The sequence below is a fragment of the Roseovarius litoreus genome, assembly GCF_900142765.1.
GTDB lineage: Bacteria > Pseudomonadota > Alphaproteobacteria > Rhodobacterales > Rhodobacteraceae > Roseovarius > Roseovarius litoreus.
Genome location: NZ_FRCB01000003.1, coordinates 1 through 57,671, shown reverse-complemented (window position 1 = coordinate 57,671; position 57,671 = coordinate 1). Strand labels below are relative to the sequence as shown.

The 57,671-nt window shown below is 60.3% G+C and carries 44 protein-coding genes and 1 tRNA gene (1 of these 45 running past the window's edge); 11 read left to right on the top strand and 34 right to left on the bottom strand.

Annotated features, from left to right (window positions below; all coding sequences use genetic code 11):
- The 3 genes from F3H35_RS06740 to F3H35_RS06730 all read right to left on the bottom strand — a co-directional run.
- Nucleotides 1-603: the 5' portion of an ICP22 family protein gene (locus tag F3H35_RS06740; RefSeq protein ID WP_223228337.1), read on the bottom strand. The gene continues 279 nt to the left of window position 1, outside the view; only the first 603 of its 882 coding nucleotides appear in the window; it begins with the start codon at nt 601-603; the stop codon falls past the left edge of the window.
- A gap of 222 nt (nt 604-825) precedes the next feature.
- The gene (locus F3H35_RS06735) at nt 826-2,199 is read right to left on the bottom strand and encodes a TolC family outer membrane protein (protein ID WP_188129898.1); all 1,374 of its coding nucleotides are present in this window, start codon (nt 2,197-2,199) and stop codon (nt 826-828) included.
- Between the two features lie 73 nt (nt 2,200-2,272).
- On the bottom strand, nt 2,273-2,926 hold the full coding sequence (locus F3H35_RS06730) for a protein-L-isoaspartate O-methyltransferase family protein (protein ID WP_149779189.1): 654 nt from the start codon (nt 2,924-2,926) through the stop codon (nt 2,273-2,275).
- Nucleotides 2,927-3,069: 143 nt separating this feature from the next.
- On the opposite strand from F3H35_RS06730, the gene F3H35_RS06725 reads away from it, so the two are divergent.
- Nucleotides 3,070-3,143: transfer RNA gene (locus F3H35_RS06725), tRNA-Cys, on the top strand.
- Nucleotides 3,144-3,357: 214 nt separating this feature from the next.
- Here the strand turns inward: F3H35_RS06725 and F3H35_RS06720 are convergent.
- From F3H35_RS06720 to F3H35_RS06650, 15 genes are all read right to left on the bottom strand, one after another.
- The gene (locus tag F3H35_RS06720; protein ID WP_188129897.1) at nt 3,358-4,458 is read right to left on the bottom strand and encodes an HlyD family efflux transporter periplasmic adaptor subunit; all 1,101 of its coding nucleotides are present in this window, start codon (nt 4,456-4,458) and stop codon (nt 3,358-3,360) included.
- A gap of 80 nt (nt 4,459-4,538) precedes the next feature.
- Nucleotides 4,539-6,467 (bottom strand): ATP-binding cassette domain-containing protein, encoded by a 1,929-nt coding sequence (locus F3H35_RS06715; RefSeq protein ID WP_188129896.1) that lies wholly within the window; start codon nt 6,465-6,467, stop codon nt 4,539-4,541.
- 296 nt (nt 6,468-6,763) lie between these two features.
- Nucleotides 6,764-8,041: a TolC family protein gene (locus F3H35_RS06710; RefSeq protein WP_188129895.1), complete on the bottom strand. Its 1,278-nt coding sequence runs from the start codon at nt 8,039-8,041 to the stop codon at nt 6,764-6,766.
- Between the two features lie 349 nt (nt 8,042-8,390).
- The gene (locus F3H35_RS06705) at nt 8,391-17,645 is read right to left on the bottom strand and encodes an Ig-like domain-containing protein (RefSeq protein ID WP_149778863.1); all 9,255 of its coding nucleotides are present in this window, start codon (nt 17,643-17,645) and stop codon (nt 8,391-8,393) included.
- Between the two features lie 478 nt (nt 17,646-18,123).
- Complete coding sequence (gene urtE / locus F3H35_RS06700; protein WP_149778862.1) at nt 18,124-18,819, bottom strand: urea ABC transporter ATP-binding subunit UrtE; 696 nt, start codon at nt 18,817-18,819, stop codon at nt 18,124-18,126.
- A 3-nt stretch (nt 18,820-18,822) separates the two neighbouring features.
- The gene (gene urtD / locus F3H35_RS06695) at nt 18,823-19,563 is read right to left on the bottom strand and encodes an urea ABC transporter ATP-binding protein UrtD (protein ID WP_007817046.1); all 741 of its coding nucleotides are present in this window, start codon (nt 19,561-19,563) and stop codon (nt 18,823-18,825) included.
- A complete protein-coding gene (urtC, locus tag F3H35_RS06690) occupies nt 19,560-20,756 on the bottom strand; it encodes an urea ABC transporter permease subunit UrtC (protein ID WP_188129894.1) in 1,197 nt (398 codons plus the stop codon). Before urtC ends, urtD begins: the two co-directional genes overlap by 4 nt.
- 3 nt (nt 20,757-20,759) lie before the next feature.
- Complete coding sequence (gene urtB / locus F3H35_RS06685; RefSeq protein WP_149778861.1) at nt 20,760-22,733, bottom strand: urea ABC transporter permease subunit UrtB; 1,974 nt, start codon at nt 22,731-22,733, stop codon at nt 20,760-20,762.
- A 76-nt stretch (nt 22,734-22,809) separates the two neighbouring features.
- On the bottom strand, nt 22,810-24,093 hold the full coding sequence (gene urtA, locus F3H35_RS06680; RefSeq protein ID WP_149778860.1) for an urea ABC transporter substrate-binding protein: 1,284 nt from the start codon (nt 24,091-24,093) through the stop codon (nt 22,810-22,812).
- Nucleotides 24,094-24,663: 570 nt separating this feature from the next.
- The gene (locus tag F3H35_RS06675; protein WP_149778859.1) at nt 24,664-25,479 is read right to left on the bottom strand and encodes a phosphodiesterase; all 816 of its coding nucleotides are present in this window, start codon (nt 25,477-25,479) and stop codon (nt 24,664-24,666) included.
- Nucleotides 25,476-26,306 (bottom strand): metallophosphoesterase, encoded by an 831-nt coding sequence (locus tag F3H35_RS06670; RefSeq protein WP_149778858.1) that lies wholly within the window; start codon nt 26,304-26,306, stop codon nt 25,476-25,478. Before F3H35_RS06670 ends, F3H35_RS06675 begins: the two co-directional genes overlap by 4 nt.
- Nucleotides 26,307-26,368: 62 nt before the next feature.
- Nucleotides 26,369-27,616: an ABC transporter substrate-binding protein gene (locus F3H35_RS06665; RefSeq protein WP_149778857.1), complete on the bottom strand. Its 1,248-nt coding sequence runs from the start codon at nt 27,614-27,616 to the stop codon at nt 26,369-26,371.
- 105 nt (nt 27,617-27,721) lie between these two features.
- Nucleotides 27,722-28,684 carry a carbohydrate ABC transporter permease gene (locus F3H35_RS06660; RefSeq protein ID WP_149778856.1) on the bottom strand — a complete coding sequence of 321 codons (963 nt, stop codon included), beginning with the start codon at nt 28,682-28,684 and terminating at the stop codon, nt 27,722-27,724.
- A complete protein-coding gene (locus F3H35_RS06655) occupies nt 28,681-29,655 on the bottom strand; it encodes a carbohydrate ABC transporter permease (protein WP_149778855.1) in 975 nt (324 codons plus the stop codon). The genes F3H35_RS06660 and F3H35_RS06655 overlap by 4 nt, the downstream gene beginning before the upstream one ends.
- A 3-nt stretch (nt 29,656-29,658) precedes the next feature.
- Nucleotides 29,659-30,813, bottom strand: coding sequence for an ABC transporter ATP-binding protein (locus F3H35_RS06650; protein WP_149778854.1), 1,155 nt, complete (start codon nt 30,811-30,813; stop codon nt 29,659-29,661).
- Nucleotides 30,814-30,920: 107 nt separating this feature from the next.
- On the opposite strand from F3H35_RS06650, the gene F3H35_RS06645 reads away from it, so the two are divergent.
- The 7 genes from F3H35_RS06645 (at nt 30,921) to F3H35_RS06615 (ending at nt 37,548) form a co-directional block, all read left to right on the top strand.
- Nucleotides 30,921-31,844 carry a LysR family transcriptional regulator gene (locus F3H35_RS06645; protein WP_149778853.1) on the top strand — a complete coding sequence of 308 codons (924 nt, stop codon included), beginning with the start codon at nt 30,921-30,923 and terminating at the stop codon, nt 31,842-31,844.
- A 92-nt stretch (nt 31,845-31,936) separates the two neighbouring features.
- Entirely contained in the window at nt 31,937-33,058 is a 1,122-nt protein-coding gene (locus tag F3H35_RS06640) for an extracellular solute-binding protein (protein ID WP_149778852.1), read from the top strand.
- Between the two features lie 74 nt (nt 33,059-33,132).
- Nucleotides 33,133-34,242 carry an ABC transporter ATP-binding protein gene (locus F3H35_RS06635; RefSeq protein WP_149778851.1) on the top strand — a complete coding sequence of 370 codons (1,110 nt, stop codon included), beginning with the start codon at nt 33,133-33,135 and terminating at the stop codon, nt 34,240-34,242.
- The gene (locus F3H35_RS06630) at nt 34,239-35,657 is read left to right on the top strand and encodes an ABC transporter permease (RefSeq protein ID WP_149778850.1); all 1,419 of its coding nucleotides are present in this window, start codon (nt 34,239-34,241) and stop codon (nt 35,655-35,657) included. Before F3H35_RS06635 ends, F3H35_RS06630 begins: the two co-directional genes overlap by 4 nt.
- 47 nt (nt 35,658-35,704) lie before the next feature.
- The gene (locus F3H35_RS06625; RefSeq protein WP_223228336.1) at nt 35,705-36,484 is read left to right on the top strand and encodes an ABC transporter permease; all 780 of its coding nucleotides are present in this window, start codon (nt 35,705-35,707) and stop codon (nt 36,482-36,484) included.
- 47 nt (nt 36,485-36,531) lie between these two features.
- Nucleotides 36,532-37,173: a hypothetical protein gene (locus F3H35_RS06620; protein WP_149778848.1), complete on the top strand. Its 642-nt coding sequence runs from the start codon at nt 36,532-36,534 to the stop codon at nt 37,171-37,173.
- A 132-nt stretch (nt 37,174-37,305) separates the two neighbouring features.
- Entirely contained in the window at nt 37,306-37,548 is a 243-nt protein-coding gene (locus tag F3H35_RS06615) for a hypothetical protein (protein ID WP_149778847.1), read from the top strand.
- Nucleotides 37,549-37,556: 8 nt separating this feature from the next.
- On the opposite strand, the gene F3H35_RS06610 is transcribed toward F3H35_RS06615, so the two are convergent.
- Nucleotides 37,557-38,105, bottom strand: a complete 549-nt coding sequence (locus F3H35_RS06610) for a tetratricopeptide repeat protein (protein ID WP_149778846.1) — start codon at nt 38,103-38,105, stop codon at nt 37,557-37,559.
- 96 nt (nt 38,106-38,201) lie between these two features.
- On the opposite strand from F3H35_RS06610, the gene F3H35_RS06605 reads away from it, so the two are divergent.
- Nucleotides 38,202-39,128, top strand: coding sequence for a PHP domain-containing protein (locus F3H35_RS06605; RefSeq protein WP_149778845.1), 927 nt, complete (start codon nt 38,202-38,204; stop codon nt 39,126-39,128).
- Between the two features lie 18 nt (nt 39,129-39,146).
- Here the strand turns inward: F3H35_RS06605 and F3H35_RS06600 are convergent, their stop codons facing one another.
- From F3H35_RS06600 to F3H35_RS06570, 7 genes are all read right to left on the bottom strand, one after another.
- Nucleotides 39,147-40,769 carry a dihydroxyacetone kinase subunit DhaK gene (locus F3H35_RS06600; protein ID WP_149778844.1) on the bottom strand — a complete coding sequence of 541 codons (1,623 nt, stop codon included), beginning with the start codon at nt 40,767-40,769 and terminating at the stop codon, nt 39,147-39,149.
- A gap of 11 nt (nt 40,770-40,780) precedes the next feature.
- On the bottom strand, nt 40,781-41,776 hold the full coding sequence (locus tag F3H35_RS06595; protein WP_149778843.1) for an ABC transporter ATP-binding protein: 996 nt from the start codon (nt 41,774-41,776) through the stop codon (nt 40,781-40,783).
- Nucleotides 41,769-42,866 (bottom strand): ABC transporter ATP-binding protein, encoded by a 1,098-nt coding sequence (locus F3H35_RS06590; RefSeq protein ID WP_149778842.1) that lies wholly within the window; start codon nt 42,864-42,866, stop codon nt 41,769-41,771. The genes F3H35_RS06595 and F3H35_RS06590 overlap by 8 nt, the downstream gene beginning before the upstream one ends.
- 3 nt (nt 42,867-42,869) lie before the next feature.
- Nucleotides 42,870-43,058: a hypothetical protein gene (locus tag F3H35_RS06585; RefSeq protein ID WP_037296095.1), complete on the bottom strand. Its 189-nt coding sequence runs from the start codon at nt 43,056-43,058 to the stop codon at nt 42,870-42,872.
- Complete coding sequence (locus tag F3H35_RS06580) at nt 43,055-43,993, bottom strand: carbohydrate ABC transporter permease (RefSeq protein ID WP_149778841.1); 939 nt, start codon at nt 43,991-43,993, stop codon at nt 43,055-43,057. Before F3H35_RS06580 ends, F3H35_RS06585 begins: the two co-directional genes overlap by 4 nt.
- Entirely contained in the window at nt 43,990-44,937 is a 948-nt protein-coding gene (locus F3H35_RS06575) for a carbohydrate ABC transporter permease (protein WP_007817030.1), read from the bottom strand. Before F3H35_RS06575 ends, F3H35_RS06580 begins: the two co-directional genes overlap by 4 nt.
- A 122-nt stretch (nt 44,938-45,059) precedes the next feature.
- Nucleotides 45,060-46,382 (bottom strand): ABC transporter substrate-binding protein, encoded by a 1,323-nt coding sequence (locus F3H35_RS06570; protein ID WP_149778840.1) that lies wholly within the window; start codon nt 46,380-46,382, stop codon nt 45,060-45,062.
- Nucleotides 46,383-46,567: 185 nt separating this feature from the next.
- On the opposite strand from F3H35_RS06570, the gene F3H35_RS06565 reads away from it, so the two are divergent.
- The gene (locus F3H35_RS06565) at nt 46,568-47,590 is read left to right on the top strand and encodes a LacI family DNA-binding transcriptional regulator (protein ID WP_149778839.1); all 1,023 of its coding nucleotides are present in this window, start codon (nt 46,568-46,570) and stop codon (nt 47,588-47,590) included.
- 106 nt (nt 47,591-47,696) lie between these two features.
- Here the strand turns inward: F3H35_RS06565 and F3H35_RS06560 are convergent, their stop codons facing one another.
- From F3H35_RS06560 to F3H35_RS06525, 8 genes are all read right to left on the bottom strand, one after another.
- Entirely contained in the window at nt 47,697-48,536 is an 840-nt protein-coding gene (locus tag F3H35_RS06560; protein WP_149778838.1) for a delta-class carbonic anhydrase, read from the bottom strand.
- A 244-nt stretch (nt 48,537-48,780) separates the two neighbouring features.
- Nucleotides 48,781-49,926, bottom strand: a complete 1,146-nt coding sequence (locus tag F3H35_RS06555; RefSeq protein ID WP_149778837.1) for an iron-containing alcohol dehydrogenase — start codon at nt 49,924-49,926, stop codon at nt 48,781-48,783.
- The gene (locus F3H35_RS06550; protein ID WP_149778836.1) at nt 49,923-51,302 is read right to left on the bottom strand and encodes an aldehyde dehydrogenase family protein; all 1,380 of its coding nucleotides are present in this window, start codon (nt 51,300-51,302) and stop codon (nt 49,923-49,925) included. Before F3H35_RS06550 ends, F3H35_RS06555 begins: the two co-directional genes overlap by 4 nt.
- Complete coding sequence (locus tag F3H35_RS06545; RefSeq protein ID WP_149778835.1) at nt 51,299-52,648, bottom strand: glutamine synthetase family protein; 1,350 nt, start codon at nt 52,646-52,648, stop codon at nt 51,299-51,301. The genes F3H35_RS06550 and F3H35_RS06545 overlap by 4 nt, the downstream gene beginning before the upstream one ends.
- Nucleotides 52,649-52,712: 64 nt before the next feature.
- Nucleotides 52,713-53,753 (bottom strand): TRAP transporter substrate-binding protein, encoded by a 1,041-nt coding sequence (locus F3H35_RS06540; RefSeq protein ID WP_149778834.1) that lies wholly within the window; start codon nt 53,751-53,753, stop codon nt 52,713-52,715.
- A gap of 47 nt (nt 53,754-53,800) precedes the next feature.
- Nucleotides 53,801-55,120, bottom strand: coding sequence for a TRAP transporter large permease (locus F3H35_RS06535; RefSeq protein WP_149778833.1), 1,320 nt, complete (start codon nt 55,118-55,120; stop codon nt 53,801-53,803).
- On the bottom strand, nt 55,117-55,659 hold the full coding sequence (locus tag F3H35_RS06530) for a TRAP transporter small permease subunit (protein ID WP_149779186.1): 543 nt from the start codon (nt 55,657-55,659) through the stop codon (nt 55,117-55,119). The genes F3H35_RS06535 and F3H35_RS06530 overlap by 4 nt, the downstream gene beginning before the upstream one ends.
- A gap of 35 nt (nt 55,660-55,694) precedes the next feature.
- Nucleotides 55,695-56,489, bottom strand: coding sequence for an N-formylglutamate amidohydrolase (locus tag F3H35_RS06525; protein WP_223228334.1), 795 nt, complete (start codon nt 56,487-56,489; stop codon nt 55,695-55,697).
- Between the two features lie 117 nt (nt 56,490-56,606).
- Here F3H35_RS06525 and F3H35_RS06520 point away from each other — a divergent pair, with 117 nt between their 5' ends.
- Nucleotides 56,607-57,461 carry a MurR/RpiR family transcriptional regulator gene (locus F3H35_RS06520; RefSeq protein ID WP_149778831.1) on the top strand — a complete coding sequence of 285 codons (855 nt, stop codon included), beginning with the start codon at nt 56,607-56,609 and terminating at the stop codon, nt 57,459-57,461.
- The last annotated feature ends 210 nt before the right edge of the window (nt 57,462-57,671 follow it).

Genomic DNA, 57,671 nt, shown 5'->3' with positions numbered 1-57,671 from the left:
ACCCGCCGATCCCCAATCAGGGCTCGCATAGACAAGCGATGGCCCTCTCATGACAGGCGCGCTCTCTTCATGCTCGGGTTCGGGGCCGTAATCCTCCCACGCCATGGGAGTGACTTCGGAACCTGAATAGGGATCGTCGGTTTCTCCGTCCGGCTCCCACTCGTCCTCGCGCGCCGCGACTGCGTCTTCGACCTCCGCGATCCGGTCTCCAAGGACCACCTTCTTGGAGGCATCTTCATCGTTCTGCGCTTCAGGCTCAGGCGACTGGTCGCCGTCGTCATGCTCGGCATCCGGCTCATCATTGTCGGACGAATGTTCCTGTGACACAGGATCATCGGACGTCTCCGCGCTGTCATGATGCTCGGGTTCCGGCAAACTCTCGGACGGGGTTTCAGCATCCGACATTTCCGATGTCGCGGCCTCTTCGGCTTGAGCCTCGTCGCCCTCTTTCAGCAGAAGGGCATCTTGCGGATGATCGCCGGTTGCCGCCTCGTCCTCTTGCGGGACATGATGAAATTCGAAACTGTCACCGATCGCGGAAAGGTCCGAGTCGTTCTCGGCCTGATGCGATTCCCTGTCGCCATCATCCTCAGACGCGTCCACGCGAAGCGCTGGCGTCAGAACCAGCTTGTCAGCCGATTCCGTCTTTGCAGCCGGCAAAACATGGGTTTTGTCTCGGTCGCCGTTGGAAACCAACCGCCGAATAGAAGACAGCACGTCCTCGATTTCCGCGTTACTGACGGGGTCTGACATAATTCTGCACCACTCTTGCCTCGCCCGAGTTTACCCTTGCCGGCATGGTCACACAACAGAATAGGACGCTTTTTACTCTTTCCCCAAGGACCGCAGCACCCGATCAAGCTGCCGGCCCTGAGGGCTGAGCTCAGTCGGAGCCGTCTTGACGAGGTTATAATAGGCCGCCGGATCATAGGTCTGGACCGCAAGGTTGAGGTCCCTTGCCGTCAACTGCCCGATCGACGACAAGATCGCATAAGCCGCGATATAGACATCGATTTCCGCCGATATCAGATTCGTGCGCGCGTCCAGAAGCGCCTGTTCCGCATCCAGAACGTCCAACGTGGTCCGTGCGCCCAGCTGTGCCTCTTCCCGGACACCCCGGAAAGCAACGGTTGCCGCGCGAACGGCTTCCTGGCTGGCTTCGCGGCTGGCCCGGGCCGCGCGCAGATCGGCATAGGCATTGCCGACCTCCTGCTGAACGGCCAGTTGCGCCAGAAGCAACCCGCCGCGCACGGCATCTCGGCGCGCTACGGCCTGCCGCTCAAGAGCGCTCAGCTGACCGCCTTGATAAATCGGGCCTGTGATCTCGACGCCGATACTGCCGGAACGGACATAATCGCCACCGCTCCACTCATCCTCGACTCCGGCCCGTGCGTTCAGGTTCACCCGCGGGCGGGTTGCCGCATCTGCCGCCTTGATGGCCAGTTCCGCCGCGGCAACATCATGCTGCGCCTTGAGAATATCGGGGTGATTCCGCAGCGCCACCGTTTTGGACGCATCAACGCCACCTGCGAGGCTCGGAAGAGATTGCGGCGTCCGAAGCGGGCCAGGCTGGCGACCGACCGCACTTGTGAATTCCTCGATCGCACGGGCCAGATTGCCCTGCGCCGAAGCCAGTCCACTTTGCGCCGACGCCAGCCGCGCCTCGGCCTGCGCCACATCCGTACGGGTCACTTCACCGACCTCGAAACGGTCCTGCGCCGCGCGAAGTTCTTCTTCCAGCAGTCGCAGGTTGTTTTGGCGCAGCGATACGAATTCGCTGTTCCGGCGCACATTCATGAAGGCCACGACAGCGCGCAAAAGAACCTGCTGTTCGATGCTGCGCAGCGTCTCGCGCGTGGACAAAACGGTTTCCTTGGCGGCTTCGACCTGCAGGCCGGTGCGCCCGAAATCATACAGCAGAAGCTGTGCCGTCACTCCGATGCCGGCATCGGTGGAATCGATCGACGTGCTGCCATTGCCGGTGCGGTTGCGGCCAAAGTTGCGAGTGATATTCGCAGACCAGTTCAGGATCGGTCGCAGACGGGACACGGTGACTGCGACATCTTCGTCAGCGGCCCTCAGCAAGGCGCGGTTCTGTTCCAGTAGACCGCTGTTGCGGTAGGCATCCGCCAACGTGTCGGCCAGGTTTTCCGCGTTTGCCGCAACAGGCGCTGTTCCTGCCAGTGCCGCTGCAAGCACGGGACCAAGAAAACGTCTTGTCAAAATTCTTTTCAATTTGCTCTCCAACTTCATGCCCCGACTTTGGCAAGGATCAAAACGTAAAAACCTTGTACCGTTCGAACCCGGGCAGAACAGGAGCACCGGCGTTGAAGGCATAGCGCCATGATATGTCTCCATCAACCTTGTACCCGATGCGCACTGCACCCAAAGCGCCCTCCATGAACAGACATGCAATGCGCCCACCCTGCTTGACCTGCTCGATCAGGGTCTGCGGAAGATCACCAACCCCGCCTTCAACGACGATGACATCATAGGGACCATGCTCCGGCGCCCCTTCTGCCAGAGGGCCATGATGAACGATCACGTTGTCGGCGCCGTTTTCTGACAACAGACTCTGCGCTTCATTTGCCATGTCAGCATCTTCCTCGACGGCCACAACCGCTTCGGCCATCCGGGCAATGACAGCTGCGGAATATCCAAGGGCGCTGCCCACATCCAGAACCAGCTCGCTGGACCGGATATCGAGGGAATCCAAAAGCTTGGCCAAGGTGCGCGGCTCCAGGATCACCCGACCGCCGCCCAGATCGATGTTCTCGCCCATATAGGCAGCCTCGCGCAGGTGGCGCGGCACGAAGGCCTCCCGCGGCACGTCCAGCATGGCATCAATGATCGGGAACTTCGTCACGTCGGATGGTCGGACTTGTGTATCGACCATGACGGTGCGGCGGGCTGCGTAATCTGTCATCGACCGGGCTCTTGTGCTATTAAATGACGATCTGCTTTTCGCATATACGCTGATAGCCGGCAACGCAATTGGTGCTGGCCAAGTTGTTCGGCAGGTCTTGCACAGAGTGCAATGATCGGATAACCGATCTCAACCACTTGGATGGCGAGTTGGCGGAGTGGTGACGCAGCGGATTGCAAATCCGTGTACACCGGTTCGATTCCGGTACTCGCCTCCAATAAATTAAAGGTTCTGTCGGTCTTCCGCAGCACGCCAAGGTGATGGCAGCCGTATCACCACAATTCCAAATCACGACCATGCATGTACCAAGACTTCTGGCAGGCGCTCACCAAAGCCTGTGAAGACGCTTTGTGCAAAAAGTTGAGCGTTCGACAAACCGGCCACTGACGCAGTGACCTGTTCGACGGGAAGCCCCCAAACCCACACCAAGTTCAGTCAGGTTCGGAAAACGCCTCGCTCGCGCGCAGGATCGGATTGAACAGATAGTGGAAGACGGTATTTTGCCCTGCGTCCAACTCGACTGTGGCCTGCATGCCCGGGCGGATGAAGACCTCGCCCTTGGGACCGGTCAGGGTCTGACTGTCCAGTTCGACCACGATTTCGTAATAGGGTTCAGGATCATTGGTTTCCGGATCGGTCACTGTGTCTGCGCTCAGATGAACCACTGCGCCGGCCAGGCTGCCATAGTCTCGATAATCAAATGCCGTCAATTTGACGCTTGCCCGCATGCCGACAAATACCGGTCCGATATCCTGAGGTTTGATCCGACCCGCAACCACCAACGCATCGTCGAGCGGAATGATTTCGAGGATCGGACCACCCGGGGCGATCACGCCGCCGGCTGTACGGACCACAACGCGATTGACGATCCCATCCATGGGCGCCCGCAGTTCGGCCCGCTCCACCTGGGCGGCCCGGACGCGCAACTGCTGACGGATCTGGGCCAGTTCAGCCTGCTGCTCGGAAAGCGCCTGCATCCGCGCTGCTTCAACGCCTGTTCGATGCTCGGTTATTTCCTGCGCGACCATCAGAACAGATTGCTGCACACGTATGAGGTCGGTTTCAGGAATGGCTCCCCTTTCGACAAGAGGCTCAAGCAAAACCAGCTCGGCATCGCGCGACGCCTTGATCCGAGACAGGACATCAAGCGTTTCGCGATATTGATCCATCCGGGCAATGAACAGACTCTGCTCTGTTCGTGCCGCCTGAGGCGCGCGTTCGGCAAGGTGTTCTGGGATGATAAGGGTAGCGGAGTGTTCGGGATTGGCTTCTGCCTGAAGGCGCAGGATCTGCATTTCGAGCAGCGCTTCACGACCCAGCAGTTCATCATAGGCGCTTCTGTAGGCGGTGTCGTCCATCTGCGCCAAAAGCTGCCCTGCAGTCACCATGTCGCCTTCGCGAACAAGGATAGACTGGACAATCCCACCTTCGAGATTCTGGATACTCTGCGTGGCATCGCGCGGTTCGACCCGGCCAGTGCCCCGCACGACAGCATTGAGCGGCGCGTAATAACTCCAGAGCAGGAAAGCCAATATGACCCCGATAACGATATATATGACACTCCGGGACCGTGCGACCGAAGGTGCAGTCGCGTCTATAACGCCCAACGACTTCATTGCGCGCCCCGCAGTTCGGGCACTTTAGGGCCTTGTGCGCCAACGCCGACGCGCGTGAATTTTGCCAGAATTTCGTCTCGTGGCCCATGTGCCAGCATGCGACCATCTGACAAGACGATCACCTCATCAACCGCATCCATCAAAGCCATGCGGTGGGTGCAGATGATCGCGCTGCGCTCGGCCAGCCATTCCTTGAAGCGTTCAACGAATGTGACCTCGCTACGGCTGTCCATGGCAGCGGTTGGCTCGTCCAGAAGCACGATCGAGGGATTCTGAAGATACAGTCGGGCCAACCCGACAGCGGCTCGCTGCCCCACCGAAAGACCCTCGCCGCCATCGTGAATTACAAGATCGAGTCCTCGAGTGGTCGACGCGACCAACTTGCCCAAGCCAGCGAAGTCCAAAGCCTCGAACAATCGGGTATCGCTGACTTGCGACGCGCCCATCGACAGGTTTTCGCGCAAGGTGCCTTTGAACAGGCGCGGCTCCTGCGGGAGGTATCCGACCGCCTTTCGGAGGTCATCCGGATCGATCTGCTGCGCCTCAAGGCCATCAACGAGATAGCTGCCCTGATTGGGTACATAAAGCCCTGCCAATATCCGCAACAGCAGGGATTTCCCCGACCCGTTCTCACCGAGGACAGCAACGCGCGCGCCGGGCTTCAGCTTGAGATCGGGGATGACGAGCTGGACATCCTCCACGCCGGGATAGGCGCTCCGGATGTCGCGCAAACGCAGGTCGCCTGCAATGTGGGTCCTACGGATGTAACTGCGTGAGGCGTCACGATCCTGCGGCGCTTCAGCGATCGCCTCCAGCGCCTCGAGCGCTGCTGTCGTGTATTTCCAACGTGAGAGAATCCCGGACAATTGCACAATCGGAGCAAGGGTTCGACTCGTCAGAATGGACACCGCGATGATACCGCCAACAGACAGGGCATCTGCGAAGAAGAGATAAACCCCACCTGTGATTGCAGCGACATAAGTGAGCATCTGCAGTGAGGATGATAGAAAAGAAAGACCTGCCGAAAGGCGTCGATGCCGTGAGCTTTGAAGAGCGTTGAGCGTCGTCACCTCTTCCCAGTTGCGCTGAAACAAGGGCGCAAAGCGGTGGCTGCGAAGGGTTTCCAGACCATAAGCGGTTTCGGTCAACAGCCGCAGCGCCGCGGTCGCTCCACCAAGCATATCACGCGAAAGGGCGTGAATACGGTATTGGAAAACCAAACCTGCGATGATCATGACCAAAGCGCCCAACGCGACGATCACCACAAGCGGACCGGCGATGGCGTAGATCACCAACAAAAAGATCAGCACAAAAGGCAAATCGGTAACGACGCCGACGGCAGAGACCGCAAAGAACTCTTTCACGGAGGCGAATTCGCGCATGGTGTTGACCAAAGAGCCCGGAGGCATGGGGCGCGCGTCCAGACGCATATTGATCAACCGCTCGAACAGATCGCGATTTACGGCAATTTCAATCTCGCGGCCGGCGGTGTCGATCAGACGCGCCCTTGAGATCCTCAGCATGAATTCCAAACCGATGGCAAGCGCGGCACCGCTGGCCAAAACCCACAGTGTCGCCTCGTTCTGGTTGGGAACAACCCTGTCATAGACCTGCAGGGCAAACAGCGATACCGCAACGGCCAGAAGGTTGGCGAAGGCCGAGGACAACACGACATCGAATACCCGGCCACGCATCGGTTCAAAATGCCGCCAGAACCAATGCTTGTTGGGACGCTGTCCGACATGGCGCTCGGCCAAGGAATCGAGACGCGGAAAGAAGGACAGGGTTTCACCAGTGTATTTTTCCGCAAGAAGCTCTTGGGCAACCAGAACCCTTGTATCGGAGGCGGGATCCACTGCCACGAAATACTGACCATCAGCTTCGCGTCCGATGACCAGAACATAATGCCCGTCGGTCAGGCGCAAAAGGCACGGGGTCTCTATATGCGACAGGCCCACCGACGCGTGATGCGACATCTCGTAGCCCACATTTCCCAGGGCACGCGCCAGCAAGGCCATGTCCATCCCACTGGCGGCACTCGGCAATCCCGTCCACAGACGATCGACCGTGACAGGCTGGCCCAGATGCGACAGGTAGCTGGCTGCGGAACGATCAAGATCGGAACAGCTGATCTGATCCAGATCGGTCGCTGTGGAAATCCGGCTGGACTGCCCTGCCGCCAGCGTCTTCGCATCCCGTCGCTTGCGCTTCCAAAACATGTTCATTCCAGATCGATATCGGCCGCCGACAGAGCCCCGTAAAGACGCGCGGCCTCGACGCAGTTGCGCTCTATCGCACCGCGCGTTTCGGCAATCGCGACAAGGTTGGCATTACGCTCCACCTCGAGGCGCACCGCCTCCGAGACGGATGCCGCGCCGGCCAGAAACCGATCCTTGAACAGCGCCAAGCTCCGCTCGGTGGTCTGTACGAGCTCGCCATATTCCCGCAGCGTGTTGCGCAAGGCGTGCGTGTCGATATCCAAACGCTCCAATTCGCGCGCAAGGTCATGACGCGCGGTCGTGAACCCACGTTCTGCCGCCAGAGTTTTCTGTCTTTCCGCCTCGATCCGCAGACGCGCCCCGCCACCAGCAATAGAGCCGCCCTCGAACGCAATCCGGGCGTTGTCTTCAGGTGACCCACCGGTCCCGGTCGTCAGATCCGCTGCCGCCACGATGCGCGGAAAAAGGTTTTTCCGCGCTTCCTGTTCGGACATCATGGCCAGTTCGACCGCCAGCCGCGCCCGCAACAGATCAGGCGCATGATCGCGCTTTTGCGGCGCCTGACATGCCCCCGACAAAGCCGCAAACCGCAACTGCGGCGCCTGATCCAACCGGACCCCCGCGTCACGCAAGAGACGGGCACGCGCATCGGTCAACCTGGCGCGTTGCCGGATCATGTCGCGTCGGTTTTCCTGTCGGCTGACATCCAGAAACAGGGTGTCGCCCTGCCCCGTCACACCGGATTGCACACGGTCGGCCTCTTGCATGGCCAATTCCATCAGCCTTTGCTCAAGGTCCTGGCGCGCGGCGATGATCTCGTTCGCCTCGACCGCATCGACATAGGATAGCAGCGCGTCGCGCACATCCTCGTTGCGCTCCTGCCAGAACTGGATCTCGGTCATGGCGCGCGAAATCTCGGCCTTTTCCCGGCGGGTCCGGGTCTGGCTGAAATCATAGATCATCTGCGTGACGGAAATACCAATGCCCGGTCCCGTCGATCCAACCCCCAACGAGGCCGTGGGCCGTATGCGCGGGAACCAGGCCGCTTTCTCGGCGGCACTCTCGGCCTCGGCAGCGCGCAGCAAGAACAGGGTCGGCGACCGGTCAATCGACATCCGGTTAGCCTCAAGCGCGACCTCGGCGATTGCCGTTTCATTGCGCAACGCCGGCTGCCAATCTTCGAGATATGCGCCACTCAGCACATATGTCGTGGTCAGCGTGCCAACATCCTGATCGTCTGTCGCAGAGGGGGCTTGTCCACTATGAGCCTGATCGGCCAACAGGGCTGACCCGCCATCTTGCGGGACACAGCCCGCCAAAAGGCAAACGGCAGTCAGCGCAGCAAATGTGACGCGACATACCCCTGAACCGCTTTGTCCGCAAAACCGGAACGGAGGACCGGACACCGTCGAACTTGTTACCATTTTACCCGCCTCACGCCTCGCATGGTTCACAACGGTCGTGCCCTGCGATGGTTGTAGGAAAAAATAACCGACCTTTCGTCAAAAGCCATCAGTTATTCCACAGTTCTGGACCGTGTCACTTTGCCGACACGCCGAGCGTTCAACCAACGAGACGCGAAATGGCGAAGGGCTGCCCCCGGTAAAAGGGCCGCCCTTCAGGTTCATATCAAGTCGTGACGATATTGGTAATCTCATCATCGATGAACAACGTGGCGCCATTGGCCTCGTAGATGCTGAAGCTCTGCCCCTGGATCGACTGATCCTTGCCCGTGTCTTCGAACCCGGTCGCATTGACGACATCTCTACGGTCACCGACGATGATGAGTTCATTATCGGCATCCGTCAGCGCGATGACCTCGCTTTCATTCAACTCCACGACCTGCCTGATGCCATCATTCATGTCGATATATTCGACATCCGCTGTGAACCTGGCATCGTCGATCTGCGTGAAGTCCAGCGTCACAGCCTCGCTCAGCAGGATGTAGCCTTCATCATACGTGTCAGAGCCACTGGTCAAACCAGTGATTTCCGCAGCTGTCAGGCTTTCCTGCACGCCGTCAAGCGTGCCGTTATTGTCACTGTCCGTATCGCGATAATTGGCCACGCCATCGTTATCGAAATCTTCTCGGCCCTCATACTTGTCCCAGATCCGATCGTTGTCGCTGTCGATATCGACCCAGTTATCGATCCCGTCATCGTCGATGTCTTCGGCGCCAGAGAACGCGGCGTTGACGGTGATGGTCTGCACTCCAATCAGCCCTTCGCCATCAAGGTTGTTATAGGCCGTCGTGATGGTAACCCCAGCCTCGAATGCCGCAGCATCCAGTGTTGGCAACGGGTCTTGTCGCGGATCGCGGCTGCTACCAGCACCGCGCGAGTTGAATGTATTGGTCTCCTGCGCGATGGCCGCCAACACATCTTGGCGTCCGTTCGCGGTATCAACAAGTAGTTGTACCGTTCCGTCTGCTGTATTGATCTCCAGCGAGGGGTTGCCTTCACCCCTCCACGGCCGCCACCGTCCATCATTGTCGGTGTCGAAGTTAGCATTCACGCCGGTTGTGCGTTGAGTTCCATCGGCATTGAAGAACCAGTCACCTGCGTTGAAGTTCACAATGACCGCGTCATCGATCTGAACGAACAAACCATCGTCGAACCGATTGATTGCAATGCTGATCGTGGCATTATCAAAGACCTCGGTCGAAACTGGATCGACCGTTACAGTAAAGCTGGACTGCGTGCCGAGATTGTTGCCGACCGAATCATTGCCTCCTACGGCTGTGCGTTCACCCGGTGCATCTGCAACAATCGTGATCGAACCGCCATCGACGGTCCGCGTTGTCTCCGTATACCCGGTGGTCGGCTCCGTCACATTGCTGGTCGCAGCTGTAATGCTCGTCGTTGTGGTGACCGCCGATTCAAAGGTCGATTCAGTCGCATCCGGCAGCAGGTAGGTGTCCGGATCCCGGTCGTAGCTGATGATCGGCGTCACGAAGCCGCCGATGCTGCCCGCTCCCGGCGCTGTGGTCACCCCAGTGATCTGCCACGAGATGGCATCAATGGTCTTGCTTGAGTCAAGACCGATGAATTCGATCGTGCCCCCCGCTTGCGCCGCGTTGTCTTGGGATTGCGTTTCATCCGGGACAGCATTGATATCACCGACCGCATTGAACCCGTTTTCGGTGAATGTCCCAATATCCGTCAGTGTGCCACCGGTCCTCGCCGCGCCGTAAACATTGTCCCGAATAACATTCAGAGCAAGGTTTGCGTCTGTTGTTCCGTCGGAATACGAGACGGTGAAGTTACCGATATTGGTTCCAAGGATCATGTTGTCGAGGAACAGTTTGATATCCGTGATCGGGTTGTCGAAATTCAGCGTGTAGACATCGCCAACATTGGCCTCGCTGGAACCTTCCAAATACCGGAAGCCGGTGGCAGTCGCCCGCGCACCTGTCGGGCCAGAGAACGTGATCAAGCTCGGCTCGGTCCCGGTCGTGCCCGGAATGGTCGTTTGGATCGGACCCGAACTATCGGCCTGAACGGTAATCAGGCGATCGATCACTTCGACATCGACCGGATCGGGGCTGTCCCCGTCATCGTCGGTGTCCACCGTGTTCGCCACGCCATCCCCGTCGGTGTCGGTGAACGTAACCTGTGACGCTTGCAGACTGAAATTACCCGCCGCATCTTGCTGCACGGCATACAGCGTCTCACCATCCGCAATCGGCGTGTCGGCAACAAAGCTCCATGTGCCATCCGTCCAGACAACCGCCGAGCCAACAGGTACGCTCCCCTCGCCCGACATGATCGACACCGAAACCGTCGCACCGGGCTCACCGGTCCCGCTGACCGTATTGGCCTGGTCAGTGATGCCAGCATTGATGGTGGGAAGGGCGACAGTATTGTCCAAGGTTGCCGTCGCACTCGCCTCAGTCGCTGCATTACCCGCGGCATCCGACACATTCGCCGTAACCGTGATCTCGCCATTGGCAAGGGCAGAGATATCCGTCCCGCTGCCGCTCAGGCTCCAGTTCCCTGCGGACACCGTCGCCGTCGCGGTCACCGTCGCATTTGCGCTATCGGTGAAGGTCACCGTAACCGTCTGGCCGTTCTCCGCATCCGTCGTGCCAGCAACGAAGACATCCTCATCCTCTGAAGCGTTCACGATATCATCACCCGCGATACCGGGCGTGATCGCAATCGTCGGCGCGCTGTTGTCCAATGTCACCGCCGCACTCGCCTCGGTCGCTGCGTTACCTGCGGCATCCGACACGTTCGCCGTAACCGTGATCTCACCTTCCGCAAGTCCGGAGATATCCGCTTCGCTCCCGCTCAGGCTCCAGCCCCCTTCGGACACCGTCGCCGTCGCGGTCACCGTCGCATTTGCGCTATCGGTGAAGGTCACCGTAACCGTCTGGCCGTTCTCCGCATCCGTCGTGCCCGCGACAAGGACATCCTGATCCTCCGCCGCATTCACGACACCGTCAGTTTCGATCGGGGTCGTAATCGTGATTGTTGGCGCGCTGTTGTCCAATGTCACCGAGGCACTCGCCTCGGTCGCCGCGTTACCCGCAACATCGGACACATTTGCCGTAACCGTGATCTCCCCATTGGCAAGGCCGGAGATATCCGCCTCGCTGCCGCTCAGGCTCCAGCCCCCTTCGGACACCGTCGCCGTCGCGGTCACCGTCGCATTTGCGCTATCGGTGAAGGTCACCGTAACAATCTGGCCGTTCTCCGCATCCGTCGTGCCCGCGACAAGGACATCTGCATCCTCCGCAGCATTCACGACACCATCAGATTCGATCGGGGTCGTAATCGTGATTGTTGGCGCCGTCCCGTCAATCGCCGGAACATCCGTCGGCGCGCTCGTATTGCCCGCCGCATCCGTCGCCGTCACAGAGCCCGCAAAGCCCTCCGTCGTGCCGCCGGGGAAGTCCTCGGCCGGGATCGACCACGTGCCATCCGCACCAACCGTCGCCGTCACCGGGTTGCCCTCGCCATCGAGGACAGGATTGCCGTCGCCATCCAGCAGCGCGATCACATCGCCCGCAGTACCCGTCCCGCTCAGACCGTCCGCATTCGCAGCATCGACGCTCGGCGCGCCCGGCGCCGTCCCGTCAATCGCCGGAACATCCGTGGGCTCACTCGTATTGCCCGCCGCATCCGTCGCCGTCACAGATCCCGCAAAGCCCTCCGTCGTCCCGCCGGGGAAGTCCTCGGCCGGGATCGACCAATTGCCATCCGCACCAACCGTCGCCGTCACCGGGTTGCCCTCGCCATCGAGGACAGGATTGCCGTCGCCATCCAGCAGCGCGATCACATCGCCCGCAGTACCCGTCCCGCTCAGACCGTCCGCATTCGCAGCATCGACGCTCGGCGCGCCCGGCGCCGTCCCGTCAATCGCCGGAACATCCGTGGGCTCGCTCGTATTGCCAGCCGCATCCGTCGCCGTCACAGATCCCGCAAAGCCCTCCGTCGTGCCGCCGGGGAAGTCCTCGGCCGGGATCGACCAATTGCCATCCCCATCAACCGTCGCCGTCGCGATCGCGACCGGAGGCTCACTGTCGTCAAACAGCGTAACCGTGCTCCCCGGCTCCGCTGTCCCACTCAGGCCGTCCGCGTTGGCGCTGGTAACATCAGGTGCAAATGGCGCGGTTTCATCGACTGCAGGCTGTGATGTATTGTTCGCCTGATCGGTCTGTGTGGTCTCCACATCGGTGGATGTCTGCGGTGCCTCCGAGGTGATCGGGCCATAGGTCCCGTCATCGGCCACAACAGCCGTCCCCGTCGTCCCATCCGGGAAGGTCGTCGTCACGGTCGAGCCGGGCTCACCCGTACCCGACACGCTCAGCGTGCCATCGTCATTCACCGTCACCGTCTGCTCCGGCGCAAGCGGCGCGGTCTCATCCGTCACCGTCTCGCTCTGCGGATCAGAGGTGTTGCCCGCTTCATCGGTCTGCGTCGAGGACACGGTCCCCGTCGTCTGCGGCGCTTCCGAGGTGATCGGGCCATAGCTGCCGTCATCGGCCACAACAGCCGTCCCCGTCGTCCCATCGGGGAAGGTCGTCGTCACCGTCGAGCCGGGCTCGCCCGTACCCGACACGCTCAGCGTGCCGTCGTCATTCGGTGTCACAGTCTGGCTCGGCGACAGCGGCGCGGTCTCATCCGTCACCGTCTCGCTCTGCGGCGCCGAGGTGTTGCCCGCTTCATCGGTCTGGCTAGAGGACACGGTCCCCGTCGTCTGCGGCGCTTCCGAGGTGATCGGGCCATAGCTGCCGTCATCGGCCACGAGCGCCGTGCCGGTGGTCCCATCCGGGAAGGTCGTCGTCACGGTCGAGCCGGGCTCGCCCGTGCCCGAGACGCTCAGCGTGCCGTCGTCATTCGTCGTCACCGTCTGCTCCGGCGCAAGCGGCGCGGTCTCATCCGTCACCGTCTCGCTCTGCGGATCAGAGGTGTTGCCCGCTTCATCGGTCTGCGTCGAGGACACGGTCCCCGTCGTCTGCGGCGCTTCCGAGGTGATCGGGCCATAGCTGCCGTCATCGGCCACAACAGCCGTCCCCGTCGTCCCATCGGGGAAGGTCGTCGTCACGGTCGAGCCGGGCTCACCCGTACCTGACACGCTCAGCGTGCCATCGTCATTCGTCGTCACAGTCTGGCTCGGCGACAGCGGCGCGGTCTCATCCGTCACCGTCTCGCTCTGCGGCGCCGAGGTGTTGCCCGCTTCATCGGTCTGGCTAGAGGACACGGTCCCCGTCGTCTGCGGCGCTTCCGAGGTGATCGGGCCATAGGTCCCGTCATCGGCCACGAGCGCCGTCCCCGTCGTCCCATCCGGGAAGGTCGTCGTCACGGTGGAGCCAGGCTCGCCCGTGCCCGACACGCTCAGCGTGCCGTCATCGTTGGTGGTCACATCCTGCGAGGGCGACAGCGGGGCGGTGGTGTCCGAGTAGGCTTCGGTCAACGGCTCAGAGGTGTTGCCCGCCGCGTCGGTTGCGGTCACGGACACATCGCCCGTCGTCTGCGGCGCCTCCGAGGTGATCGGGCCATAGCTGCCATCTGCCGCCACAATTGCCGTAGCGGTGCTTCCATCCGGGAACTCGGTCGTCACCGTCGAGCCGGGTTCACCCGTGCCCGACACGCTCAGCGTGCCATCGGTGTTCGGCGTGATCACCTGGCTCGGTGCCTCGGGCGCGGTCGTATCGCTATAGGCCTCGGTCGCCGGATCGGAGGTGTTGCCGGCCTCGTCGGTCTGGGTCGCGGACACCTCGCCGCTGGTCTGTGGCGCGGCGGAGGTCACCGGGCCGAAATTGCCGCTGTCATCGACCAGCGCACTGCCCACGGTGCCATCGGGGAAGGTGACCTGAACGGTCGATCCCGGCTCACCTGTGCCCGAAACGGACAAGGTGCCGTCCTCGTTCTGCGTCGGCGTGTCGATGAATGGCTCAAGCGGCGCGGTCTCGTCCGTGTAGGGCAAGACCACGTCATCCGACTGGTTGCCGGCCTCATCGGTCTGATTCACGATCACGTCACCCGAGGTCTGCGGCGCGTCAGAGGTCACCGGGCCATAGCTGCCATCGGCCTCAACCAGCGCGGTGGCCGTCGTGCCGTCGGGGAAGAACACGGTCATGGTCGCACCCGGCTCGCCCGTGCCGGAGATCGACAGCGTGCCGTCGTCATTTGGCGTGACCGCACCGACGGTCGGGTTCAGCGGCTCGTTCGTGTCCACATAGTCCTCGGTCGACGGCTCGGAGACATTGTTCGCCTCATCCGTCTGCGTGGCCGTGACGGGACCCGTCGTCTGCGGCGCCTCCGAGGTCACCGGGCCAAACGCGCCATCTTCGCCGATCAGCGCGGTTGCGGATGTGCCATCCGGGAAGATCACGGTCGCGGTGGAGCCCGGCTCGCCCGTGCCGCTCACATCGATCGTGCCGTCGTCATTCGGGGTCACGATCAGGTTGACCGGCAGCGGCGGCGTCTTGTCGAAATAAGCCTCCGTCGCCACAGGAGCAGAGATATTGCCCGCCTCGTCGGTCTGCGTGGCCGAGACGGTCCCCGACGTCTGCGTCGCAGACGAGGTCACCGGGCCAAACGTGCCATCTTCGCCGACCAGCGCGGTTGCGGTCGTCCTATCCGGGAAGGTCACGGTCGCGGTGGAGCCCGGCTCGCCCGTGCCGCTCACATCGATCGTGCCATCTTTATTGGACGTGGCGACAAGGTTGCCTGGCGAAAGCGGGGCCTGCCCATCGTCAAACTCAGCCGCGTCCGGCAGGGACGGGTTGCCCGCCTCATCCGTCTGAACGGCCGACACCGCACCATCCGTCTGCGGCGCATCCGACGTCACCGGGCCAAAAGAGCCGTCGGGGCGAACTGTCGTGGTGCCTGTGCTGCGATCGGGGAAGGTCACGCTGGCGATGGCGCCGGGCTCGCCCGTGCCGGAGACCGAAAGCGTCCCATCGAGGTTTTGCTCGATGGCACCAAGAACCGGCGCCTGCGGGCCGACCGTGTCGGAGAAGGGCACCGTCTCGGCGGGCGAGACATTGCCCGCGCCATCGGTCTGGGTCGCCGTCACATCACCGGAGGTCTGCGGCGCAGACGAGGTGATCGGCCCAAAGGTCCCATCCGGACCGACAACAGCCGCGCCGATCGTCCCGTCGGGGAAGCTCACCGTCGCCGTCGAGCCGGGCTCGCCCGTGCCGGAGACCGACAAGGTGCCATCCTCGTTCGGCGTCACCGCGCCGATGGTCGGGGGGATCGGCGCCGTGGTGTCGGTATAGGCCTCGGTCGTCAAGGGCGACGTGTTGCCAGCCGCATCGCTCTGCCGCGTCGCGACCGCCCCCGTCGTCTGCGGCGCCGCCGAGGTGATCGGGCCATAGCTGCCATCCGGCGCCACAACCGCCGTCCCGGTCGTCCCGTCGGGGAAGGTCGTGGTCACGGTCGAGCCGGCCTCGCCCGTGCCAGACACGCTCAGCGTGCCGTTGTCGTTGGGGCTCACGTCCTGGCTCGGCGACAGCGGCGCCGTGGTGTCCGAATAGGCTTCGGTCGAAGGATCAGAGGTATTGCCCGCTTCATCGGTTGCGGTCACGGACACGGTCCCCCTCGTCTGCGGCGCTTCCGAGGTGATCGGACCATAGCTGCCGTCATCGGCCACAACAGCCGTCCCCGTCGTCCCATCGGGGAAGGTCGCCGTCACGGTGGAGCCAGGCTCGCCCGTGCCAGACACGCTCAGCGTGCCATCGTCATTCGGCGTCACATCCTGCGAGGGCGTCAAAATGTCCTGGATTATATCATCCAATAGCGCCTGAAGTTCAGCCACGGTATCGGCGCCACCGGCTTCAGCGTCACGCAGGGCTTCGAGGAATTCGTCAAGGTATGGTGAAGGCGCGGCCAGCCCCGTGAGCCCCAGAGCGGTGAGGTTTTCCTCGGTCAGCTGATCCAGCGCCTGCTGTGGGATCTCCGCGCCCGTATCCAGCGCCGCAAGTGCCTGTATGGCATCAGCGGTATCCACAAGCGTCTGGAAACCCTCAATTGTGTCCGCGGTGGCGTTGGGACCAGAACCTGTCGATGTCCCTTTCAGGGAATCCTCGAGAAGAGCCGAAAATTCCGGTTCAGTGGTCTGACCACCCTCACCTACTTCGGGCGTGCGCTCCACCCCCAAGCTGGGCGCGCGCAACAGGTCGGCCTCGGTTTCCGTTCCATCCTGGTTGTTGAATTCGAACTCTCTGGCACCCGCCAGCAATTCCGACCGCACGGCGGATTGTGCAGCGGCGGTATCATCGCCCGCATCTTCGATGGCTGAAACAAACTCTTCGATCGTGGCGCCCTGATCGCCTTGATTTAGCTTGTCCTTGCCTGACAGCATCGCCAGAACCTGGCCGTATTGCTCCCCATCGTCGATATCACCGTCGGTGTCATCGAAATCTTCATCAAAGATATCTTTAGGCGCGACGCCGTTGATATCGGAAAGACCGAAAGTTCCCTGTACCTGTTGGATGCTTTCGGTGATTTTTTCCGGAGAAACACCCCCGGCAGGTATCTCGCCCTCGGCACTAACACCGGCAAGACGCGCGGCCACAGTGGTTACCGGGTTGATGTTGAGCGCAACATTCGTGGTCCCGTTGGGCTGCGGATCGCCCGCGCCAAGGCCCATGAGCGTCGCGTTCAGGTCGGTATCCGCGCCCGTTGCTTCATCGCGGTAGTCGGGATTCTCGTTGAGATCGCGCATGATCGCGATCACGTTGGGGAACGTGCCCTGCAACGTCACCGAAAACGATCCGTCTTCGTTCAACGGAATGCCCGCCTGAAGAAGCGCACCGGTGTTGTCATAGAGGTCAACAACAAGCCCATTGCCGGGGATTACGGGACCGGCAACAAATGTGCCTGAAATAACGGTGATCGCATTTGCAACAGAGCCGAGGAAGGGCGCGGCTCCGCCACCACCTCCCATAGCCGCCAAACCCAAACCACCGGCACCAAGTCCAGCCAATGCAAGGCCGACATTGCCACCATCGCCAATCAACGCCGCACTGAGGGTGTCGTCGGTCAGCAACGGCTCAAGGGGTGAAAAACTCGAGGACTTCGCAAGGATGGATCCCGCAGCATCAGGGCTGCCACCAAAGGCGTAGAGGGCTTTGCCATCGACCGTTCCGATCGGCGCCATGTCGGCCGGCAGTTCGATCACGCCGCCAAGGCCATCCATCGAAAAGAGCGTATCTCCGAGGAAGTAATCCTGAAGGACAACCTCTGTGCCATCCGCGTAAAGCAGGACGAGGTCGTTGCCTTGCCGGACCGCCACATAGGGCTGCTCACCGAGGCTGCCGGCTGCGTCAACGATGGTTACGCTGTCATAAACTTGGTATTTCTGCGCGGGAATAACCGAAACGGCACCCGAACGAACTTCCAGACGGATCACAGAATTATCAAGCATTTACACAGTCCTTGCACTCGTTACTTCACACGGTGGAGACAAACTCGCGACCATTGGATGTCGCACCCCACACGAATTGTGGCCTGAAATAACCCAAGCCATACAATCGTTCGAGATAACTTATTCTCTTTTGAGAATGCAATTGGGAAAAGAGATTTATAACCATAAGGTTAGGTTACGCAACGTAAGCCGGCCGATGACGGATCTGAAGCTTGAAAAGAAGTGTTTTTCGACAACCGCCCTTCAAAGAGCTGCCAAATCGATGTCACGGGGTCTCAGGCTCGTCGATGCGAACGCATGATACGTGGAACACAAACAATCCAATATATGGGGATACCGCCCGCCATCTGGCGGAAACAGGCTCATTCGAGGCGCGTAATGATGTCAGCACCCCTGCCAATGCCGGCGCGAGACCTGTGCGAACATATCGGCCAGAAGGTCAGCACGAAACGCAAATGGCATGCCATTGCGACCCCACTCAGATAGACACTTCTCGCAGCAATCTGTCACGCTCCACATCGGCCGCCGGTTCCGACAGACGGACCACACCCCGGTTCAGCACGACGATATCGTCGGCCAGATCATAGGCAAAATCGAAGAACTGTTCGACAAGTACGATCGCGATCTTGCCCTCATTGCGCAAAAGGCGGATGACCTCGCCAATCTGTTTGATGATGTTGGGCTGGATGCCTTCGGTGGGTTCGTCCAGAAGCAGAACGCGCGGCTGCGTTATCAGGGCGCGTGCGATTGCAAGCTGTTGTTGCTGGCCACCCGACAGATCGCCACCTCGCCGGTCCTTCATCTGCGCAAGCACCGGGAACAGATCATAGATGCGCTCGGGTATCCGTTGTTCGGACTTCGGGAGGCAGGCAAAGCCGGTCTGCAAATTCTCGGTCACGGTAAGGAGCGGAAATATCTCACGGCCCTGGGGGACATAAGCGATCCCGTGTTTCGCCGCCTGGACTGCACCGAAGCGATCCAGCTCGGTTCCGTCCAGCACGATGCGCCCCCCGCTATAGGGGTGCCGCCCGGCGATTGCCTTGAGCAGACTGGTCTTGCCCACACCATTGGTGCCCATCACGGCGGTCACCGCGCCGGGGCGCGCCTGCAGGCTGACACCATGCAGGATTTGCGAGGCCCCGTAATGCAAGGTCAGGTCATCGACGCTCAGCATATGTCACCGCCCCAGATAGACATCGATCACCTCCTGGTTTTTCGTGACATGGTCCAGACTGCCCTCCGCAAGCACGGATCCTTCATGCAGCACCGTGACCTTGCAGCCAAGGCGACGCACGAATTCCATGTCATGTTCGATCACCACGACCGCGCGGGTTTTGGCGGCGCGCTTGAGCAGATCGGTGGTGTGTTCGCGCTCTGCGGGCGTCATCCCGGCCGCCGGTTCATCGACCAGCAACAGGCGCGGATCCTGCGCCAGCAACATCCCGATTTCCAACCATTGTTTCTGACCATGGCTCAACGCCCCTGCTCGCTTCGGCAACTGCTCGAGCAGGCCTATCTCCTGCGCGATCTCTCCGATCCGCGTGGCTGCATGCCGGGTGCGCCGGTAGAACAGCACGTCGAACGGGCCGCGTTTGTTCTTGAGGGCCATGGCAAGGTTTTCGCGCACGGTCTGATCTTCGAACACCGTGGGCTTCTGGAATTTTCTGCCAATGCCCGCGCGAGCGATCTCGCTTTCGCTCATCCCAAGAAGCGACACTGATTTTTCACCCCAGATGACGCGCCCCTCGTCGGGGCGGGTCTTGCCGGTCACGATATCCATGAACGTGGTCTTGCCCGCGCCATTGGGGCCGATCACCGCCCGTAGTTCCGGCTCGGCGATCTGGATCGACAGGTTGTTGATTGCCCGGAACCCGTCAAACGTGACAGAAACGCCCGAGACTTCGAGAAGCGTCGTCATTTGGCCCTCACAAGGTAGTCGAACAGCCCACCGATGCCACGTGGAAAGAAAAGCGTGACGGCGACAAAGCCGAGGCCGAGAAGAACAAGCCACCAATCGGTCCAGTTGATGACGTAGAAGCCAAGGTCGATGTCGGGCGCACCTCCGCCCGTGAACCAGCTTGACGCAAGGCTGACCACCGCCGCCCCGATCACAGCGCCATAAAGGCGCCCACGGCCCCCGATCGCCACCCAGACGGCCAGATAGATCGACGCGATGGGTGCGATTTCAGCCGGGTTGATGATCCCGGCTTGCGGATAATAGAGCGCGCCCGCCAACCCCGAAACAATGGCGGTCAAAGTGAAGATCACCAGCTTGTAATGCTCGACATGGTAGCCAAGAAACCGCACGCGCGCCTCGTTATCACGAATGCCACGGATAACCGATCCGAATTTGCCCGATACCAGCCATGCGAAGATCACGTAGCCAAGGCCAAGCGCAAAGGCCGATGCCCAGAAGAACCAAAGCGCCAGCGTTGACTGCGGCACATGCAGCAGGCCGGGAATGTTCTGAAGACCCGACAGCCCGTTATTGCCGCGCAGACCGGTGTCATTCTGAAAAAGGTAGAGCGACAAAGCCAGCGTCATGGCCTGTGTGAGGATCGACAGATAAACGCCAGTCACCCGGCTGCGAAACGCCAACCAGCCAAAGACCAGCGCCAGCAGCCCCGGCACCAACACGACCATGGCCAACTGCAGCGGCAGGCTGTGGGCGAAAACCCACAGGGCGGGCAGCTCGTTGCTGCCGACCACACCGAATATCTGCGTGGCGATGGCATCGGTGATCTCCGTCTCGGTCGGCGGAATGGGCGCGTTTTCGAACGAGTCGATCACGATCCCTTCGGTTCGGGCATACATCAACCACATCCCGATGGCGTAACCACCCAGACCGAAGAACGCGAAATGCCCCAGGCTGAGGATCCCGCAATAACCCCAGACCACATCCATCGCCACCGCGATCAGACACAGACAGAGCGTCATACCCAGCACCTTGACCATCGAGGTCGACAGGATGGGAAGGCCGAACCCTTCAGCAAGAACGCTCACACTCAGCGTGAATAGGCCAAGGGCTCCCAAGAACCAGAGTACCGAAGGATTTTCCGCAAAGAAGCTTTTACGTGGCGCGATGTCAGATGGCATATCTTGCGTGCTCATCGATCAATCCCCCGCAGCGCGACCCTTGAGGGCGACAATGCCCTTGGGCCGAACCTGAATGAATAGGATGACGAACAGAACCATATAGGTCTGTGCCGCCAGCGTGTTGGAGGGATTGAGCCATTCGATCCCCTTTTGCAGAAAGCCGATCATCGACGCGCCGGCCAATGTGCCCCAGACATTGCCGACGCCGCCCACAACCACGGTCATGAAGCTTTGCACGATATAATTGGCGCCCATTTCCGAGGTCACCTGCGCATAAAGCCCGATCGCCACACCCGCGATCCCGGCAATCCCCGAGCCCAGACCGAAGGTCAGCATGTTGATCCTGTCCGGGTTGATCCCCATGGACGCGGCCATACCCGGGTTCTGCGTGACCGCCCGCACCTCGAGCCCCAGACGCGTGCGTTTGAGGACATAAAGCAGCAGCGCCAGAAAGATCAGCGCCAGAACGAAAATCGCGACACGAATGGTTGAGATACCGACGATATCGTTCAAGGTGATCGCCCCACCCAGCCAGTCGGGTGCGGTCAGGGGACGAGCCTGCGTGCCGAAGATATTCTTGGCCAATTGCTGCAATGCGATGGATATACCGAAGGTGGCCAGCAAGGTTTCCAGCGGGCGTGTGTAGAGATGCCGGATCACCAGACGCTCCATTGTCACGCCAGCGCCAAACGTCACGGCAAAGGCCAGCGGCAGCGCGACCAAAAGGCTGAGCGTGTAATCAGGGATGAACAACTGCACCACATAGCCGGTATAGGCGCCCATCATGATGAACTCGCCATGCGCCATGTTGATGACGCCCATCACCCCGAAGGTAATGGCCAGCCCGATCGCCGCCAGAAAGAAGATCGACGCCAGCGACACTCCATCGAGAACAAGATCCAGCGTCTGGTAGACGGCCAGCATGCGCGCGGTCGCAGTCAGCGCTGCCTCTGCGGCGTTGGTGATATCAGGGTCCGGCTCGAGGTATTCCTCGTAGAATACATAGGCCGCAACGGCGCGAGCCACCTCTTCATCTGAAGCTCTTGGCGGAACCGTGCCAGCGGCTTCAAGCGCCTCATAAGCGATTGCGCGATTTTCGACCGTGTTCAGACGATGCAACGGCACACCGCCGACCTTGCCATCCAGGATGTGTTCGGCCAGCACATCGCGCAATTCCGCCGCGCTCTGTCGCGGCGGGGCAAGATCCTTCTCTACCAGCCTGTCATATGCTTCAGCCCGGGTCATATCTTGGCCGACCTCAAGAACTCGGGCGATATTGGCGCCGTCAGGCACGGTTTCTGCCAAAGCGTCCCGGCGTGCTGTCAATTGGTTCAGAACGCTGCGCGCCTCGATACTGGTATCCCCGGACAAGGCGTCGATAGCCGCCAGGCGATCCGCCTTGTCCGCTCCGAATTGCGCGGTCAAAAGGGCCAAAAGCCTTTGTTTGCGAGTTTTCAGATCGGCATCTGGCTCGCCGTCGATGCTGGCGGCCAGAGGCTCGATCTGGCTGGCATCAGCGCTTCTTGCGATAGATTCCAGCGCCGCGGCCCGACGGGCGGGGTCTGAGGCATTCAACTCGAACGGCACCAGCGCTGCGGCCACTTCTCGTTGCACGCCCGCGTTGGGCTTGATCTGGTCCACCTCACGGCTGCCGACCTGGCCCACGGCCTCTCCAGTGTCGATGTCGACAAGAGTGAGCGCGTCGCCCGCATCCTCGGCATAGAAGAACAGACCGTCACCGGGGCGTTGATACACCTCACGCGCCTCCCATTTACGCAGGAAGTCAGAGATGGCGGGATGATCAGACGCCAGAAGGGCCGCGATCACCGGTCCGATGGTGCGGCGCGAGGGCTTGGACAGTTCGGCCTTGTAGGGCTGCAGGACAGATTGCAGGGTTTCTTGCGCGGCGACATCGCCGGGGCGCCACGCGACAATGCAGACGAACAGCATCGCGGTCGCAATGACGCGGGCAAAAAGGGCGGTGAAACGCATGATCCGTCCGGTCCTGATCGGGGAAATGGAATTGATGGGCCGCGCGGGACATGACGCCCCGCGCGGCGCCGTTACCTTAGTAGTTCGAGGTCATCTGTACGCAGGTGCTGGTTTCGACATTGTACATGCCGCAGCCCAGTTCCTTCCAATCGCTTTTCAGAACGGCACTATCGGGCAGGTGATCGGTCCACGCATCACCGGGCACCTCTTCCGTCTGGCTGATGATATCGAACTGACCGTCATCGCGGATCTCACCGATCAGCACCGGCTTGGACAGGTGATGGTTGGCGTTCATCACCGCCATGCCGCCTGTCAGGTTGGGGAATTCCTGCCCCCACATCGCCTCGCGAACGGCATCGACGTCGGTGGTGCCTGCGGCCTCAACGGCGTTCACCCACATGTTGAAGCCGATGTAATGGGCCTCCATCGGGTCATTGGTCACGCGGGCCGTATCGCCGATATAGTCATGCCATGCGCTGATGAACGCTGCATTTTCTGGCGTATCGGCGGACTGGAAGTAATTCCAAGCCGCAAGGTGACCCACAAGGTTCGACGTATCGAGACCCGACAATTCCTCTTCGCCGACCGAGAAGGCAACCACGGGAATATCCGCTGCGCTGACATTCTGCGCGGCCAATTCCTTGTAGAAGCCCACATTCGCATCACCGTTGATCGTGGAGATCACGCCAACCTGCTTGCCCGATGCGCCAAGAGCCACGACATCCGACACGATCGTCGCCCAGTCGGAATGCCCGAAGGGTGTATAGTTCACGAAGATGTCCTCTTCGGCCACACCCTTGGATTTCAGATATGACTCCAGAATGTTGTTGGTGGTGCGGGGATACACATAGTCGGTCCCAAGCAGTGCGAAGCTTTCGACGCCAAGCTCTTCAAGGAAATAATCCACGGCCGGGATCGCCTGCTGATTGGGCGCGGCACCGGTGTAGAACACATTCTTCGACGATTCCTCACCCTCGTACTGAACCGGATAGAACATCAGCCCGTTCAGCTCTTCAAGCACCGGCAGCGCCGACTTGCGGCTGACGCTTGTCCATGAGCCAAAGATCACATCCACTTCGTTCACAGTCAGAAGCTCGCGGGTCTTCTCGGCGAAGAGCGGCCAGTCCGAGGCCGGATCGACCACGACCGCTTCGATCTCGCAGCCCAGCACGCCGCCCTTGGCGTTTTGCTGCTCGACCAGCATCAGAACCGTATCTTTCAACGTGGTTTCCGAGATTGCCATCGTGCCGGACAGCGAATGCAGAACGCCTACTTTTACGGGGCAATCCTGCGCCAGCGCAGGTGCGGAAAATAGTGCGGTGGTTGTGGCCAGGCTGGCCAGCAATGTCTTGGTATTCATTATGCTCTGAACTCCCAGTGTCAGGGCTGCGCTTGCGTCGGAGATCGGGTTTCCATTCACCTTACCCCCTGCTAAATTCGCGCGGCAGCATTTCCATGTTGCCACCGTCCAGCGGTATCTAGTCTGCCCGGACCTGAGCCGCTGGTCGGTGTCTGTGTCCACGATCGGACAGAGCAACCTAAGCGCCATAAATCCGCAGGAGCCACGAGACGGTCTACGCCGCCTGACGCCCAAAGGGGCATTTTGATTAATCTATGGGCGAAAATATCCTTGGCGCCTCTTTTGTGTGCGCCGATCCCGCATCCAAAATGCTGCGCCGCGGCATTCACCCCGGTTCACCAGAAGATGCGTCTCTTCACCCGAGTCGATGACAGGGACCAAGAACGGCTCTGATCATCCGGGTTTCCTTGCCCGATGAGACCAACGCGCCCGCCTCAAAGTTCACCTTTTTCAGCCCGCACGCCGCCGCATGACGCGTTACCCGATGCGCCAGACCCGTTTCGCGGCGCGACCGGTCCTTTCACGCGGGTCGGATCGGGTTTGCCCTTGCCGACATCCTGACCGATTATGTCACGGGTCCCCGACACCAGAGCGCGCGGCGGACAACGGGAAACGTCCCGAGGGGTCGGTGAAGTCGTGCATATGCACCACAACCGAATTATCGCTCACCAGCACGACGCCGTAGGCGGGTGGCTCGAGATTGCCGATGACGCCAGCCTCGCTGCCCTGCATCTCCAGCGCGACCTGATGCGCCAGGCCGCGCATGCATGAGAAACTGATACCGCGCCAGTTTCCGAAAATGGGGCGATGCAGATGCCCGAAAAACAAATGTCGGATACGCGGCACGTGCGGGGTCAGCACGTCGTGGAACAGATCGCTGTCCTGCAGCATGATGCGGTCCATCATCGGCAGGCCAAGCGCCAGCGGCGGATGATGCATGAACAACAAGACCGGTCCCGGCGCATTTCGCAATTGCGCGTCCAGCCATGCGCGGCGCTTGGCGCAATAGGCGCCCGCGTGGGTGCCCTCGGCCTTGGTGTCCAGAAGGATGCAACGTGCGTACGGAGTATCGAAAACCGTCTGGACGAACCCGTTCTCGTCACGCGGAAGATCGGGAAAGGTCATCCTCAGGCCCTCGCCCTCGTCATGGTTGCCGACCATCAGATGCACCGGCATCCGCAGCCGCTCAATTCCCGCCCTGAACGCGGTATAGGCGGCAGGGTCGCCCCAATGTGTCATGTCCCCGGTCAGAACGACGAACTCCGCGTCGCCATGTTCGGCGTTGATGGAGTCGACAGCGGCCTCCAGCCTCTGTGACGGATCAAGCCCGAACAAGGTTTGCCCCGCTGCGATCACATGCGTGTCGGTAAGGTGGATAAACTTCATGGCAATGCGGACGCGGGTTTGGCCCAATCGCTCCAACCGGTGCCGACAGCGAAAACCGGCCCGTCCCACGCAAAGGGGATCTGGTGAATCGTCGTATCGCCTTCATGCAATCCGATCACGCAATAGGATGGCTCTCGCGGGGCGCCCTGCAGCAGTTCAGGTTCCGCCATGTCCGGCATCGACTGATTGCCCGTAGAGGGCACCGAGGCGAAGGGCACACCGCGGAACGTGCCATGGATCGGGGCATGAACATGGCCGAAATGGATAAAGTCGATGCGGTCCCGATACTCTTGGATCAGGGCGGCAAAACCTGCGCGATGCTCGGGGATCAGCGCGATCAGATCCTTGGCCGGCACGCCGGTTCGCATAGGATTGTGATGCATGAAGATCCGCGCGCTCTGCGCCGCGTCCAACTCGCTCCGAAGCCATTCAAGACGATCCGCCCCAAAATGGCCCGCATGGGTCTTTTCCTGCACCGTGTCCAGATAGATGAACCGCGTCTGCTCGATGGTCTCGGCATGATTGACATAGCCATTTTGATCGACCGGATGATCCCCGAAGACACGCCGGAACGTAGATCGGTCGTCATGGTTGCCGATCATCAGCCGCACTGGAATGGCCTGCTGATCAAGCACAACCTTCAGCGCCTCGTATGCCGCCGCCTCGCCCCAGTGAGCAAGATCGCCTGTGATGATCAAACGGACGGCATCGGCATGATGCAGGTTGATATGTGTGATGGCCGCAGCAAAACGTGCATGCGGGTCCAGTCCCCCCATGCGCTCCCCCGGCACGGTGAGGTGGATATCCGAGATATGGACAAGTTTCATGATGTTCTTTCAAGGACTGTCCGGGCGCCCTGCTGTCAGGCGCCCGGAGGTGAGGCTGGAAATCAGCTGTTCGGCAGAAGGTCGTTCACTTCCTCGACCAGCTCTTTCTGCAGCTCTTTCATGTCGGTGGCGTCGCCCGTGACAATGCGCTCCATCCCGTCATAGATCACCTGCGTGATCGCGAGACCGTTGTCTCCGGGATAGGCGAGCCAGTCGCGCAGCAAGGGGAGCTGGTCGACGGCTGTGCGCTTGTTGGGGTTCTGCTCATAGAAATCAGCAAGGATGATTTCATTGGCGGCCTTGTTTGGCGGCATGTAGCCGGTGGTCTTGGCCACTTCCGCCGCCCCTTCGCCCGAAGTGATGAACTTCAACCAGGCCCAAGCCGCATCGCGCACGGCAGGGTCTTCGGACTGGCTGGTCAGCATCGCGGCATTGCCGCCTGCGGGCAGGCCCTTGGGTGCGGTGCCCATACCCGGAAACGCCCCGGTGCGAAGTTCGAAATCACCCTGACTGCGCTCGACCGCGCCCAGTGCCGAGGTCGACCAGAACATCATGCCGATATCGCCCGCCGAGAACGAGGCCAGGGCCGCTTTCCATTCCAGGTTCTGCATCTCGCACTTGGTCACGATTTCCTGGATCTGCTCCAGCGCCTGCAACGCCTCGGGGCTGTCCAGCGTGACCTTGCCATCCTCGACGATGGCCTTGTCCTGGCTCCACATCATCGCCTGCATGAACCAGTTGCCGGTGATGTTCCATCCCCAGAAGATCGGATTGGCGATGCCATTGGCCTTCATGGTCTCACAGGCCGAAATCACCTCGTCCCAGGTGGACGGAATCTTGTCGATTCCCGCGGCATTGAGAATGTCCATGTTGTAATAACCGACGGGCAGCGAAATCGAGAATGGCAGGCCATAGACCTGATCGTCGAAGGTCGACAACGACAGCATCGCCTGATGATAACCATCCTTTTCAAAATCCGCCTCTTTGGCGATGAACGGCTCCAGCGATTGGGCGATCCCCTTTTCGACAAGGATTAACTGGCGATTCAGACCGTGCATGGTCACATCCGGCAGATTGCCCGACACGGCCTCGCGCAGGATCGTGTTGGTGCCATCCTCGTAGGATTCATACGTGGCGCGGAACTTGACCTCGATATTGGGATGCGCCTCCTTGAAGGCGGGCATCATCGCCTCGTAGGTCACATCGAACAGATGGCTGTAGGGATAGGCGAACTCGATCGTCACCTTGTCCTCGGCACAAACCGCAGTCGCGGTCAGGGCGAGGGCTATTGCCGTTGTCGTGATTTTCATGTTTTCTCTCTCCATTGACGAGACCGTTGCGGTTTGGCGACTACTGCGGTCTCTGGTGTGATCCCTTTCGGGATTTCTGGAGCAGGTCGCGACATCAGTCGCGGCCTACTTCATTCCGGATAGTGTTATTCCTTCGATGAACCGCTTCTGGGCCAGCAAGAAGGCCACAATCAGCGGGCAGACGATCACCGTGGCAGTGGCCATCATGGGTCCGAAGAAACTGCCATCGCCATCGCCCTTGAACTCTCGCAATCCCAACGGTGGCGTGAACAGCTCCCGGCTTCCGGTCACCACGATCCGCGGCCAGAAATAATCGTTCCAATGCGCCACCACCGAGAAGATGGCGAAGGCCAGCAAGGCCGGTACTGCCGTCGGCAGCATGACCCGCCACACGATCGAAAACTCTGTCATTCCGTCCATGCGCGCGGCATCGATCAGGTCATCCGGCACGGTCATGAAGAACTGCCGCATCAGGAATATCCCGAAGACCGAAATCGTCCACGGGACGACAAGCGCCGCGTAGGTATTCGTCAGCCCCAGCTTGGCCAGCATGATATACAGCGGCAGCGCGATGGCGTGGACCGGGATCAGCAGACAGAACAGCACCAGCGAGAACACCGCCTCCCGGCCCCAGAACCGCAGCTTGGCCAGCGCATAGGCAGCAGGCAGCGCAACCAGCACCTGAATGACGAAAATCGAGACCGTCACGATCACGCCGTTCAGCAGATAGCGCAGCAAAGGAGCCTCGGTAAACGCCATTGTATAGTTGAATACGGCAGGCCGCATGGCGCAGTCGGCCTCCGCCTCGGTTATCAGGGCATCTCGAATCTCCCTGTCGGTCAGGCCGGGAAAACGCTTGGCGGCGCTGGCCACCTCATCTCGGTTCGGGTCCCGCAGCGCCACGCAGCGTTCGTCGATCATCATCTCCTGTCGGCCGAAAAAGCCCCCCTCGCCCCGGTCGATTTCACCCGGGCTTTTGAGCGAATAACTCAGCATCATGTAGAACGGGGCGATGACGACCAGCGCGCCAAGGATCAGTATCAGGTGCTTCCACCAGTCGCGTGTCATCCGTAATGCACCTTGCGTTCGACCAGCCACCGCTGGATCAGGGTCAGAAACATGACAAAGCCAAGGAACACGACGGTGATTGCCGACCCGATGCCGATCAGGTTCTGCTGCACACCTTTTTCGAAGATCGCGAACATCATGACGTAGGCCGATTTGTTCGGACCTGCGCCCTGCGGCCAGAAGGCCTCGATCGTGTCAAAGACCTGAAACGCGCGGATACAGCTGATCGTGACCACGAACACCGTCGTCGGACCAAGCGCAGGCCATGTCACCAGGCGGAACCGCTCCCAGGCCGATCTGGCGCCATCCATTTCCGCGGCGTGATACAGCTCGCGGTGAACACTGGTTAGCCCGGCCAGATACAGCACCATGTTAAAGCCGAAGCCCTGCCAGATGCCGACAAAGCACACCACCCAGATCGCATAGCGCTGATCACCCAGCCACAAGGGGAAGCCGCCCTCGCAGCCCTGCGCCATGAACGGCCAGATAGCCTCCAGAAATGTGCCACACCCCATTTCAATCGTTCTGTTGACCATGCCGATGGTCGGGTGCAGCATGAATTCCCATGCGATCGCCATCGCCAGCAGGGTCGCCATGACGGGCAGAAAATATATCGTCTTGTAGAGATCGCGAAACCGCCCCACCGACGTGATCAGCAATGCCGCCCCAAGACCAAGCCCGACTGAAAGAGGAACCACCGTCACCACATAGGTGAACGTGGCCACGAACATCTTTTCATAGGTCGACCGCGTGAACAGCTTTTCGTAATTCTCCAAACCCACCCAGTTGAAGCCGGAATTGCCCAGCGCGTAATCCGTAAAGGACAAAACCAGCGCCACCAGCACCGGACCCAGCAGGATCAGGCCCATCAGCGTGATCGCGGGTGCCGTCAAAAACCAGCCCGTACGGCGCTGGCTTGCTTCAACCGACCTCGCGGCCGGCGCGGCAACGGGGATTTCTGTAACCGCCATCGCTCAGGCCACCTGATGCGCGGCGCGCGCTGCTTCGATCACAGGCCTCAGGCGCTTGCCTGATGTGTCGAACAGCAGCGCATCGCCAATGTCGAAATCAAGACCGACCGTCGCGCCAAGTCCCAGGCGCCTCCGAGCCGATGGATCAGCGCGCAGCACGACACGCTCCGACAGGCCTGGCACCTCGATCTGGGCAAAAACTTCCGACCCGAGGTTCTCATGATGGGCGACGACCCCGGTTAGAACGGAGTCCGCCCCACTCAGCCGCAAGGCCTCGGGCCTCAGACCAAGGCGGATACCCGGCTGATCGGCCACCCGCGTCAGCCGTGCGATATCCCGGTCCAGCACCCGCAAAGAGCCACCGTTCAACTCGGCGGGCAGAATGTTGATCTTGGGCGATCCGATGAATTCGGCAACCCGGATATCCTCGGGGTCTTCATAAACCAGGTCTGGCGCATCACATTGCAGGATCTGCCCTTCCATCATGACGGCGATCCGGCTCGACATGGTCATGGCTTCGACCTGATCGTGAGTCACATAGATGAATGTCGCCCCAAGGCGGCGGTGCAGTTCGGCGATCTCGCCACGGGTCTGCACACGCAGCTTGGCATCGAGGTTCGATAATGGCTCATCCAGCAGAAAGGCCGCAGGGTCACGCACCAGTGCCCGGCCAAGTGCCACACGCTGCCGTTGACCGCCAGATAACTGTCCGGGTTTGCGATCAAGCAACGTCTCGATCTCGAGCGTGCTTGCCGCCTTGCGCACCTCGGCATCGATCTCCCGGTTGCGCTCTGCCGCACCCGGCATCCAGCGCCCGACCAGCGGCAGCCGCTGCACCGCGCCCATGGTCCGCATCCGCAGGGGGACGGCGATATTGTCCGCCACACTCAAGTGAGGGTAAAGCGCATAGGATTGAAACACCATTGACAGGTTCCTGTCCGCCGCGCGCACACCCGCAACGGATCGACCTGCAATCACGATATCTCCCGCGCTTTGCGATTCCAGTCCGGCGATGATCCGCAGCAGCGTGGATTTTCCGCACCCTGATGGCCCGACGAGCGCGATGAACTCACCATGTCGGATATCCAACGAGATGCCCTTGAGAACCTGCGTCTCCCCAAAGGATTTGACCACGCCATCTATATGCAGATCAGCCATCTGATTCCCCCTGTTTCATGGGAAGGCTAATTCGCTTTGGCTTCCGATTTATGACGTCATATTAGTGAAACCTATCGGTGCTACCGGTGTCGCAAAGGAATATTGCTATGCGCCCGAACCACCACCATTTTTCGGCCTTCGCCTACGTTGTGCGCGAAGGAAGCTTTTCCGCCGCTGCAGCACGGCTCGGCGTGACCCAATCAACCATTACGCAGCATGTCGCCAAGCTTGAACAGGACGTGGGCACGCAATTGCTGGTGCGGGGGCGCAATGGCGTCCGTGTCACCCGCACCGGGCAGGAATTCTATGAGCTTGCAGACAAGCTGGTGGCGCTTGACGCGACGATCTGGGAAAAGCTCGAGGGATACGCATCGATGAAAGCGGGGCGCATCAGGGTCATCGCCAACGCCCCGCAACCCGCACTCAGGATCATTGGCCGCTTCAACCAACTTTTCCCCGATGTGAACATCGACTTCGGCCTGTATGACTGGACGACGGCCACCGGTATGATCCGCAATCGGCTGGCCGATGTCGGGATCATCACGGATGCACCTCTGTCCGAGGAATGGGATCGCCATGTTCTGCAATCCACACGCTATGTGGCTTATTTACCCGCCACGCATGTCTTGGCCACTCAGGATGAGGTCTCTCTGGCTGACCTATCCGCGCATACGGTCATCTTGCCGGAAACCGGGTCGCTGACGCAGCGCGTCGTATCGGCGAAAGCCCGTGAACTGGGCCTCAGCTTTCCGCGCAAGGTTTGCATGACGACCTTCCCGGTGATGTGCGAGGCTGTTCTGCAGGGTATCGGCGTCGCGATCTTTCTGCGCAACAGCAGCCTGATCGTTGACGGGATCGTGGAATCCAGAATTTCCGAGTTGGATGCCGAGCACAGGACATTCCTGGTCGCCACACGCGACCGCGCGCAACTGCGTCTGATCCGTGAATTCACGTCGGCCGCTTTGTCCAACATGGACCCCGAGACCGAGTGTCACGACGAGACATCGATTTCGTACCATACGTCACCATAATGTTGCAAAACGTTCACCTTTCTGAAGCGAAGCGGCGGTAGGCGAGAACCTCAGCCAAGGATGGCTTAATCTGAAATCGTGAGGACGTCTCAATGACAATCACCCGTCGTACCGCACTCCAGCTGGGCGCAGCCGCCCTCTCCGCACCGGTTATTCTGCGCGCCAGTGACGCGCTGGCCTCGTCCGGCTCGGTCAAGGTTTTCGCATGGCAGGACTACGTCCAGCCCAATATCGCCGAAGCATTTGAAAAAGAAACCGGAATCACGCTGGAGCTGACCACATACGGCTCCAATGACGAGGCGGAATCGACCGTCCGCGCAAACGGCGGCAAAGGCTTTGACGTCGTGTTCCCGTCGATCACCAACGCGTCGGGCTACCTTGACGACAACGGCGACAGCTTCTTCGCCCCGGTCCCTGCAGAAGTGAACAGCGACGCAATCATCCCGTCCTTCCTGCGCGACAGCGCCACCCTCGGCGGCGTGCACGCAGGCGATCAGATCCTGCTGCCCTTCAACTGGGGCACCGAAGGCGTGACGCTGAACCGCTCGACGCTGGCGATCGACGACGCAGATCTGTCCTATGGCGATCTGTGGCGCAGCGAAGCCAAGGGCAAGGCCGCGTTCCGCCAGAAATCCGTGATCATGGGTACCGGTCTCTATCTTGATGCCATCGGCGAAGTTCCCTCGAACCGCATGCTGGATGTCTACAAATCCGAAGAGGACGCGCGCCGGGTCTGGGGCGAAGTGGCCAAGTGGATCATCGAGCGCAAGGACAGCTACGGCGCTTTCTGGAACAACGCGACCGAAGCCACCGCCGCCTTCAAGGAAGCCGGCTGCATCATCGGTCAGACCTGGGACACGACCGGCCTCTTGCTGAACCGCGAAAACCCCGACTTCGTCTACCGCGCGCCCAAGGAAGGCATCATCACTTGGCTGGACAGCGTCGGCATGCTCAAGCAGGCCGAAAACAAGGCGCAGGCGATCGAGTTCATCAACTTCATCCTGAAGCCGGAAGTCGGCGGCATGTTCGCCAACAATACCGGCTACAACTCGGCGGTTGCTGGGGCCGCGGATTTCGCAACACCGGAATTCAAGCAGCAGTTCAACGAAGTCTACACCGCCGACGTTCTTGGCAACATGTGGTGGTGGCAGGCCGACACGCCGTTCTTCGCCCCTGTGCGTAATGAGTTCGTCGAGATCATCACCAACGCGTGACCTGTTCTACGTCAAACCAAGGACGGCCCCTGATCATGGGGGCCGTTCGCAACTTATCGGGACAGAAAATCGTAATGCACGGTAAAGACGTTTGCCTCCAAGGCGTGTCGATCACCTACCCAAACGGATTTACAGCCGTAAAGCCAACCGATTTGACAATCGGGGCAGGTGAGTTCTTCTCGATCCTCGGTCCATCGGGTTGTGGCAAGACAACAATCCTGCGGGCTGTGTCGGGCTTTGTCGAACCCTCTGCGGGCCGGGTGCTGATCGGTGGAGAAGATCAGCGCGGCATCGGCCCGAACGGTCGTCCAACTGCCCTGATTTTCCAGAACCTAGCCCTTTTTCCGCTGATGCCTGTTTGGGAAAACGTGGCCTTCGCGCTCGAGGCGCGCGGCATACCCCGCAAAGAACGGCGTGCGCGTGCGCATGACCTTTTGGAACTGGTCGCACTGCCCGATCAGGCTGACAAGATGCCGGGCGAGTTGTCGGGGGGCCAGCGTCAGCGCGTGGCAATTGCTCGTGCCCTTGCAGTGGAACCTGCAGTTCTCTTGCTGGACGAACCGCTGTCCGCGCTCGATCTCAAGCTTCGTCAGCACATGCGCGCGGAGTTGCGGGCGATCCAGCAGAAAACCGGCGTGACTTTTATATACATCACCCACGATCAGGGCGAGGCGCTGACCATGTCCGATCGCGTCGCCGTAATGAATGACGGCGTGGTCGAACAGGTCGGAACCGCCGATGAAATCTACTCCGATCCCCGTTCGGCCTTTGTGGCCTCTTTCGTGGGCGAGGTGAACGCGTTCTACGGGCGTGTCGTGGCGCTGGACGACAGGATGGCCAGCATCGACACGCCTCATGGTCTTTTGCGCGGACGGCATACGGGCGCCTTGACGCAGGGCGATCAGGCGATCCTTTTCGTGCGTCCCCAACAAGTGGAGTTTGGCGAGGATTCAGGCGCAAACCGGTTCTCGGTCATGCTTGAACGCCGTAGCCTCGAAGGTGCGTTCCTGACGTTCGAGACCCGCACAGATAATGGCGCGCGGATCATCATCCACCAGACCAACAGCGGCCCATCACCCGTGACCACCGACAGCAGTCTTCAGGTCAGCTTTGCACCCGACGCCGCCGTGGTGCTGCCGGATGGCCCCGTCGCAAACACCGGCATCGAGACTGCGGCCCAATGAGCGGGCTGTTGCGCGGATACGGGCGCGGTCTGGTCGCGCTTTTCTTCGCTGCGGTGGTGGCTTGGTCACTCCTGCTTATCATACTGCCCCAGCTGACGATGTTGGAACGCGCGGTCACCGCCCCCAAGCGGCAGCTGGACAGCTCTATCGCATTCCAGCTTGAGCGCGATGCACAGACATGCGTGTCTGTTCTTGAAACCCATCTGGCGGCTCAGGATGCGGCCGATACTGCCGATCAAGGCGGAATGGCAGTTCCATCCATGTCAGGGATGGCAGTGCCGTCGATGTCGGGCATGGCAGTACCTTCCGCATCGGTGATGACCAACCAAGCGACTGGCGCGGATGCCCCGGTGCGGCCCTATATCCTTCAGTGTGACCGAGCGACGACCCGTCTTCGCATGGTGCGCGGCGCCGATGAACCGCCGGTTTGGCTGAACGAGCTTTATGATCTGCCGCTACTGGCCGTGACGGATACCGCGCCGATCACCGATCAGATGGCCGCCGCACAAGAGATCGCAGCTTTGGCCAAAGAGCTGGCCGTAGACATCCAGCAACTGGAAGCGAACGCTTTTCCCTACACCACAAGCAATTTCGACGCCCTTCTGGCGGCTCGCGCCGTTCCCCTCTCAGCCGAGCAGAGGGCGCAGGAAAACGCCAAGCTGTCCGATATGATGCTGCGACTGACCGGATTGCGTTTTGATCGTGATGGCCAGACCTATGAGCGCATCGGCCTTGTCACGCTATCCCGAACACTCGTCTACGCAATGGCCGCTACGGCGCTGGCCTTGGTGCTATGTTACCCGATCGCTTACAAAGTGGCTCTTGCAACAACGCCCGAACGCGCGGTCTGGCTGTTTCTGGGGCTGGTCATCCCCTATGCGATCGTCGAGTTGATGCGGGTCTATGCCTGGACCACGATCATCGACAACCAAGGCATTCTGAACGGTGTCATGCAATGGGCGGGTCTGATCTCAGAGCCGGTACAGTTCAAAAGGATGCCGGGTACGATCTTCATCGTGATCGTCTACACCTACGTGCTGTTCATGGTGTTTCCGATCTATAATGTCATGTCCACTCTCGACCGCAATCAGATCGAAGCGGCTCGCGATCTTGGTGCGAATGCCCTCAGGGTCCATGCCCGTATCATCATCCCCCATGCCAAACCCGGCATCGCGGTCGGCTGCATCGCTACCTTCATGCTGGCGGCTGGCGCCTTCTCGGTTCCCAGGATCATCAGTCGCGGCCTGCAATCTGAGTGGTTCAGCCAGACGATCTACAACAAGTTCTTCGAATCCGAGAACTCGAACGTCGGCGCGGCCTACTCCTTCACTTATACAATCGTCTGCTTTCTGATTGTGGCTCTGTTCATGTGGGCCATGCGTACGAGGCTCAAGGATTTCGCGAGAGTTCAATGACATCTCAACGGATTTTAACCACTTATACATGGGCGTTTCTTGCCTTCATGTTCGCCCCCCTTCTGTTGATGGTGGTCTCCTCCTTCAATGATGCCTCCCCACCCACAGTCACCGACTGGAAGGGGCTGACCGGCAAATGGTATGCCTTCTTCTGGATGCCACAAGACGCGCTCCGCGCCGACGAGGTGCTGCGCTCGCTGGATCGCGACAGGTTCATAGGCTGTTTCGGGAATTCGCTCGTAGTGGCAGCGTTTGTGGTGCCGTTGTCGCTTTTGCTGGGACTGGCCGGAGCGGTTCTGCTGACGCGCTGGCGCAGCAGAGCCAACGGAATGCTGTGGTGGGTGCTCTTGTCACCGATGCTGGCGCCAGGGATCGTGCTTGGCTTGTCGGCGCTTGTGTTCTGGAGCCGCCTTGGGGTGAATGCGGGGCTTTTCACGATCATCATGGCCCAGACGACTTTCGTCGCAGGTTATCCCATGCTGGTTCTTATGGCACGCTTGCAGCGCCAGCCGGTCGAGCTGGAAGAAGCCGCGCTTGATCTGGGGGCCACGCCATTCCGCGTCTTTCGCAGGCTAACACTGCCTTATCTCGCGCCGGCCTTGATTTCCGCCGGTGTAATCGCCTTCATGGCGTCGATGGAGAACTACAACACAACGATGTTCGCCAAGGGCGGTGCCTGCACTTTCGCCACCGAGATCGGCGCCATGGCCCGCAATCCCAATGGTCATCCGCCCGTCATCAATGCGGTTGGGACAATCATCATCGCCTTAACCGTTATTGCCGCCACACTTCACACCTGGCTGTCACGCCGTGAGGCGATCAAGTGATCCGGGCGCGCTGTCACCCAGCACTTGCAGGGCTGTTGCCTGAACCGATGCCTGCTGCGCGCGCGCTGCCCAACTGGTTTCGCGCCATGCCAAGCGAAGTCACCGCACCATCGCTCGGTGGTGAAGCGGTGCGCACCTTCAAACACTGCCCGCCGATGATCGACGCCATGTCTACCGGTATCATCATGCCGCTGGTGACGGACCTGACCATCACCGAAAATCAGCTGTCATGGGACTGGGATCCCCCGATCCTCGACGATGCCCGCATCTCGCGCGCGCCTGTCGGGCTGCATGTGCCTGAACAGACCACAGGCGCCCCGTTCAGAGCCGCATCCAATGCCGTGATCAAGTTTCTGAACTTCTGGACACTCGAAGCGCCCGAGGGCTGGTCGCTGCTCTTCACCCATCCGTTCAATCGCGAGGATCTGCCGTTTCGTACGCTCACCGGGCTGGTGGATTGCGACTTGTTCAAAGATGGCTACGTGCACTTTCCCGCGATCTGGACGGATGCCAATTTTTCCGGCGTCGTGTCACGCGGCACGCCCATAGCACAGGTCATCCCCGTGCCGCGCAATGGGCCCGCACTCGAAATCGGCCAGATGAGCCCTGCTCAGATCGCCCGCAACCGCACCACACAAGAAGCACTTTCCAGCGACCGGGGAGTGTACCGCAAACGGTTCAGGCATTAATTCTTTACAGACAATCCGGTGATATGTGACACTTTTGTGAAGCAACATCGGAGCAGTCTCATTCGCATCGTCTCATTTCTGATCCTGACACTTCTGGCGCCGTCCGCTCATGCGGACCCTAATTCCGGCACCATGACGGTCACCGACCATTATGAGACCCGTCGAGATACCTGCACGAGTTGGATGCTGACAGATTACCCAAGCGGGCTTGATGAAACATGGTGCCGGGCCGAGTTTGCCCTGCCTTCTGCCTTCCTGATCAAATGTTCCAAGGCACAGCAGGTCGGGTTCAGCAGCCAGACGCAGCGCGAGGCGTGTCGCCTGATGTTTCTGCGTGCCGCTGGCGAAACAGCCAACGGCTATGTCCTGAACTGACCACTCCACTACAGGTTCATCGGAAATGAACCCTTTGAAACGCGCACCAATGTCTTGAGGACAGCAGCCCTGTCTGGATGCGTTTCCAGCAATGCCACCCGCATCGCCTCGGCCTCGGGATCGCCGGTCTCGGCGGCAACCCTGTACAGCGCCAGTGCCGCCTCGGGATCACCGGGAAAGGCCCGCCAAGCGCGCCGCGCAATGTCATAACGGCCAAGCCGCAAGGCCACACGCCCCAGGTTGCGCCGCGCATCTGCATCGTTCGGGACAAGCGTCAAAGCCCGTGAAAACGCTGTGAAGGCGGTCTCGAAATCCTCGACACCAAGTGCCGCGCGGCCCAGTTCGAACCACGCTGCATCATGTCCCGGCGCAACTTCGGTCACGCGCTTGAGTTGCAAGATCGCTTCGGGGAAGCGGCCCAGTTCGATCAGGACCTTGCCATAGTTATAGATCAGCGACGGATGCGACCGTGGTCCTTCGACCAACGGTGCCAGCATTGCGGCAGCCCCGACCCAGTCGCCGGCCTGCAAAAGGGCCTGTATTCTTTCAACCATCATGCGCCAGTCTTATTCAGTCTTCATGACGGAATTGTCACAATTTTTTTGCGCACGCCGGATAGATCGCATTCAACAAAACAGACCAAGGAATACATCATGGTCCTCTCCGCCTTTACCACCGATGGGAAGTTCTTTCGTGGAAACCTCCATACCCATTCCACGCTGTCGGACGGTTGCCTTGAGCCCGCCGAAGTCTGCCGCCGCTACAAGGCTGAAGGCTATGACTTCATCTCGCTTACAGACCATTTCATTGGTCAATATGGCTATCCGGTCGCCGACACACGCGCCTTTCACGATGACGCATTCACAACGATCCCCGGTGCCGAACTGCATTCCGGCGCGATGCAGAACGGCGAGCTTTGGCATATTCTCGCAGTTGGGCTGCCGCATGATTTCACGCCCCCTCACGCACCGGGCTTCCTGCCTGTCGACAACCAGGAAACAGGTCCGGATCTGGCCCGCCGTGCGCGCGAGGCGGGCGCTTTCGTGACGATCGCGCACCCGCATTGGTCCGGCCTGACGCTCGAAGATGCTCGCTCCATCGACGCCGCGCATGCCGTGGAGATCTACAATCACGGCTGCGCTGTCGGCTGCGACCGTGAAGGCGGGGGGCATATCCTTGACCTTCTGCTCTCTGATGGCAGGGATCTGACGCTGATCGCCACCGATGACGCACATTTCACCGAACCGGATCATTTTGGTGGCTGGGTCATGGTCAAGGCCGAGGCGAACCAGCCCGCTCTGCTGCTCGAGGCGCTGAAGCGGGGTGATTTCTATTCCTCGCAAGGGCCGGAGATCCGCAATGTCAGCCTGACCGACGACGCTGTGATCGTCGAAAGCAGTGCCGCAGTCGCTGTGATCGTGCAGGGCCATGGGCAGGCCGCGACGGCCACCCATGGCACCTCGATGACCCGCACGCAGGTGTCACGAGCGCGGTTTGCCGCGTCACCCTGGATGCGGGTCACCGTGGTGGATGCCGCCGGGCGCCGTGCCTGGACAAACCCGTTTCGCCCAAGCACCTGAGCCGGATTTGTCGCAGGGTCACGGAGCGAGCTGCTCGAACAACCGCGCGACCGCCTCTGCGCCTGGATCGACATGGCCCTCAAGCTGGGCTGCATTGATATAGGACGCGCGCCCTGCCTTGGCGCGGACGATGGTGGCCGTGTGGTCTGCGCCACGCCGCGCCGCAACCGCGGCCCGGGCAATACCCTCGGCTTCCAATGCATCCAGCGCCGGCTTGAGCGCATCGACCATCGTGCGGTCGCCCAACTGCGCGCCACCGATGCGCTGCATCCGCGCCAATCCCTCTTTCAGGGCCGCGACCATCGACAAGCCGCTTGACGCTGCATCCCCGGCGGCGGTGAAGAAGATCGCCAGCAGAACACCGGACGAGCCACCCATGGTCTGCGTCAACTCCTGACCGATCGCGCGGAAAAGCTGTGTGTGATCCGCCAACGGCAACCGGTCCAGCGCCCCGATCAGCGCTCGCGCTGCACCGGCAAGGGTGGACCCGGTATCGCCATCGCCAGACTTGGCATCAAGCGCGTTCAGATCGGATTCCGCCTCTATGAGGATCTGACAGCATTTGGTCAGAAAGGCCGCCGTTTCGCGGTGCTCGGAGGGGATCGGCTGAATGGGCCGCAGCCCATCGGGCAGATCGAGCACGCGGACCGGCTGGATCGTCTGGCAGCGCGGCCAGGCCGAGGGCGCGCAGGGCGCGGACAACCACGCATGATCCTCGGCACTCAGAGGATAGACCGACACCGAAAACCCGCGCATATCCAGCGATGTCATAAGCGCCGCCGGCCCGACCATAAGCTTGAGGTTCTTGCCGATAGGCGATTTCACCAATTCATTGGCCAGGATCGCCATTTCCAGCACAGAGGCTCCGCCAAGATTGTTCAGCAAAACGACATGCGGCTTGTTCTCCATCGTCGCGGCCAGCTTGGCGGTCACCGCCGCGATGGCCTGCTCTGCATTGTGATAGTCGATCTGCTGAACCCCTGCCTCGCCATGAATGCCCAGACCCAGCTCAGCCTTGCCTTCGCCGATGCGATTTTCCTTGGGCGAGCCGGGAACGGTGCAGGTATCAAGCGACATACCGATGGATTTCGTGTGTTTCACGACATGCTCGGCCACCTTCGTCACATCCTCGAGCGAGGCGCCACTTTCGGCCATGGCACCCGCGATCTTGTGCACGAACAGCGTGCCCGCCACACCGCGCGGCTGGGGCAGATCGGGCAAAGCGATGTCGTCATCCACGATCACCATGTTCACCTTCAACCCGAACGCCCTGGCCCTTTCGGCGGCCAGCCCGAAATTCAGCCGGTCGCCGGTGTAGTTCTTGACGATCAGCAAACAGCCTGCAGGCCCGGTGACCGCGAGTATCCCCGCCAGCACCGCATCGACCGAAGGCGAGGCGAAGACATCACCGCACACTGCCGCAGTCAGCATTCCCTCGCCCACGAAACCCGCATGGGCCGGCTCATGCCCCGAGCCACCGCCAGACACCAGGGCAACCCGCGACTTGTCCCAGTCGGCGCGCACTACGACACGGATATGCGGATACCCGTCCAGCCGGGCCAACTGCCCGCCCGACGCCTGGATCACACCGTCGATCGCCTCGGTGACGATTGCATCTTTGTTGTTTATGAATTGGGCCATGGTTCCCTCCCTCAGGCCAGACGCGCGCCGGTTGCGTCGAAATAGAATGGATTTCTCGGGCGTATCCTGACGATATCGCCCGGTTTAAGTTCGGTATGCGCGTCGGTGACGGTGATGATGTCATGCGACTTGCAGGTCAGATGCAGACGCGTCTGATCGCCCAGATGCTCGACTCTCTGGACAAGACTTTCCTCCCCCTCACCCTGCACGATCTGTTCAGGGCGCAGCCCGATGCTGGCCGCCCCCGAGGGCGCCCCGCCAAAGATATCCGCCGGAAGGACGTTGATCCGCGGCTGGCCCAGACGGCTGGCCGCATAGATGCTGACCGGGTTCTCATAGATCTCGCGGGGCGATCCGAACTGCACCAACCGGCCCTTGTCCAGAACACCGACATGGGTCGCCATCGTCATCGCCTCGATCTGATCGTGCGTCACGTAAAGCAGCGTCGCGCCCGAATCCGCCTGAATGGACTTCAGCTCCAGCCGAAGATCGGCGCGCAGCTTGGCATCCAGCGAACTCAGCGGCTCATCCATCAGATAGACCGACGGATTGCGCACAAGCGCCCGTCCGATCGACACGCGCTGCATCTCGCCCCCCGACAACGCGGTCGCCTTATTGTCCAGCTTGGACGAGATTTGCAGGATCTCGGCGATCTCGGCGACCTTGCGGTCGATATCGGCCTGCGGCGTGCGCAGGATCGGAGATTTCAGAGGGAATTCAAGGTTTTGCCGCACCGTCATATGCGGATAGAGCGAATATTGCTGAAACACCATGGCCACATCGCGCTGCGCTGGCGTCAATCCGACCATATTATGCCCACCGATGGTGATCCGGCCCTGATCGGGCGCATCCAATCCCGATACCATCCGCAACGTGGTCGTCTTGCCCGCTCCTGTCGGACCAAGCAGCACAACGAACGAGCCATCGGGTATGGTCATCGTGACATCGTCAAGAGCCACGTCCTTGCCAAAGCGCTTGGTGATCCCTGTCAGACAGACTTCAGCCATGACCCAGCACCCTCCTGTTTGCCTCTGATGTGAGGGCGCGCCCATGGTCATTTTCAAACAGCGTGATGGTGCGCGCATCGAACCGCAAGCCGGTTGTCGCCCCAAGCGTCACGGGATCACTGCTTGGAACGCGCACCTTCACCGCTCCATGCGCGGTCTCGAGCGTCACGATCTGCGTTGTACCAAGATATTCCGTCGCCAGCACCCTGCCGCGATACGCGGCACTGTCATCCAGCCTCACATGCTCCGGCCGCACTCCAAGCGTCAGTTTTCCAGCCCTGCCATCGACGCTCCGCGGCACGCCGATCGTGGCATCGCCAAGCCGGACCTCATCTTGTCCTGCACCAATCATCCCCTCGAAATCCAGAAAATTCATTGGCGGCGATCCGATGAACTGGGCCACGAATCTGGTGGCAGGCCAGTCATAGATATCCTGCGGAACGCCGAACTGCTCCACGACCCCGTGGTTCATCACAACGATCTTGTCGCCCATCTGCATGGCCTCGAGTTGATCATGGGTCACATACACGGTGGTCGCGTTCATCCGGTCATGCAGCGCGCGCAGCTCTTCGGACATGCGCTCGCGAAATTCCGCATCCAGCGCACCAAGCGGTTCGTCCATGAAGAACGCCTTGGGATCGCGCACGATCGCACGGCCAAGAGCCACGCGCTGACGATCCCCGCCAGACAATCCCCCAACCGGCCTGTCCAGAATGTCCGAGATCCCCAGAATCTCGGCCACCTCGGCGACTTTTGCCTTGACCTGGGCCGAGGGCATCCCCTGACTTTTGAGCGGATAGCTGATGTTGCCGCGCACGTTCATATGCGGGTAAAGCGCGAACATCTGGAAGACAAACGCGATATCGCGCTGGCTTGCAGGTTTCTGCCCCACCTCTTCGCCGTCGATATAGATCTGACCCGATGTCGGCAGTTCCAACCCGGCCATCATCCTCAAGGTTGTCGTCTTGCCGCAGCCCGATGGCCCCAGCAGCATGAAGAATTCGCCATCCTCGATCGTGAATGTCGAAGACTGGACAGCGGTGAACGACCCGAATTCCTTTCGCACGTTTTCAATTCTGATCTGTGCCATGGGTTACTCCGGGAAATGGCTGACGATGATGAACATCACCGTGCCGGTCAACGTGATGACAAAGGACCAAGTATAAAGCGTGATCCAGATGGGCTGCATCAGCATCACCACGCCTGCGGCGATCAGGACCGACGCCACCATTTCCCAAGGACCACGGCGCAATCTCAGCAGACCTTTGATGAAACCGCTCATTTGCGCACCGCTCCGAATGTGATCCCGCGCAGCAGGTGTTTGCGCAGCAGGATGGTGAAGACCATCACCGGAACCAGGAACAACGTCGCTCCGGCGGCAACAGCGGGCCAGTCCTTGCCCGATGTGCCGATGATCGTCGGTATGAAAGGCGGTGCGGTCTGGGCGGTCCCCGACGTGAGCAGCACCGCGAAAGCGTATTCGTTCCAGGCAAAGATCAGGCAAAAGATCGCGGTCGAGGCGATGCCCGTGGCCGCCTGCGGCAACACGACCTTGTAGAACGCCTGAAACCGGGTGTAGCCATCGATCAACGCGGCCTCTTCGTATTCGACCGGGATCTCGTCGATAAAGCCCTTGAGCAGCCAGACCGACAGCGACAGGTTCACCGCCGTGTAAAGCAGGATCATGCCCAGATGCGTGTCGTTCAGCCCCAATTGCCGGAACATCAGGAATATGGGGATGGCCACGGCAATCGGCGGCATCATCCGCGTGCTCAGGATGAAGAACATCAGATCATCCTTGAGCGGCACACGAAACCGGCTGAACGCATAGGCCGCCGCAGTCCCGAGCAGCATGCAAAGCGCAGTGGAGCCAAAGCCGATGATCACCGAGTTCAGGAACCGTTCGCCATAGCGTGACGGGCCGGTGATGATCGTGCCCTGATCGCGTGCGATCTGGTCATACCATGTCTCCGGCGGGCCGGCTTCCTCCAGCATGTCCTCGGTAGCGCGGGTCCGGTCGGTAAAAAGGTTCACATACCCCTCCAGCGACGGCTCGAACACCACTTTGGGCGGATAGGCGATGGAGTCGGGCCCGCTCTTGAACCCGGTGGCAATGATCCACACGAGCGGCGCAATGGTGATCAGCGCATAGCCCACGACAAGGATGCCCGCGATCCATTTGGTCCGCCCGGACGCTTCTGTGACCGAAAAGCTCATCGTTCTTTCACCTTGTTCAGCGCTTTCACATAGATCGAGGCAAGCCCGAACACGGTCACGAAAAGGATCACCGCATAGGCCGATGAGTAGCCCGTGCGCCACTTCTCGAACGCTTCACGCTTGAGGTCGATCGAGGTGAGGGTTGTCGTGTTGCCTGGTCCGCCGCCCGTCAGCTGGACCACCAGATCGAACATCTTGAAATTCTCGATCCCCCGGAACAGGACCGCCAACATCAGGAACGGCAGCACCATCGGCACCGTGATCGTCCAGAACTGCCGCCACTTGCTGGCGCGGTCGCATTCGGCGGCCTCGTATATGCTATCCGGGATCGACCGCAGACCCGCCAGACAGATCAGCATCACAAAGGGCGTCCACATCCAGGTATCGGCGATCACGATGGCCCAGGGCGCAAGATGCACATCCCCGATCATCGAGAAACTGGCCGGGTCAGCGCCGGTGAAGAAAGCGATCACGTAGTTGAACAAGCCGATCTGTGGCTGATAGAGGAATGTCCAGAAATTACCCACAACCGCGGGGGACAGCATCATCGGAAAGACGATGATCGTGGTCCAAAGATCGTTTCCCCGGAATTTCTTGTTGATGAGATACGCCAGCGCAAAGCCGATCAGAACCTGCAGAACGATGGTCCATATCAGAAAATGCGCGGTTGCCTGCATCGTCGCCCAGACATCCGGGTCCGTCAGAATACGTTCGTAATTGCGCAGCCCGACCCATTCCACCTCGCGGTTGGGCCGGTTCACGCGGTAATCGGTAAAGCTCAGGCGGATCGTCCAGATCAGCGGAAAGATATTGACGGCCAGCAGCAGGAAAATCGTCGGCGCCACGAAGATCCAGGCAATGCTGCGATCCGACAGGCCGCGAATGCGGCGTGCCAGTGGCTCGGGCGTGGCTTGCGCGGCCTTGTCGATGGGTGTGTCTGTCATTGGTCTTGCCCCATGACCCACAGCAGATCTGCGCGTCTTGCTTGATGCGGAAAGATGTCCCGGCCGCCCGCTGCGGGCGGCCGGGGAATGTCAGCGCGCCAATGCGCCGACAGGCATCAGCCTTACAGCTTGCCTTCGTCCTCGAAGACTTCGGTCCAGTCGCGCACCAGACCGTCCAGCGCTTCTTGCGCCGTGCCTTCGCCTGCGATCACGTAGTTGTGGATGCGCTCCTGCATGGGCAGCAACAGGTCGGCATAGGCAGGTTCGGCCCAGAAGTCCTTCACGATGGCCATGCTGTCGAGGAAGGTCTGCGCATAAGGCTGGCTTGCGGCAAAGCCCGGATCTTCCACCACAGCGCGCAGTGCCGAATATCCACCCAGCTCCCACCAGCGGGCCTGAATCTCGGGTTGGGCAAACCACTTGATATACTCAAGCGCGGCATCCTGCTTGTCGGAATAGGCCACAACCGAGATCCCCTGACCGCCCAACTGGGCAAACTGACCTGCGGGACCGGCCGGGTTGGGGAAATAACCGGACTTGCCGCCGCCGACATTGGGATCGGCCTCGACGCCCGGCCAGATGAAGGCAAAGTTCATCTGAAGCGCCACCTGCCCGGATCTATAAGCGTCGATATTCTCGCCCATATACCAGTTGGACGATCCCGGAGGCGTCGCCGTGTCGTACAGCTCCTTGTAGAATTCGAGGCCCGCAACAGCGCCCTCGGAATTCACGAAGCCTTCAAGATCATAGGGCTTTTCGGGGTTCTCGTAGAGGAACCCATAGTTATAGAGCGCATTGGTCACGCCCATGGTGATCCCTTCGGAACCGCGCTCGGTATAGATCGCCGCGCCATAGACCGTGGTGCCATCGATCTCGCGCCCCTGGAAGAACTGGGCGATATCCTTCAACTCTTCCAGAGTGGCCGGAACGCCAAGGTCACGACCGTATTTTTCCTTGAATTCGGCCGCGATCTCGGGGCGCTCGAACCAATCCTTGCGATAGGTCCAGCCCACCACGTCACCAAAGGCCGGCAGCGCATAGTAATTCGGGGTGTTTTTGGGCCATTCCGCATAACCGGTCACGGTCGCGGGAATGAAATCCGCCATGTCGATGTTATTGGCATCGAAAAAATCGTTCAGCTTGACGTAGTGGCCATTCTCGGCACCGCCACCGATCCATTGGCTGTCGCCGATCATCAGGTCACAAAGCTGACCACCCGAATTCAGCTCGTTCAGCATGCGGTCGGCAAACGAGGTCCATGGCACGAACTCGAAATTCATCGTGTGGCCAGACTGCGCCTCGAAATCCTTGGACAGTTCGACAAGCGCATTCGCGGGATCCCACGCGGCCCAGCAAAGCGTCAGATCTTCGGCGGTCGCGGATGTGGCGGCACCGCCTGCGATCAGCGCAGAAACGGCAGCCGACATCAGATGTTTGGTCTTCATTCGGAAATCCTCCCATTTGGTCCATCACGGCCCTCCTGCCGCGACTCGACTGCCCGAAGTGGTAAATGAGGTGCGCACCTCATTTCAAGGTATTTCTGAGGTACGCACCTCAAATGTGATTGCCCTTGCCGAAAATCTGGGCGATAATCTTGCATAAACCTCTGGAAATACGGATATTCGCCCCAATGCGACCGACCACGAAAGATCTTGCAAAAGAGGCTGGCGTCAGCCTCGCCACCGTGGATCGGGTGCTCAACGGTCGTGCAGGCGTTCGGCAAAAGACGGTCGAAGCGGTCAATGACGCGATTGAACGGCTGGGCTTCCAGCGCAATCAGGTCGCCGCCACCCTGGCTCGGCAAAAAGGCTACAGGTTCGCATTTGCCCTGCCCCGTTCCGGCGATGAATTTCTCGAAGAAATCATAGACCGTATCCGGGAATTCGACACCGCAGGCCGCGCCGAGATGATCGAAGCCAAGGTCATCCGCCTTGACGATCGTGACCCGCACAAGGCCGCGCACGTCCTGTCGCGACTGTCATTGGACGATATCGACGGGATCGCGATCATGGCGCCCGAAACGCCGCAGATCCGCGATGCCCTGTTGCGGATGCGCGAACGCGGAATAAGGACTCTGCCCTTCGTTGCCAACCAGCACTCCTACGGCACGGGGGACTTCGTGGGAATCGACAACCGCGCTGCGGGCGCCACGGCCGGCCGGCTTCTCGCGCGTTTTCTGGGACCTGTCCACGGATCGATCATCGTGCTCACAGAAACGACCCAATCGCGCGACAGTCTGGAGCGCCGGTTGGGTTTCGATGCGGTGATTCATCGCAATTACCCGGATCTGAGAACCCTGCCGACACTCGAAACCCATGGCGATCCCGGCCGAGCGCAGCACGTTCTGCGCAATGCGTTGCAGGCCCATGCCGATGTCGTCGGCCTCTACTTCATGGGGGCCGAGGCTCGTATTCCGATCGAGGTGGCCCGCGCCTTGAACGCCACCACAGGCCGTGTGACGATCGCGCACGAGCGCACGCCCTCCACCGAACAGGCCCTTCGCAAAGCCGAGATCGACGCGGTCATTCACCAGGACCCTGGCCATCTTGTCCGCAGCGCGGTGCGCATCCTGCGCGCGCAATGCGAAAACCGCGCGACTCTGGCATCACAGGAACGGATCAGGACGGAAATCCTGATCGCTGAAAACCTGTGATCTCGGCCTTGGTGCAGCACTCCCATGCCCCAAAGGCGGATATGACCGGCACGCAAAAAGGGCACGCAGCGCGCGTGCCCTTCCTGTAACAGCCCAAGATGAACGCTTAGTTCGGGATCGGCGCCAGCAAAGCGCGGTTCAGCACCAGATTGCGCACACCATGCGCATGGTCTTCTTCAAAGATGTTGTTGTCATACCAAGCCGCCAGGCTGGCGATGCTCACCTTGATGACCTCGGGGCGCACTGACCAGGTCACCTGAAACGGCGAACCCTGCTCATTGTAGCTGGGTCCAGTGGTCGACCCCAGATAGCCGATTGGCGTGCCCGTATCCGTCGGAATATTCGGGGCCTGCCAGTAACCGTTCACTTGTGAAACGGCGGCAAGCTCGGTGAAGTCCAGCGCCGCATCGTCATTGACCAGCACCATCACCTGGGTTTCGACGCGCAGTTGCGGATTGCCGGTTTCATCATCCAGACAGGCACCAAGCGTCGGGCCCGGCTCGATCTGCGCAGTGGTATGGACATAGTGCACCTCGATCGTGTCGCCGGGCGACAGAAGGCCCTTTTCGCCTTTGCCAATCGGCGCATCGAGCGGGCGAAGCTCCGCCTCGCTCAGGTCTCCATCATAGCCAAATCCGGTGCCAAAGCCTTCGCCATCGCCATTGCCCAGAAATGTTGTGAACTCGCCCCCAGCATGCTCGGCGCCTTCATGGAAATGGATGTTGCACAGGTTCATCTGTGTATGAGCAGGTGCCTTCGAAAAAACCCTCAGGTTTTCACCCTCAAGCGTGCGCAGGTCGCGCGGGGCCTGCGGCCCAAAGCCGACATTCGCCGTGGTTTCTGCCAACGCAGCACGTTGTGCCGCGATCACGTCGTCAGGGACTTCGTCAGTGCCGTTCGCAATCGCGGTCGACGCCAGCAGTGCGAAAACTGACGTTTTGATCAAAGTAGTACCTAGTCTCACAGTTAAACTCCACTTCACTCGTTACATAAGAGGTGCAGAGATACGCCGTCGAGAATGGTTAACAATAGTTAATGAAATATTTTTGCCATTTTTCTGCAATTATATTTCGCAGCGCGTCGCAAACCGCCCAAAGAAGCATCACGGTCGCGGCTCAGGGATCGTATCGCGCAATAGAAAACGGGCGCTTGAACGCGCCCGCAACTTTCTGCCGACATCTGATGCTGGGTCAAAGCACCGCTTCGAACAAGGCCCGCGTGTTCTCCTCATTCAGAGGCACCGGATTGCCGCCGCAACTCGGATCGCTCAGCGCGCCCTTGACCAGCCGGTCGATATCCGGATCGGTGACGCCCAGTCCCGACAGATGCCTCGGGATGCCGAACCCCTCGTTGAAACCGTCCACGAAGGCGCAAAACCCTTCGAACCCGCCATCAACACCCAGATACCCCGCAACCGCATCAAACCGGTCGCGGATCGCCGGGGCATTCAGGCGCAGCACGGCGGGCATGCAGACCGCGTTCGTGGTGCCGTGATGCGTATGATGCATCGCCCCGATCGGATGGCTGAGCGCGTGAATAGCCCCCAGACCCTTCTGGAACGCCGTCGCCCCCATCATCGCCGCCGACATCATGTTCGCACGCGCAAGCATGTCGTCGGGCGTGGCATAGGCCTTCGGCAGGTTCTCGATCACCAGACGCATCCCCTCGACCGCGATCCCCTGGCTCATCGGGTGGTAATTCGGGCTCGAGAACGCCTCGACGCAATGGGCGAACGCATCAAGCCCGGTGCCCGCGGTAACAAAGGCCGGCATGCCCACGGTCAGCTCTGGATCGGCGATCACCACAGACGGCAGCACCTTGGGATGGAAAATGATTTTCTTTTCCTGCGTCTGCGAATTGGTCACGACGCTGGCGCGTCCCACCTCCGAGCCGGTGCCGGCCGTCGTGGGCACCGCCACATTGGGATAGATCGCATCGGCATCCGCGCGCGTCCACCAATCGCCGATATCCTCGAAATCCCAAAGAGGGCGCGTTTGCCCTGCCATGAAGGCCACCATCTTGCCAAGGTCCAGCCCCGAGCCGCCGCCAAAGGCCACAACCCCGTCATGCCCGCCCTCACGGAAGGCGGCGACACCGGCGGCCAGATTGATCTCGTTCGGGTTCGGGTCCACATCCGCAAAAAGCGCGCGGCCCATGCCCGCTGCGTCCAGCACATCAAGGGCCGTCTGCGTGACAGGCAGCGCCGCCAGCCCACGGTCGGTCACCAGCAGCGGGCGCTGGATGCCGGCGGCCTTGCAGGCCTCGGCCAGTTCCTTGATACGGCCCGCGCCAAAGCGGATTGCGGTGGGGTAAGACCAGTTTGCAGAGGGGCTCATGTCGTCACCTTCTTGAGATGATAGGATTTCGGTCGGGTCAGATTGTGATAGCCGATGACGGACAAACCGCCTCCCCGGCCCGTGTTCTTGCATCCGGTCCAGCACAGGCTCGGGTCAAGGTAATCGGCTCGGTTCATGAAAACCGTGCCTGTTTCGATCCGGTCACCGACGCGCTCGGCCCGTGCCACATCAGCGGTCCAGAGGCTGGCCGTCAGGCCGAATTCGCTGTCGTTCATCAGCGCGATCGCCTCGTCATCCGAAGACACTTTCATGATCCCCACGACAGGTCCGAAGCTTTCATCGCGCATCACCCGCATCTCATGCGTGACACCGGTCAGGATCTGCGGCGTCAGATACGCCGCGCCATCATCCTCCGCAAAGGTCTCGATATGCGCGGTTGCGCCATCGGCCACCGCCTCGGCGATCTGCGCGCGCACCTCGGCGGCAAAGCGGATATTGGCCATCGGCCCAAGGGTGGTCTCGGGGTCAAGCGGATTGCCCAGCTTGTAGCCCTTCACGATCCCCACCGCCTTCTCCACAAAGGCATCATACAGGCTTTCGTGAACATAGATCCGCTCGATCCCGCAGCAGCATTGCCCCGAATTGAACATCGCCCCGTCGATCAGCGTCTCTACCGCCGCATCCAGATCGGCATCCTCCATCACATAACCGGGGTCCTTGCCGCCCAATTCCGTGGCCACCCCGGTGAACGTGCCAGCCGCCGCGCGCTCCATCTCTGCACCGCCCGCAACAGACCCGGTGAAGTTCACGAAATCAAAGGAATTCTGCGCAATCAGCCCCGACGTGGTCTGGTGATCCAGAAACACGTTCATGAACACATCCTCGGGCACGCCCGCCGAATGGAAAGCCCGTGCCATCCGCTCGCCCACCAGCAGCGTCTGGGTCGCGTGTTTCAGCACAACCGTGTTTCCCGCAATCAGCGCCGGGGCGACAGTATTGATAGCCGTCATATACGGATAGTTCCACGGCGCCACCACCAGCACCACGCCATGCGGCACGCGCTTGATATAGCGTTTGAAACTGGCATCCTCGCCGACCGCGATATCGGCCAGCGCGTCTTTCGCGATCTCGGCCATATAGGACGCGCGCTCATTGAAGCCGCCGAATTCCCCTCCATAGCGGATAGGGCGGCCCATCATGCGCGCAAGTTCCGGCACGATCTCGTCGGTCATGGCCCCTACGGCGGCCACACCGGCCATCACAAGGTCGATCCTGTCCTGCAGGGGGCGTGCGGCCCACTGCGCCTGTGCGGCGCGCACACGGTCGATGGCGCTGCGCGCCGCATCCGGTGACAGGGTCTCGCGTTCAGCAAAAACCGATCCGTCGATCGGTGAGATACAGCGCAACAAGGTCATGCTTTTTCCAGCCCTCTGGCGATTTCGTAGTCAGTGACCACGCGGTTGAAATCTTCGATTTCCAATGTGGCGGCGCGCGCGTAATGCGTGACCACCTCCGACCCGAAGGCCTCGCGCAGCATCTCGGACCCGGTCAGGGCCTCGCAGGCATCGCGCAGCGTCCCGGGAATATAGCTCGCCACACCATCAGTATAGGCATCGCCCTTGAACGGCTCGGGCAGTGGCAGCTTCTCCTCGATGCCCTTGAGCCCCGCCGCCAGCATCGCGGCCTGCGCCAGATAGGGGTTCATATCCGCCCCCGGCACCCGGCATTCGATGCGCACCGCCTTGGTGCCGTCACCGCACAGACGGAACGCCGCCGTGCGGTTGTCCACCGACCAGACGATTTGCGTAGGAGCAAAGGTGCCCTTGGCAAAGCGCTTGTAGCTGTTGAAGTAGGGCGCCATGAAATACGTGTAGTCAGCGGCATATTTCAACAGCCCCGCCATGTAGTGATCCATCACTTCGGATTTGGCCAATGGACGGTCCGCATCGAAAAAGGCATTGCCCTCTGCCGTCCAGAGCGACTGGTGTACATGCGCGGCGCTGCCCACGCGCTGATGATGCCATTTCGCCAGAAACGACGCAGCCGCCCCGTTCAGATGCGCGATTTCCTTGATCCCGTGCTTGGCGATGGTGTGGTGATCGGCGGTCGCCAGAGCATCGGCATATTTGATGTTCAGCTCTTCCTGACCGGCCTCGGCCTCGCCTTTCGATCCTTCCACCGGAATGCCCATGGCCCGCAGATGGTTGCGGATCGGGCGCATGATCGGCTCTTCCTTGGTGGTCTGGAAGATGTGGTAATCCTCGTTGTAATTCGAGATCGGGCTAAGGTGAAATCCATTGCGCGCGATCTCGTCATGAGTTCCCTGAAACAGGAAAAACTCGAGCTCCGTCGCCATGATCGCGTCAAAGCCCATCGCCTTGGCGCGCGCCACCTGCCGCTTGAGCATCTCGCGCGGGGAATGCGGCACCGGCTCATGGGTGTGATGATCCAGCACATCACACAGGCACATGGCCGTTCCTTCAAGCCAGGGAACAGGGCGCAGCGTGCTCAGGTCGGGCTTCATCACATAATCGCCATAGCCGCTCTGCCAGCTGGTCGCGGCAAAGCCTTCGGGCGTGGACATCGCCAGATCGGTGGCCAACAGGTAATTGCAGCAATGGGTCTCGTGCTCGGCGATTTCCAGAAAGGCTTCGGCGTGAAAGCGTTTGCCAAGCAAACGGCCCTGCATGTCGACCATGCAAACCAGCACCGTATCGATACGGGCTGCGGCGATTTCGGTCTTGAGGTCTTCGAATGTCATGATCTGTTCGATGCTATAGGTGCGGGCGGGGTGCAATACCCCACCCGCTAAATTGAGCCATGGGTTATCCGTAGCGATAGGGGCGCCCGGCCTTTTGCATGTCGGCATTGTACTTGCGCAGGATCTCGACGACCTTCGCCTGCACCTCGCCTTCGGCGGCCACTTCATCCCAGAAGGCGACAGCCGCGTTCTCGACCTGTGCCCATTCCTCGTCCGGAACCGAGGTCAGTTCCATCTTGGTTCCATTGACCCGCAGGTTCGCCTCACCGCCCCAATACCACCACTGACGATAGTAATGCGACTGCTCACAGCAGACCCGGAACAACGTCTGCAAGTCTTCAGGCAGTTCGTTCCAGCGATCCATATTGGCAAAGAATGATCCCGCCCATGCCCCCGAGATGTTGTTCGTGAGGAAATAGTTGGTCACATCCGCCCAACCGACAGTGTAGCACTCGGTGATCCCGGACCAGGCGATACCATCCAGCTCGCCGGTCTGCACGGCAACCTCGATATCTTCCCACGGAAGGGTCACCGGCACGACGCCGAACTGGCTCAGGAAGCGGCCCGCGGTCGGGAAGGTGAAGACACGCTTGCCCTTGAGGTCCTCGAGGCTGCGGATCGGATCCTTGGTCGCGAAATGGCACGGATCCCATGCACCCGCCGAGATGTGCTTGACCCCCACGGCGCTGTACTGTTCATCCCAGATTTCGTTCAATCCGTACTGATTGAACAGCACCGGAACATCCAGCGAATAGCGCGACGCAAAGGGGAAATACCCTCCGAAAACGGTCACATCCGTCGGCGACGCCATCGAGTCATCATCGGACTGCACCGCATCGATCGTGCCGCGCTGCATGGCCCGGAACAATTCTCCGGTCGGAACCAATTGATCTGCATAGAAAAGTTCGATCTGCATCCGGTCGCCGGCGATCTTGTTGAACATCTCGATCGCCGGGTCGATCACATGGGCCGCCAGTGCCGGACCGGCATAGGTCTGCATCCGCCAGGTGATCGTGCTTTGGGCCAGCGCAGGCGCCGCAAGCGGCGCCGCCGCCGCACCGACAGCCGCCGTCGAGAGAAACTTCCGTCTTGTGGTATTCGTCATATCAACCTCCATAAGGTGCTGGTTTTGCGTGCCTTTCGGCCTTCTTGTTATTTTCCGTAAACATATTCCGGCAGCCACAATGCGATCTGCGGGAACATCATGATGATCGCCAAAGACAGGATCATCAGCCCCACGAAAGGGACAATGGATGTGTAGATATCCCTCAACCCGATTTCCGGCGGCGCCATCGCCTTCATCAGAAACAGGTTATAGCCGAATGGCGGCGTCATATAGGCGATTTGCGTAGTGATCGTATAAAGGACGCCATACCAGATCAGATCGAAACCCAATTCGCCCACCAGAGGCACATAAAGCGGGGCGACGATCACAAGCATGGCCGTGTCATCCAGGAACGTGCCCATCACGATGAACGACAGCTGCATCAGGATCAGAATGACCCAAGGGTTAAGCCCCAGCTGCTCGGTAAACAAAGCGTCGATCGACCTCACCGCGCCAAGCCCGTCGAACACTGCGCCAAAGCCGAGGGCCGCCAGAATGATCCACATGAACATGCATGAAATGGCCAGCGTCTGTTTCGTGCAGATGTGAAATATCTGCCAGGTCATCCGCCGCTTCACGATGGAAGCCGCAAGTGCAGCAAGCGCGCCAATCGCCGAGCTTTCCACAAGCGAGGTCCACCCGTTGACGAATGGCACCATCATCGATGCGAAGATCAGCAGCGGCAGAACCCCTGCCCCAAGCAGCCTGATCTTCTCGGCCCGGCTGACACCGTCCAGATCATCGGCAACCGGCCCAAGTGCGGGGTTCACCCGACAACGCAGCCAGATATAGAGGATGAACAAGGCCGCCATCATCAGACCCGGCAGGATGCCCGCAAGCCACAACTGCCCGACAGGCTGACGCGCGATCATCGCATATAGCACCAGCACCACCGAAGGCGGCACCAGGATCCCAAGAGACGATCCCGCCTGAATGACACCGGTGACCATCTTCTTGTCATAGCCGCGCTTGAGAAGTTCCGGCAGCGCGATGGTGGCCCCGATCGCCATACCTGCCACCGACAGGCCGTTCATCGCCGAAATCAGCACCATCAGCCCAATCGTACCTATCGCCAGCCCGCCACTGATATTCCCGAACCAGACATGAAACATCCGGTACAGATCATCCGCCAATCGGCTTTCCGACAGCACATAACCCATGAAAATGAACATCGGCAGCGTCAACAGCGGATACCATTTCATCAGCTTCATCGCCGCCGAAAACGGGATGTCCTGCCCTCCGGTTCCCCATAGCGCGAGCGCCGCGATGGCCGCGATGGCGCCAATGGCTCCGAAGACGCGTTGCCCGGTGAAGAGCATCAGCATCATGGAGGCGAACATGAAAAGCGCTATGTGTTCCTGGCTCATGTTTTCGGCTCCGGAAGGTCCTGTCCCAAGGCGCGCGCGATATCCTTGACCATCTCGGACAGGGCTTGCAGCAGCATCAGGAACAGACCGCAGATCATGATCACCTTGATGGGCCAGATCACGGGGCGCCATGCGGTCGACGATTGTTCGAGCCGCCCGACCTCTTCCGCGCCGGTGATAAGGCCGGTGAAGAACGCGATCGGCGCATCTCCCCAATAGCCAAGCGAATAGGCCGTCGATCCAAGCGCGCCATAGAGCAGGACGCCCAGGTAAAAGAGCAGGAACAGAACGGTAATGACATCAATCGTCGCTTTTCGCCTGAGCGACCAGTTGCCATAGAACAGATCCATGCGCACATTCGCCCCGGTCAGCATCGCATAGGGACCACCCAGCATGTAATAAGCCACCATGGCGAACTGCGCCATTTCCAGCGTCCAGATCGTCGGCAGGAAAAACGTCTTCGAGATCGAGGACCACAACAGGATCGCCATCAGCACGAAGATGCCATACATCACCACAAGACCGATGCGCCGGTTCATGCCATCAACCGCGCGGGCAAAACCAAGCAACACCCTCAAGACGCGCTCCCTGTCTGGCGAAGGTCTTGCAGCGTGGCGGTGATCCACTCCACAAGATAGGCGGCCATCTTGGCCTGCTGATCGGCAGTGCGGATAAGATCGTTGCGGATCTCGATCATCACATTCCATAGCCCGTTGTCGCAGCCGTGCAGATCGAGTGTATGCGCCACACCATCCGCTGCGGAATATGGCTCGTTGATCCGTGTGTCATAGCGCGGAGGGGTGGGCAGATGAGCCATCATCGCATGGCAAAACTCCACGTCCCGCCCGTGCAAAAGGCCCAATTCGACGTGGCGCGGCTGGCCATGAAAGACCTGTGTGAAACTGTGGACCGTCACCAGCAACTCAAGCGTGCCGGCATATTTGCGCAGCTCGCTTGTCAGGGCGTTCGAAAACGGCGCGTAGACATTGGCGATCCGCGCCGCGCGCGCCTCGGCCGACAAGCCCTGATTGCCGGGAATGTCATAGATTTCGCTTGTTTCCGGGATCGCACTGGCGGCCTCGGGCGGACGGTTGCAATCATAGACCAGCCGCGAGATCGCGCCACTCACCAGCACGGCGCCCAAGTGCTGCGCAACATGCCGCGCCACGCCCAAAGCCCCCGGATCCCAGGCGACATGACTGATCAAGACATCGCGTTCAAGGCCAAGCCCCTCGAGCGGCTCGGGAACACGGTTCGACGCATGTTCGCACACCACAATCGCATACGGCTCTTGCGCCGCAGGCGTGACATGCACAGCCTCGCCAAAATCCGTCACCTGTCCGGCCTGATCGATCTGAAGCGATTCCATGTGGAAAATAATTTGCGAAACCATTCGGCCTGTCAATTTTTTTCCGTCACGATTTTTTCAGGCGCGCTCGAGCGATGATTTTTTTGACATTTCTGGAAAAATGCAGAAACTTGGGCCATGACCGTATCCGACAGACTTCTTGAACACCGCGATGCCATGACGCCGTCCGAGCGGCAGTTGGTGAATACCCTGCTCGACGATTACCCGATCGTCGGACTGAGCAGCATCACCGATCTCGCCGACGCGGCCTCGGTGTCGACCACGACGGTCACGCGCATGTTGCAGAAAACCGGCTTCGAAGGCTTTCCCCAGTTTCAGGCAGCCCTGCGCAGCGAATTGAAGGAAATGATTTCCGATCCCATTGCCAAGCGCAGTGTCTGGAAACACGAATTGCCGGATGAACATATCCTCAACCGCTATTCCCGGCAGGCGCTCGACAACCAGCAGCGCAGCCTCGACGATGTAAATCCCGAAGATTTCGATCAGCTGTGCCAACTCCTCAGCACGCCCGAACGAACGGTCTACATAGCGGGCGGGCGGATCACCTCGGCGCTGGCCAATTATCTGTATCTGCATCTGCAGATGATACGGCCGAACGTGCGTCTGGTCTCGAACAGTGGCGCCTGGCCGCAGGACCTTCTGGATGTCAAACAGGGCGACGTGGTGATCGTGTTCGATGTCCGCCGCTACGAGAACACCACGCTGCAGATGGCCCAGATGTGCGAGAGCAAGAACGCTCAGATCGTGCTCTTTACCGATCAATGGCGCTCGCCGATCCATCGGATCGCCAGCAATACCTTTTCGGGCCGGATCGTCGTGCCATCGGCTTGGGATTCCTGCCTGCCCTTGCTGATGCTGATCGAATGCACGATCGCCGCCCTTCAGGAAATGATGTGGACGACCGTGAAAGGGAGAACGGACGATCTTGAAGCCATGTTCGACCAGACAAAACTTTTCCGCAAGTTCACCTGAACTTCGGACAGGTGGCAATCGTCCCGCACTCCATGACAGACGCGCGCATAAAAAAACCGCCGCGACCCAGGGCCGAAGCGGTTTAATTTTAGTCTGCAACTTTACCAACCTAAGGTGAGCCTGACGAGCTACCGGACTGCTCCATCCCGCGGTTGTGAGTGTTTGTTTAGAGATTGAGGATTTTTCTAGGTTTGGCGGTGACCTACTCTC

Bases quoted from the DNA above. Each gene is read 5' to 3' on its own strand.
- F3H35_RS06605 (WP_149778845.1), top strand. From the start codon at position 38,202: ATGGTCCTCTCCGCCTTTACCACCGATGGGAAGTTCTTTCGTGGAAAC.
- F3H35_RS06565 (WP_149778839.1), top strand. From the start codon at position 46,568: ATGCGACCGACCACGAAAGATCTTGCAAAAGAGGCTGGCGTCAGCCTC.
- F3H35_RS06620 (WP_149778848.1), top strand. From the start codon at position 36,532: ATGCCTGCTGCGCGCGCGCTGCCCAACTGGTTTCGCGCCATGCCAAGC.
- F3H35_RS06525 (WP_223228334.1), bottom strand. From the start codon at position 56,489: ATGGAATCGCTTCAGATCGATCAGGCCGGACAGGTGACGGATTTTGGC.
- F3H35_RS06645 (WP_149778853.1), top strand. From the start codon at position 30,921: ATGCGCCCGAACCACCACCATTTTTCGGCCTTCGCCTACGTTGTGCGC.
- F3H35_RS06670 (WP_149778858.1), bottom strand. From the start codon at position 26,306: ATGAAACTTGTCCATATCTCGGATATCCACCTCACCGTGCCGGGGGAG.
- F3H35_RS06615 (WP_149778847.1), top strand. From the start codon at position 37,306: ATGACGGTCACCGACCATTATGAGACCCGTCGAGATACCTGCACGAGT.
- F3H35_RS06630 (WP_149778850.1), top strand. From the start codon at position 34,239: ATGAGCGGGCTGTTGCGCGGATACGGGCGCGGTCTGGTCGCGCTTTTC.
- F3H35_RS06705 (WP_149778863.1), bottom strand. From the start codon at position 17,645: ATGCTTGATAATTCTGTGATCCGTCTGGAAGTTCGTTCGGGTGCCGTT.
- F3H35_RS06590 (WP_149778842.1), bottom strand. From the start codon at position 42,866: ATGGCACAGATCAGAATTGAAAACGTGCGAAAGGAATTCGGGTCGTTC.
- F3H35_RS06550 (WP_149778836.1), bottom strand. From the start codon at position 51,302: ATGACCTTGTTGCGCTGTATCTCACCGATCGACGGATCGGTTTTTGCT.
- urtD (WP_007817046.1), bottom strand. From the start codon at position 19,563: ATGACGACGCTTCTCGAAGTCTCGGGCGTTTCTGTCACGTTTGACGGG.
- urtA (WP_149778860.1), bottom strand. From the start codon at position 24,093: ATGAATACCAAGACATTGCTGGCCAGCCTGGCCACAACCACCGCACTA.
- F3H35_RS06575 (WP_007817030.1), bottom strand. From the start codon at position 44,937: ATGACAGACACACCCATCGACAAGGCCGCGCAAGCCACGCCCGAGCCA.
- F3H35_RS06530 (WP_149779186.1), bottom strand. From the start codon at position 55,659: ATGAACCGGCGCATCGGTCTTGTGGTGATGTATGGCATCTTCGTGCTG.
- F3H35_RS06555 (WP_149778837.1), bottom strand. From the start codon at position 49,926: ATGAGCCCCTCTGCAAACTGGTCTTACCCCACCGCAATCCGCTTTGGC.
- F3H35_RS06660 (WP_149778856.1), bottom strand. From the start codon at position 28,684: ATGACACGCGACTGGTGGAAGCACCTGATACTGATCCTTGGCGCGCTG.
- F3H35_RS06585 (WP_037296095.1), bottom strand. From the start codon at position 43,058: ATGAGCGGTTTCATCAAAGGTCTGCTGAGATTGCGCCGTGGTCCTTGG.
- F3H35_RS06650 (WP_149778854.1), bottom strand. From the start codon at position 30,813: ATGGCTGATCTGCATATAGATGGCGTGGTCAAATCCTTTGGGGAGACG.
- F3H35_RS06625 (WP_223228336.1), top strand. From the start codon at position 35,705: ATGTTCGCCCCCCTTCTGTTGATGGTGGTCTCCTCCTTCAATGATGCC.
- F3H35_RS06540 (WP_149778834.1), bottom strand. From the start codon at position 53,753: ATGACGAATACCACAAGACGGAAGTTTCTCTCGACGGCGGCTGTCGGT.
- F3H35_RS06520 (WP_149778831.1), top strand. From the start codon at position 56,607: ATGACCGTATCCGACAGACTTCTTGAACACCGCGATGCCATGACGCCG.
- F3H35_RS06675 (WP_149778859.1), bottom strand. From the start codon at position 25,479: ATGAAGTTTATCCACCTTACCGACACGCATGTGATCGCAGCGGGGCAA.
- F3H35_RS06600 (WP_149778844.1), bottom strand. From the start codon at position 40,769: ATGGCCCAATTCATAAACAACAAAGATGCAATCGTCACCGAGGCGATC.
- F3H35_RS06545 (WP_149778835.1), bottom strand. From the start codon at position 52,648: ATGACATTCGAAGACCTCAAGACCGAAATCGCCGCAGCCCGTATCGAT.
- urtE (WP_149778862.1), bottom strand. From the start codon at position 18,819: ATGCTGAGCGTCGATGACCTGACCTTGCATTACGGGGCCTCGCAAATC.
- F3H35_RS06665 (WP_149778857.1), bottom strand. From the start codon at position 27,616: ATGAAAATCACGACAACGGCAATAGCCCTCGCCCTGACCGCGACTGCG.
- F3H35_RS06570 (WP_149778840.1), bottom strand. From the start codon at position 46,382: ATGAAGACCAAACATCTGATGTCGGCTGCCGTTTCTGCGCTGATCGCA.
- urtC (WP_188129894.1), bottom strand. From the start codon at position 20,756: ATGAGCACGCAAGATATGCCATCTGACATCGCGCCACGTAAAAGCTTC.
- F3H35_RS06730 (WP_149779189.1), bottom strand. From the start codon at position 2,926: ATGACAGATTACGCAGCCCGCCGCACCGTCATGGTCGATACACAAGTC.
- F3H35_RS06580 (WP_149778841.1), bottom strand. From the start codon at position 43,993: ATGAGCTTTTCGGTCACAGAAGCGTCCGGGCGGACCAAATGGATCGCG.
- F3H35_RS06535 (WP_149778833.1), bottom strand. From the start codon at position 55,120: ATGAGCCAGGAACACATAGCGCTTTTCATGTTCGCCTCCATGATGCTG.
- F3H35_RS06635 (WP_149778851.1), top strand. From the start codon at position 33,133: ATGCACGGTAAAGACGTTTGCCTCCAAGGCGTGTCGATCACCTACCCA.
- F3H35_RS06655 (WP_149778855.1), bottom strand. From the start codon at position 29,655: ATGGCGGTTACAGAAATCCCCGTTGCCGCGCCGGCCGCGAGGTCGGTT.
- F3H35_RS06595 (WP_149778843.1), bottom strand. From the start codon at position 41,776: ATGGCTGAAGTCTGTCTGACAGGGATCACCAAGCGCTTTGGCAAGGAC.
- F3H35_RS06610 (WP_149778846.1), bottom strand. From the start codon at position 38,105: ATGATGGTTGAAAGAATACAGGCCCTTTTGCAGGCCGGCGACTGGGTC.
- urtB (WP_149778861.1), bottom strand. From the start codon at position 22,733: ATGCGTTTCACCGCCCTTTTTGCCCGCGTCATTGCGACCGCGATGCTG.
- F3H35_RS06640 (WP_149778852.1), top strand. From the start codon at position 31,937: ATGACAATCACCCGTCGTACCGCACTCCAGCTGGGCGCAGCCGCCCTC.